This window comes from Streptomyces sp. V3I7, assembly GCF_030817495.1.
In the GTDB taxonomy this organism is placed as follows: domain Bacteria; phylum Actinomycetota; class Actinomycetes; order Streptomycetales; family Streptomycetaceae; genus Streptomyces.
The window spans coordinates 5,506,681-5,564,012 of record NZ_JAUSZK010000001.1; the positions used below are offsets into that span (position 1 = coordinate 5,506,681).

The following is a 57,332-nucleotide window of genomic DNA, read 5'->3' on the forward strand; positions in this document are numbered from 1 at the left end:
CCGCAGCCCACCGGCCCGTACGCCAACCAGGACCTGTTGCCGGTCCCCGTCGAGAAGCGCGGCTGGACGACGTACAACTTCTGCGCCCTGTGGGTCGGCATGGCCCACAACACGGCGTCCTGGACGCTCGCGTCCGGGCTGATCGCCGTGGGCATGGACTGGAAGCAGGCGGTGTTCACCATCGCCCTGGCCAATGTGATCGTGCTGATCCCGATGCTGCTCACCGGGCACGCCGGACCCAAGTACGGCATCCCGTTCCCGGTGTTCGCCCGCGCCTCCTTCGGGGTGCGCGGCGCCAACCTCCCCGCTGTCGTACGGGCGTTGGTGGCGTGCGGCTGGTTCGGCATCCAGACCTGGATCGGCGGCGAGGCCATCTACTTCCTCGCCGGGAAGCTGATCGGCGACAGCTGGGCGGACGCCGCGGAGGTCGGTGGCCACGCCTGGACGATGTGGCTGTCGTTCGCGCTGTTCTGGGTGATCCAGGTCGCCGTCATCTACCGGGGCATGGAGACGATCCGCCGCTTCGAGAACTGGGCCGCGCCCTTCGTGCTCGTCGGCGCGGGCGTGATGCTGTGGTGGATGAGCAGCAGGGCCGGCGGCTTCGGCCCGCTGTTCGACCAGCCTTCCAAGCTCGGCTGGGGCGGCGACTTCTGGAAGCTGTTCTGGCCCTCGCTCATGGGCATGATCGGCTTCTGGTCCACGCTCTCGCTCAACATCCCCGACTTCACCCGCTACGGCAGAAGCCAACGCGCCCAGACCTGGGGACAGTCGCTCGGGCTGCCGACGACCATGACGCTGTTCGCGTTCCTGTCCGTGCTGGTGACGTCCGGCTCGCAGGCGGTGTACGGCGAGCCGATCTGGGACCCGGTGCAGCTCGCGGCGAAGACGGACAACGTCGTCGGACTGCTGTACGCGCTCGTGACGGTCCTCGTGGCGACGCTGTCGGTGAACATCGCGGCCAACCTGGTCTCGCCCGCCTTCGACTTCTCCAACATCGCGCCGCGCAGGGTGAGTTTCCGCACCGGCGCCCTCGTCACGTGCGTGCTCGGCGTCCTGATCTTCCCGTGGAAGCTGTACGCCGACCCGCAGGGCTACATCTTCACCTGGCTCGGCCTGGTCGGCGGGCTGCTCGGCACGGTCGCCGGCATCCTCATCGCCGACTACTGGGTGCTGCGCCGCACCCGTCTCGACCTCACCGACCTGTACCGCACGGGCGGCCGCTACTGGTACGCGGGCGGCTGGAACTGGCGGGCGGTCGTGGCCTTCGTGGCCGGGGGCGTGCTGGCCGTGGGCGGGGCGAGCTTCCGGCCGCTGGTCGACGGGCGGCCCGTCCCGGCGCTGGCCCCGCTGGCCGACTACGGCTGGGCGGTGGGCCTCGGGACGTCGCTGGTGCTGTACCTGGTGCTGATGGCACTGCGGGGCAGGCGGCCCGAGGAAGCGGCCGTCTGACGTGCGGGGGAGGGCGGCCGGGTCCCGCGGCCGCCCTCGCGTCACTGGACCGGGCAGGACACCCAGACGACCGTCGAGGCGCCGGTGCTGGTCCAGGTCACGGCGCCGGGCTCCGTGACGTCCAGGGCGTCACCGGTGTGCAGCGTGTGGTCGCCGGCGCCGACGTGGATGACCACGGTTCCGCGCACGACGTACAGGAACAGGCCGCGCGCCTTCAGATCCACCGGGCACGTGCCGTGGTCGCCGGGCTCCGCCGAGACCACCACGCCGCGCAGGGTGAGCAGCGGGTGCGAGATGTCCACCGACTCGCCCGGCCGCTCGGGCATGCGGGCCTGCCGGATCGTCTCCTGGCCCTCGCGCGCGAGCACCTCCGGGATGCTCACCTGGAGCGCCTCGGTGATGGCGGCCAGGGTGTGCAGCGAGGGATGGTTGATGCCCTTCTCGACCGCGGACAGATACGACACCGAGACACCGCTGGACCGGGAGAGCGCCGCCAGGGTGAGCGCGCGGTCCTTGCGGAGCTGCCGCAGCCGTCCGCCGACCCGCTCCGCCAGCGTCGTCTCGTCCACCACATGTCCTTTCACAGGATCGCCGGAGTGACGACCCACAGGATCACCGCGGGTTCGTCGGACAGCACCTTGAGCGCGTGCTCGGGATGCGAGGAGTAGTGCAGCGTCTCACCGGGGCCGAGCCGGAGGACGGTGGCCCCGACCCGCGCCTCGATCTGACCCTCCAGCACGAGCAGCAGCCGCTCGCCGAAGCAGGAGTAGGGCGAGGTGACCTCGGGCGGTTCGATGTGGTCGAGCAGCCCGGTGAACGCGGGATCGACCGACCGCGCCGAGAGGATCGTGTACGTCCGGGCCCGGCCGGCCTCCACCTTCAGGTGCTCGGCGCCGGCGGCGCGGTGGACGTGCACCGTCTCGCGTCCCGACGAGGGGAAGAACGCCGACATGTCCGTGCCCAGCACCGCCGCGAGGGTGGACAGCGCGCTGAGGCTGGGAGTCGTGACCCCGTTTTCGACGTTGGCCAGGTATCCACTGGTGAGGTTGGCGCGGTCGGCGAGCTCGGCCAGGGTCAGACTGCGCGAGCGACGCAGTTGCCGCAACCGCCCTCCCACTTGCTCCACGGCCTCGATCATCCGTGCTCCCTCTGTTGTTGTGCGTCCGTCGTGGCTCATGAAACGGGTCGGTTGGCTTGTTCTGGATGTCTGTCTGTGTGCCGGTCCTCGCCCGCGCTGGTGGAGCCAAGGATAGGCATGGCGGCGGGAGGTGACGCGCTTGGCTCGTTCACATCGGTTCGTTCGCGACGGTGTGTGCGCGACGGTGTGTGCGCGAGGGAGGTGCGGTGCGGCACGCGCACCGGAGCGCGCGTGCCGCACCGCACCGCACCGCTCGGTCAGATCCGCCAGACACCGCGGTCGAGGACCATCACCGCCGTGCCGTCGGCGGTCAGGCCCTCCACGGTCATCTCGTCCGAGCCGATCATGAAGTCGACGTGGATCTGGGAGGTGTTGATCCGCGGATGGTCGGCGGGATCCTCGACCGGTGCGACGTAACCCCACCCGAGGGCGAGGTGGGTCGCCGCGTTCTCGTCGAGGAGCGTCTCGTGGAAGACCGTGCCCAGCGGGCCGATGCGGCCCTGGCCGTCGACCAGCGCCAGCTCGCCCAGGAAGGCCGCGCCGGCGTCGCGGGCGGCGTACCCCTGGAGCGCCTCCCCGTTCTTGTCCGCCTCGATGGACACGGCCCGGCCGCCCTCGAAGCGGACGCGCAGCCCCTCCACCGTGGCGCCGGCGAGCGCGAGCGGACGGGTCGCGCTGACCACCCCGTCGACGCGCAACGGGTCGGGTGTGGTGAGGAGTTCCTCGGTGGGGAGGTTGGCGAGGTGGTCGATGCCGTCGCGTGAGCTCATGGCCGTCGTCAGCCAGCGCGAGCTGGGCAGCAGGCCGATCGTGACGTCCGTGCCCGGCGCCCGGAGCCGGATCGCGTCGAACCGGTGCGCCGTCAACCGCTCGCCGACACCGGCGAGATGGGCCATGCGCTCCTTCCACGCCGCCGCCGGGTCCGGTTCGTCGAGACGGCAGATATGGGTCAGCTCCTCGACGAGCCGGACGAGGGCCTCGTCCGGGCCGAGGTGCGGATACGCGACCGCCGCCCACGCGGCCGAAGGAGCCGGTACGAGCGTCCAGTTGATGCTGCGGTCGTTGATGACCCGGCGCCGTTCGGCGACCATCGGCAGCATGTCCCGCCCGGCGAGCACGGGATCGAGGCCGTCCAGCGCCCCGGGCTGCGTCGGACCCGTGATCTTCACCGTCGCGGCTCCGGCGTCCCCCTGGGCGAGCACGGAGGCGCCCAGCCACGGGGGCACGAAGTCAAGGGTGTCGGGCTTCGCGTGCTCGACGCGGACGCGCTTGAGCAGCGGGTCGAACACGCTGGCCTCGACGAAGCGGGCGCCGCGGTCGTACGCGGCCCGGGCTATCTCGCGGGCGAGCGGCAGATGGCCGGGCTCCGCCGACACCACCACGATCTGGTCCGGTTGGACGTTGGCGCCCACCGTGACGGCGAGCTCTGCGATCCCTCTCGTGAATTCCTCAAGTCTCCGCATGGACAAGGACTGTACGCGAACGATTCCTGCGTGGGAAAGTAGCGTTATGGCATACAGGATTAGGGCTGAGGTCCCTCAAGGTGATGCGCGGGCGGCCGGTTCGGGCCGCGACAACCGGCGCGGCCCGATCGTGGCCGCCGCGATCGGCAACTTCGTCGAGTGGTACGACTACGCCGTCTACGGCACCCTCGCGGTGGTTCTGGCGACGCTGTTCTTCCCCAAGCAGGACGAGACGGCGGCGATCCTGCTGACCTACACCGGGTACGCGGTCGCCTCCGTACTGCGTCCGGCGGGCGCGCTGCTGTTCGGCGCCCTGGGGGACCGGATAGGCCGCAAGTCCACGCTCTCCGCGGTCGTCCTGCTGATGTCGGTGTCCACGGCGGCCATCGGTCTGCTGCCGACCTACTCCGGCATCGGCGTCTGGGCGCCGATCCTGCTCTTCGTCTGCCGCGCCTTCCAGGGGCTGTCCGCGGGTGGTGAGTACGGCGGTTCGGCCACCTTCCTGTCCGAGTACGCGCCGAGCGGGAAGCGGGGCCTGTACACGAGCTGGCAGACCTTCACGGTCCTGCTCTCCTTCCTCGTCGGCGCGCTGCTGGGGGCGCTGCTCACGCGGGGTCTGGGCCAGGAAGTTCTCTTGTCATGGGCATGGCGCATTCCGTTTCTCGTAGCCCTCCCGCTCGGCCTCGTCGGCCTCTATCTGCGGCTGCGGCTGGAGGACACCCCGGCGTTCGCCGAGCTCAAGTCCCAGCAGGACGTGACCCGCAGCCCGCTGCGGGAGGCCGCGCGCGACCACAAGGCAGCCCTGGCACGGGTGTGCGGACTGGCGTTCTTCGGTACGGCCGCCACGTTCGTGTTCCTCACCTACTCCACCACCTACGTCGTCGTGAACCTCAAGAAGTCCCTCGACCTCGGGCTCATCGGACTCAGCGCCGGCCTGGTCGTCGGCATGGCGCTGTGCCCGTTCGTCGGCATGGCGGCCGACCGGTGGGGGAGGCGTCCGGTGACGCTCTGGTCCACGATCGGCATCCTCGCGCTGGTCTATCCCGGCTTCCTGCTCATGGGCGCCCGCTCCGACGCCGCGATCATCGGCGGGTACGTCCTGTTCACCGTGCTGCTCACGCTGTACACCGGCGCCGCGCCGGCCGTGCTGACCGAAGCGTTCCCGACCCGGGTCCGCTACTCGGGCCTGTCGATGAGCTACAGCGTCGCCGGATCGCTGACCGGTCTGGCCACGCCGTTCGCGCTCGAGTGGCTCATCGAGCACGCCGGGAGCGCCAGCGGACCGGCCCTGTGGGTTCTGTTCACCGGAGTCGCCGGCCTCACCGCCGCGATCCTGCTGCCCGAGACACGAGGACAGGACCTCGCCTAGGGTCCCGCACGGGGGCGCCCGGACCGCGACCAAGCCGCACATGCGCCGTTGGGTGAGTGAGAGACTCACCCAACGGCGCACTTTCATGCGGGACTTGACGTCTCACGCCCCGGTCTTCGCGGGAGCCGGGCGCCGGGCCTGGACCCGGCGGACGGCGTAGCCGATCAGGACCGCGGCGGCGAGCAGGACGAGGATCCCGAACGCCACCGCGAACACGTCGTGCAGCGCCAGCGCCCGCCCCGCCTTCGCGGACACGTCCCCGGCCCGTACGTGGTACGCCTCCCGGATCGCCAGGAACGCCGCGCAGCACGCCGCGCCGATCGAACCGCCCAGGCTGCGCGCCATGTTGAACAGCAGCGAACCCGACGACGCCTGCGCCGACCGCAGTGCGCGCGTGGCGATGAGCCCCAGCGCGGCCAGCAGCAGCCCCGACCCCACCGAACGCGCCATCAGCGCCAGCACGATCACGGCGTACGGCGGCTCGGAGCCCGCGAGCAGCGGCAGCAGGGCGGCCAGCGCGAACACGGCGGCGCCGATCGTCGACACCAGATAGGCGTCGACCCGGCGCAGCAGCAGCGGCAGCCCCGTCGCGATCACCAGCTGCACCGTGCCGCCGTACAGCGAGACGGTGCCGATCTCCCCGACCGAGAAGCCGAGCGAGGTCAGATAGAAGGGGATCAGGACGAACGCCGAGTACACGGCCACCCCGGCCACCACGTTGAACACGCACGAGGCCAGGAACGGCCTGAGCCGCAGCAGCCGCAGGTCGACCAGCGGGTTGCGGCTGCGCAGCTCCGTGAACACGAACCCCGCCGCGGCGACCACGGCGGTCACGACCATGAGCGTCACGACGCCGGAGGCGAACCAGCCGCGCGACTGTCCCGAGTCGAGCGCGTACTGGGCGCAGAACAGGCCCACCACGGCCGCCCCGATGCTCACCAGGTTCGCCCGCCGGCCGAGCGGCGACTCGTCCTGGCGCATCTCTCGCAGCCCGGGCAGCGCCAGCCACAGCGCGAACACGCCCAGCGGAGCGGCCACGCAGTACAGCGCCCGCCAACTCGCCCACTCCGCCAGCGTGATGCACAGGATCGGTGCCAGGACGTAGGAGCCGGTGACCATGATGGAGAACGTCGAGATCGCCTTCGGATGCTCCTTGCCCGGCAGCAGCACCACGATCGAGTAGTAGGCGAACGGCATGATCGCCCCGCTCGCCGAGCCCTGGATGACGCGGGCGAGAAGCAGGCTCTCGAAGTTCCACGCGGAAGCGGCCAGCAGCGCGCCGCCCACGAACACACAGACCAGCAGCGTCAGATACGTGCGCGGGCTGAACACCCGGGTCAGGAACGCGCTCAGCGAGAGGGTGATCAGCTCGGCGGTGGCGTACGCCGAGATCACCAGGGCGCCCTTGGCGAGCGACGCGTGGAGCGTCTCCTGGATGCCGCCGAGGGCCGTACTGGTCATCGACAGGTCGAGCACGGTCATGGCCGCGGCCACGATGCAGCCGAGGACGCCGCGCCAGCGCGGCGCGGACAGGCCGACGGCAGCCGCAGGGGCTGCCGTCTCCTCCGTGACCTGCTTCGCCGCCCCCGGCGACGGTGATGGCCGGTCGTCCGGGACTGTCATGAACGTTCCTCGGGTGCTCTGGCTCCGGACCCGTCAGTGGGCACCCGGCCCCACGCGTAGACGGTGATGGAGCGGATGTCGGTGAAACCGGGATCGGCGCACAGGTCGGCCACCGCGTCCACCTCGGCCTGCGCCAGCAGACCGGTGCGGACCAGATAGGCGCCCTCCTGACGGATGTTGGCGGCGGCCAGCGCGGCGTAAGGACCCGTCCCGCCCAGGCAGTTGGCCCGGGTCAGCACCCCGATGCCGGTCAGTCCCGCACGCGCCAGCTGCGAGGGCAGCGTCTGCGCCCACCGCGTCATGTCGGAGCCCTGCGCCGCCCAGCCCTCCTCCAGCGCGCCGAAGAAGCGCCGGACCGGCGCGTGCACCGACCCGGCCGCCGGCATGCACATCGGATCGCCGAGGACGAGCCGCCCGCCGGGCCGGAGCCACCGCACCGCCCGCGCGACCAGTTCCTCGCGCTCGGGCAGATGGCAGAACGTCAGCCGGGAGTGGATCAGATCGAACGAGCCCGGCGCGAAGTCGAGTTCACGCACGTCGCCGGTGCGCCACTGAAGATGCGGGCGCTCGATGTCCCGCACGTACCGGGTGTCGATGTCGACGGCGACGACGCTCCCGTCCGGACACGCGTCGGCGATCCAGCGGGCGACCGAACCGGCGCCCGCCCCGATCTCCAGACACCGCGCGGCACGGTCGAGGCCCGCGGTGCGCAGCACCTCGCGGGTGTCGGGATCACCCCACTCCTGCAGTAATCGCAGCCGTTCCAGCTCCCCTTCCGAGTTCTTGCTCAGCGCCCCCGACGCATAGTCGGTCGCCAGTGCCGTCTCACCGCTCATGAGCTCAACCCCTCGCTGTCGTCGGGTTCCGGCGGGCGCCGCCGGCGCTCACCCAGCTCGGCCTCCAGGGCCGCGGCCACCCGGAACACGGTTGCCTCCTCGAAGCGCCGCCCGACGATCTGGAGCCCGATCGGCAGCCCGTCCGCCGCGAAGCCGACCGGCAGGGACAGCGCCGGATGGCCGGTCACGCTGAAGGGGATCGTCTGCATGTCGTTGGCCAGCTTGGGCGGCGGCCAGTTCTCCGGGAAGTCGCTCCACCGCGCCGCGGTGGTCTGCCCGCACACGGTGACCAGCACGTCGCAGTGGTCGAACACGGTCTCGTCGAGCCGCCGCGTCAGCCACCGCCGCACGTCGTAGGCGCGCAGCAGGTCCGCCGCGCTCACCCCGGCACCCGGCATCACCCGTTGGTAGGTGTAGCGCGCGAACTCGCGCGGCCGCTCCCGCAGATCGTCCTCGTGGGTCGCGAACGCCTCCGCCGCGCAGATGACGCGGCCGCACGCGTTGAACACGTCGTACGGCGGCAGCGTCACCTCCTCGACCGGCGCGCCGAGCCCGTCGAGCACGCCCAGCGCCCGCTGGATCCGGGCCGTGATCTCGGGCATCGTCAACGGATCGTCGGCGTACCAGCCGGGCGAGCACGCCACCCTCAGGCCCGCCACCCCGCGGTCCAACGCCGCGGTGTACTCGGGGACTTCGGCGTCCGTGGTGCGCGCGTCGGCCGGATCCGCGCCCGCGATCACCTGGAGGGTCGCGGCCGCGTCGGCCACCGTCCAGGTCAGCGGCCCGAAGTGGTCCAGCGTCCAGGACAGGGTCTGGGCGCCGTGCCCGGACACCCGCCCGTACGTCGGCTTCAGCCCGACCGCGCCGCAGTGGAACGCCGGGCCCCGCGTGGAGCCGCTCGTGTCGGAGCCGACCGTGATGCCCACCAGTCCGGCCGCGACCGCCGCGCCCGAACCCGACGACGAGCCGCTGGGCACGTGCTCGTCGCTCCACGGGTTGCGGGCCGGCGGCACCGGCAGATCGAAGCTCGGCCCGCCGATCGCGAACTCGAACGTGGTCAGCTTGCCGAGGCCGACGGCGCCCCCCGCGCGCAGCCGGCGCTCGACCGTGCTGTCCGCGCGCGCCACATGGCCGGTGCGCAGCCGGGAGGCGCTCGTGGTGGGCACGCCCTCCGCGTCGAAGATGTCCTTGAGCGCGTACGGGATCCCGTGCAGGGGGCCGCGGTCCACGCCGGTCTCCAGCTCCCGGTCGGCGGCCGCGGCCCGCGCCAGCGCCGACTCCTCGGTGACCCGGATGAACGCGTGCAGCGCCGGGTCGAGCCGGGCGATCCGGTCGAGGGCGTGCCGGGTGAGCTCCACCGAGGTGAGCTCACCCGCCCGCAACCGCCGCCCGGCCTCCGCCGCGGACAGCTCGTGCAGCGCACGAGCCGTCCCGGATATGGGGCCGTCAGCCATCGGCCGTCTCCCGCCCTTCGCTCGTCTCTGTCCGCCCGGTCTCGACGCCGCGCAGCAGCTCGGACATGGCCCGCAGGCCCAGATAGCCCCGTACGACGCCGTCCTTGAGGTCGGCCGGTACGTCGATGCCGAGCAGCCCGGCGCGGACGTCGAACTCCGCCGCGCCCGCGGCGACTTCGTCAGACGTCATCGGCGCCCGGTTCCCGCGGACCCGCCTCGCGCTGGGCGGCGAGCCACGCCTCGACCTCGTGCGACTCCGTGGGCAGCGCCCGCGTCAGCAGCTTGGCGCCGGTGGCGGTGATCTGGACGTCGTCCTCGATCCGCACGCCGATGCCGCGCAGTTCCTCGGGCACCAGCTCGTCGTGCGGCTGGAGGTACAGGCCCGGCTCCATGGTCAGCACGTGGTTCTCGCGCAGGACACCGCCGCCGTAGTACTCCGGCCGGGAGTGCCCGCAGTCGTGGATGTCCAGGCCGAGCATGTGCCCGAACCCGTGCAGCGACCAGCGGCGGTACTCCATCGTCGACGGGTCCAGCGCCTCGTCCACGCTGCCCTTGAGCAGGCCGAGCCCGTGCAGGCCCTCGGCGAGCACCCGGCTGCACACCGCCTGGATGTCGGCGAACGCGACGCCGGGGGCCATCGCCTCGTAGCCCGCGGTCCGCGACGCGTGCACGATGTCGTACACCGCGCGCTGCGCGGGGCTGAACGTGCCGGACACCGGAAGCACGCGCGTCACGTCGGCCGTGTAGCAGTGGACGTTCTCCACGCCCATGTCCATCAGCAGGATCTGGCCCGGCTCCACGACGGCGTCGTTGCGCGACCAGTGCAGGATCGTGGAGCGGGGGCCGCCGGCCGCGATGGAGCTGTAGCCGGGCCCGTTGCCCTCCACGCGCGCACGCCACGAGAAGACGCCCTCGATGTACCGCTCAGGCGTCAGGGCGTCGGGCCGCAGCCGCCGGGCCACGTCCTCGAAGCCGCGCACCGTCGCGTCGACCGCGTCCTGGAGCTGGGCGATCTCCCACTCGTCCTTCACCAGGCGCAGCTCGGACAGCACACTCGCGAGCAGCGCGTCCCGCTCCCTGTTCTCGGGCGTGACCGGCAGCCACCCCGACTCCATCCAGCCGTCGATCCCGCGGTCGTAGCCGCGCAGGACCCGCAGCCGCGGCGAGGACGCCACCGGCGCCAGCGCCTTCGGCAGCTCCGTCAGCGGACGAGTCTCGATCTCCAGACGGACGGCCTTCTCGCCGGGCGAGTAGCACCGGCCGTGCCAGACCTCGCCGTGGATCCGGTCGAGGTACTGGGCGCCGCTCGAGGCGTCCGACCGCGGCTGCGCGTAGAGGACGGCGTCATGGCCGTCGCCCGAAGGGTGCAGCACCAGCACGGAGTCGGGATCCTGGTCGCCGGTCAGCCAGATGAAGTCGCTGCCCCCGCGGAACTCGTGGGGCGCGCCGAAGGTACGGGAGTGGATGTTCCCGGTGGGGATCACCAGGGTGTCCCCCGGGAACGCCGCCGAGAGGAGCGCCCGGCGTCGGGCGAGCTGCTTCACCTGGGGGACCGGAGTGAGGTCGACGTCCTCCTCGCGCCAGCCCGACCCCATGAGGTCCAGGAACTTCTGCGGAATGGCATCGTCGTGGGTTCCCGAGATCTCTTCCCGCCCGATGTTGCCCATGGGTGTTTCCTTTTCTACTGCCTAGTGATGTCCCCGTCGACCGGGGCTTGCGTGACGCTCCCGGGCCGGGGGCCCGTTTCGCTGAACTCCCCAGCCGAATCAGGGTAGTTCACCAGGTGAGCGCAGGTGATCAGGTCGAGATAGGCGCACCCCGTGGAGGCGAACAGGGTGCGCCGACGCGCGAGGTGGGCCGCCTCGGACGTGACGAGGGCGGCCAGTTCGATCGCGTCGGCGTGGCTCCCGCCCGCCTCCGCGATCGCCGTGCCCAGGTCCTCCACGACGACCAGACTGGAGCGCAGCAGATCGCCGGACACCTCCCGGGACGCGGTGGTGTGCGCGCCCATGCAGTTGATGTGCACGTGCTCGGGCAGCGGTTCCGGCAGCGGCAGCGGGTCCGTCGACAGGGTCGCGGTCGACAGGACGTCCGCGCCCCGGCCGGCCTCCTCGGGGGAGGCGCACACCACGACCCGTACCGGCCTGCCGTGCACCGTGCGCGCCGTCTCGGCGATGTCGCGGGCGAACGCCTCGGCGTTGCGCGCGGTCCGCGACCAGACCCGGATCTCCGCCAGGTCCCGTACCGCCGACACCCCGAGGAACTGCTGGCGCGCCTGGACCCCCGAGCCGAGGATCGCGAGGACCCGGCTGTCGGGCGCCGCGCACGCGTCGGTCACCAGGGCCGTCACCGCCGCGCACTTCAGGTTGGTGACGGCGGTGCCGTCCAGCGTGCCGAGGAACCGCCCGGTGGAGACGGAGAACATCGGCACGACGGCCGTCACGGTCGAGCCGTGGCCCGGCACGGGCGAGGACACGATCGTGGCGACCTTGTTGACGTACAGGTCGTGGTCGGGGGAGACGGCGGGCATCGAGATGAACTTCCCGCCCGCCGGGCCCTCGACCGTCTCGCGCGGCGGCACGCGCATCCGTGCCACCGCCCCGTCCAGCAGGCTCGCGCGCATCGCCCCCGCCAGCGACCGGATGCGCGGCAGGGACGACGCGGGGCGAGCCTCGGTCACCGTCACAGGAACCCGTCCAGCACGTCCTCCAGCACGGTGACGAAGTCCTCCGTCATCGCCGACGTCATGTCACCGCGCAGCATCAGGCGGATGCCGGCCTGCCCCTTGGGCACGATCGGGAAGAACATCGCCGAGGTGTAGTAGCCGCGCTCGTACAGCTCGGTGGCCAGCTGCACCGCCCACTCGTTCTCGCCCACGGTGACGAACTTGATGTGCGAGCCGGTGCCGCGGATGTCGCGCCCCTTCATCCGCTCGTCGAAGATGCGGATGTTCTCCGCCAGTTGGCGCTGGCGCACCCCCAGCTCCGGCGAGCGGTGGACGGCGATGCTGCCCAGCGTCGTCCCGATCGCCGCCGTGCGCAGCCCCTGCGACCAGCCCATCGGGCCGGAGCGGTAGAGGAAGTCGAACACGCCGGACGAGCCCAGCATGGCGATGCCGCCCGTGCTGCCGAACGCCTTGGCCGTCGACGCGACGATCATGGTCCGCTCGTCCAGCTCCCGGTACACCGAGCGAGCGTAGCCCTCGCCGCGCTCGCCCTGCGTGGACAGCGCGTGCGAGTCGTCCATGTAGACGTACATGCCGTACCGCTCCTGAAGGGCCCGGATGCCCTCCAGGTCGGCCCGCCCGCCCGTGGAGTAGACGCCCTCGCACACGTAGGCCACCCGCGGGTACTTGCGGCAGACGTCCGCCAGGAACTCCATGTCGTTGTGCGGACAGGTCAGCACCAGCGTCTCGTCCGCCACGACGGGCTTGACGAAGTTCATCGAGAAGTGCGCGAACCGGTCGAACACCACGACCAGCGGATCGGAGTCGGTCAGATGCCCCGACGCCAGGATCGGCAGGACCGCGGAGCTGATCACCCCGCACGAGATCGACGGCAGCACCCGCGTCCCGAACAGCTCGGAGAGCTCCTCCTCCAGCCGGTGCGCGGCCTCCAGCCGGATCCGGAACTCGGCCATGGCGAGCCCGGTGATCTGCTCCTCCCGCAGGGCCTCGATGCCCGCCTCGACGACCGTCGGGTGGCTGTTGAGACCCAGGTACGAACAGGAGGAGAGGTTGAGGAACTCGTGCCCGGTGCGTACGTCCCGCAGCCGGTTCTGGCCCTTCGTGGCGTCCACGCGGATGTCCAGCATCCCGTGCTCCGCCGACAGCCCCCAGGCCGCCTCGGCCGCCGGGACCATCCGCTGGTTGTTCCGGAACCGGTGCGGGCCCATCGACGTCTCGGGCGGCGCGCCGGTCACCGTGTCGCTGCTGTGCATGAGTCTCCTTGTGCCGTGACACCAGGGGCCGCGGGCGCCGCGCCGGGCGCCCGCAGGAAGGCGCCGAGCCGCTCCAGCGCCGTACGCGCCTTGGCCAGCCGCGTGTGGTGCAGATGCCAGACGTGGACCATGCCGGGCCAGACCTCGATCGTGGCCGGTACGCCCGCCTTCGCCAGCTTGGCCGCGAACCGCTCGGAGTCGCTGTGCAGCATCTCCCGCTCGCCCACCTGGAAGAGGACCGGCGGAAGGCCGTCCACCTCGGCGTAGAGCGCCGAGACGTACGGCGTCTCGGGCGCCGTACCGGCCAGATAGGCCGCCGCGACGTCGTCCACCACCGAGCGGCTGAGCATCGGGTCGATGCTCTCCTTCGAGGTGAACGTCTCGCCGGTGCCGGCCAGGTCCAGCCAGGGTGAGACGCAGGCCGCCGCCCGGGGCATGGGCAGCCCCCGGTCCCGGGCCGCGACCAGCATCGCCAGCACCAGGCCGCCGCCGGCGGAGTCACCGGCCACCACGATCGACTCGGGCGCCCAGCCCTCCTTCAGGAGCGCGGCGTACACGTCGACCGCGTCCTGAAGCGCCGCCGGGTACTTGTGCTCCGGCGCCCGGCGGTACTGCGGGTGCAGGAACGCGTATCCGGCGTGCCGCGCCGCCTCGGCCACCATGCCGCCGTGGCTGCGCTGCGAGCCGAACACGTAGCCGCCGCCGTGCAGCCAGATGCCGATCCGGCCGGGGTCGGCCACGGGCGGAGTGAGCAGATAACCGGGCACGCCGCCCACCGCCCGCTCGGTCACCTCGACGTCGGCGGCGACGGGGGTGCCCCAGTGGTCGTAGAACTCGCGGCCCTCGAAGAGGTCCTCGGGCCAGGCGTCGGCCTGCAACAGGTCGAGCAGATCGGCCAGTTCCCTCTCGTCCTCGGCGGTCATGCCGGGGACGTCCGGGCGGTGCGGCAGCGACATGAGCGCCTCAGCTCGCGGGAGTGGTCGGGACCTGGGCGGCGGGCGTCGCCCCCACACCGAGGTGGTAGCGGCTGTGGTCGGCGGTGTCGTTCCCCGGCACCTGCATGTTCACCTCCGGCATGGCGAGCCGGTAGTGGCGGTACCAGGTGTTGAGGTTCTCGCCGTCGGTGAACTGCAGCTCGATGTGGCGCAGCGGGCGCTTGCCGGGCTTGCCGGCGTCCGTCAGGTACGGGGCGGAACCGGCGTGCGCGAGACCGCCGGCGACCTCGTTGTTGAGGACGACCATGACCATGTCGTTCTGCAGGTCGACGTCGAGGGCGAGCGCGTGGTCGGCGAGGATCGCGTCGGCGTACTCCTGCTTGACCGCGACGTTGTAGCTGTGCGGCATCAGCTCGATCAGGTCCGCCGGGTCGACTCCGTTGGCGCGGCAGAACTCGCGGGTGTCGCACACGATCGGCAGCCCGCCGGAGATGTTGGTGTACGGGCCGTAGACGTTGCCGATGAACGTCGTCGCGGCGTCGAAGTGGACGCACTTGGTGGTCAGGAACTCGCGCGACTCGGTGTGGTCGGAGTTGGGCGTGAAGTGGGTGTTCTTGTTGAACCCGTCCACGTCCATGCTGGCGACCTGGTCGTAGCCCATGACGACCGGGGTGTACTTCGTGAGGTCGATCTCCGCGGTGAACGCCTTGAAGACCGACTCCAGGTAGTCGCGGGCCAGGGCGGCGTGGGCCTCGTCGTGGAGGTCCATGCCGTGCCGGGCGAGCAGCGCGCTCGCGCCGTGGCAGACGGCGAGGCCCTCGCCGTCCGCGACCAGCTCGATGAGCCGGGTGACCAGTTCGTCCGGCACGCTGCCGAAGCGGCCGTCGACCAGCTCCACCTCGTAACCGGAGACGTCGACCATGGCCTTGTTGACGGTGTCTGCAAACGTGGTGCTCACAATGTCCTCCACAGGAACCGGAGAGCCGTTCTGGCGGGCGGGAGTGGCGCGGTGGGCGGGGTCAGCGGACAGGGCGGGCGATTCCCTCGTGCAGCGCGAGCATCCGCCGGGCCTTCAGGACGAAGGGCGGCGCGAGCACCCGGTCCTTGCTGACGGCGAAGCCCGCTTCGTTGGCCTCGTAGTCCTTGATGGTCTGGCGGTAGTCGTCCAGCTCCTGCGGGGTGACGCTGAAGGTGTCCACGATCGCGTCGACCTGCTTGGGGTGGATGGCGGCCTTGCCGGTGAAGCCGCACCGCCGGGCGGCCTCGCACTGCTCGCGGACCACGTCCATGTCCCACAGCTCGAAGGAGTTGGTGTCGATGGCGGGCAGGCCGTAACGGGAGGCCGCCACGCACAACTGGCTGCGCGCACGGGCCAGGTACGGCTCGTCGGGCGCCCACATCTCGGCGACCAGGTCGGCCTGGCCGAAGCAGAGCCCGTCGCTGGCGGCGGCGATGTCGAAGGCGTTCTCGACCGCGTCCACCGTCTCGATGAAGCTGCAGATCTCCGGCGGGTTCGCCAGCTTGGACAGCAGCGACCGGTAGATCGCCACGTCCCGGCCGGCCGCGACCTTGGGCACGAGCACCGTGCGGACGGGCAACCCGCCGACCTCGCCGCCGAGTTCGAGCAGCAGCTGGAGGTCGAGCAGACCGTCCGGGGTCTCGATGGTGTTGACGCGCATCGACACCCCCGACAGCCCCGTCCCGGAGAGGTCGACGCTGCGCAACTGATCGCGCGCCGCGGGCTTGTTGTGCTTGGGCACGGAGTCCTCGAGGTCGAGGACCAGCGCGATGGAGTGCCTGGGCACGTTCTTCAGCAGGTTGGCCGCGCGCGAGGCCGGGACGTAGAAGAGGCAGGGATCGACGTTCACGACCGGGCCTCCCGTCCGAAGAGCGCGTCCATCTTCTGCAGCGAGAACGTCTCGTAGCGGATCGGCTCGTACTTGCTGGGCCGGGTCCGGGTGAACTTCGGGAACGACTCGATGACGGCGTCGTCGTTGGCCAGCTTGAAGAACACGATCGACTGACGCGGACGTTCCACGAGCCGGACCCGGTGCGGGGTGGAGACGTACTCGTCGTTCGACCAACGGGCCATCAGGTCACCGATGTTGACGATGAACCAGTCGCGCTCGGGCACCTCCACGTCCAGCCAGTTGCCCGCCACGTCCCGCAGCTGGAGGCCCGGCCCGTCCTCGGTCAGCAGCGTGACCAGCGTGCCGTCGGTGTGCTCGCCCATCCCCTGGTCGTTGAGGAACTCCTCGCGCACGCCTGGGTAGAACTGCGAGCGCAGCGAGTCGTTGGAGCGGTCGGTGCGGGTGGCGAAGAAGTCGCGCGGCAGCTCCAGGGCGACCGTCAGCAGCTCGGTCACCCGCGCGGCCACGCCCTCGCACGCGGCGAAGTACGCCTTCAGCGCGGCCCGCAGCGCGGCACCGTCCTCGTCGCCGGGGAAGGGGAGTTCCTCGGCGTCGTCCAGCACGAGGCGGCCGACGCTGAACTTCTCGACGTAGTCGGACGGCATGCCCTGCTTGCCGGTGTAGGCGAAGGCGTTCTCCGACAGCAGCGCGCTGTAGCCGTAGGGGCTGTAGTCGTTGTCGCCGCGGGCCGTGCTGGTGCGCATGGGCAGCGCGTTCTTCTCGGCGGCCGGCCGGCGGAAGAAGTCGAGGGAGAGGTCGTAGGCGTCGTCGAAGATCTTCCGGTCGACGCCGTGGCCGCGGACGACGAAGAAGCCGACCTCGGTGCAGGCGCGGGAGATCTCGTCCGCGACCTTCTCCTCACCTCCGTCCCTGGCCTCTTCGAGGTTGATCACAGGAAGTGCGTTCATGGTGCCTCTCCTGTCTCAGAGCTGCGGATCGGCAGCCGGGGTGTGCGGGTCGCGCACGGTGGCGAGGACGGTGCGGTCGAACTCGATGACCTGGACGCCGTCCTGGTTGCGCCCGATGGTGTGGACGGTGACGATGCCCTCGCCCGGCCGGGAGGCGGACAGGCGCTTGGAGACGATCTCGGTCTCGGCGTACAGGGTGTCCCCGACGAACACGGGGGCCTGGAGCCGGACGCTGTCCCAGCCGAGGTTGGCGACGGCCTTCTGGCTGATGGTCTTGACCGTCATGCCGTTGACGATGCCGAAGGTCACCAGGCTGGAGACCAGCAGCCGCTTGAACGGGGTACCGGACGCGTAGACCTCGTCGATGTGCAGCGGGTGCTGGTTGAGGCAGAGCAGCGAGCTCCAGATGTTGTCCGTCGCGGTGATCGTGCGGCCGGGACGGTGCTCGAAGACATGGCCGACGACGTAGTCCTCGTACCGGAGGCCCTCGTCCTCGCGGAACCGTCCGGGCTCCACCTCGCGGTACGTCGACCAGGTGGGCTCGCTCATCGGGCCTCCCCCCTCGGTGCGGCCAGGTGCGGTACGGGGCTTGTCGCGTCCGTGCCGTTGCCGCTGCGCTGGAGCGCGGACAGCACCGCGTGCACGGCCGCCGCCGGGGCGCTCGCCCCGAGGCCCGCGCCCCACACCGGGCGGCCCTCGACGAGGAGCCGGGCGTAGCAGACGCGCGCGGCGCCGGTCGCGGAGCCGGCCTCGGCCTCGGTCAACTCGCCCAGCACGGCGTCGACTCCGTGCTCGCGGACCGCGGTGAGGAGCGCGGCGACCCGGTCGTCCCCGCCGTCGCTGTCGTCGGCGAGCTTGGCGAAGTGCGTGTCGTCGCCGGGGTCGCAGTACTCGGAGCGGAAGGCGGCCCAGATCGCCCCCGGCGCCGCCTCGACGCCCGTCACGTCGGTGACCCGCTGGATCACCCGGGCGAACTCGGCGCGCAGCTCGACGGGCAGGTCGAGCCCCCACCGGCTGCGCAGGACGTGGGCGATCCCGCCCTTCCCCGACTGGCTGTTGACCCGGATGATCGCCTCGTAGCTCCGGCCGACGTCCTGGGGGTCGATCGGGAGGTAGGGCACGTCCCAGGCGAGGTCGGTGGTCGCGACACCGGCCGTGGCTGCCTGCTTGTCCAGATGGGCGAGGCCCTTGGCGATGGCGTCCTGGTGCGTGCCGGAGAAGGCGGTGAAGACGAGGTCGCCGGCGTAGGGGTGGCGCGGCGGCACCGGCATCTCGTTGCACTCCTCGACGACCCGGCGGACCGCGGGGAGATCGGAGAGGTCGAGCTGCGGGTCGATGCCCCGGCTGAACAGGTTGAGCGCCAGGGTGACCAGGCAGACGTTGCCGGTGCGTTCCCCGTTGCCGAAGAGGGTGCCCTCGACCCGGTCGGCGCCGGCGGCCAGCGCGAACTCGGCGGCGGCCACGGCGGTGCCCCGGTCGTTGTGCGGGTGGACGGAGAGGATGATGCCGTCGCGCCGGTCGAGACACCGGTGCATCCACTCGATCTGGTCGGCGAACACGCTCGGCGCGTGCATCTCCACGGTGCTCGGCAGGTTGAGCGTCAGCGGACGCTCCGGTCTCGCGTCGACGATCTCCGCGACCGTGTTGGCGATCTCCAGCGCGAACTCGGGCTCGGTGACGTTGAACGTCTCCGGCGAGTACTCGAACCGGACCTCCCCGTCGGCGCGTTCGGCCAGCCGCACCATGTGCCGGGCGTTGGTGCGGGCGAGGTCCATCACCTCGGACGGCGTCATGTGGAACACCACCTCGCGCCACAGGCACGCGGTGGCGTGGCAGAGGTGGACCATCGCGCGGTCCGCGCCCCGGATCGCCTCGAAGGTGCGGTCGATCAGCTCGGGGCGGGCGGCGGTGAAGACGGAGACCGTGACGTCGTCGGGTATGTGGCCGCCGGTGACGAGATGGCGTACGAAGGCGAACTCGGCCTCGCTGGCCGAGGGATAGCCGACCTCGATGTCCTTGACCCCGAGCCGCACCAGCAGGTCGAACATGGCCCGCTTGCGGCGTAGGTCCATCGGGTTGGCCAGGGCCTGGTTGCCGTCGCGCAGGTCCACGGAGCTCCACAGGGGCGCGTGGTCGAGGGGGCGGTCGAGCCAGGTACGGGTGCCGGGCTCCAGGAGGGCCGGCGCGCTGTCGCGCCGGTACCGGTGGACCGGCATGCCCGACGGTTGCTGAGTCTGCCACCAGGGCGGTCGGCCCGGCCTTTCGTCGGCAGACGATGCCTGATGCATGGATTCTCCCTCGGCGAACCTGTGTGCTACTCGCGAACAGCGCGTCTCGGGTGGACGGGACGAAGAACGGAGTTGCGGTCCGGAGGCGGTGGCCCCGGAGTCGGTACAAGAACAGGAGGGAGCCCCGGCACGCGGTGCGGGAGACGTTGCTCCGTCGCTTCTGCGGCGGGGGTTCCTGTCTGGAGATAGATCCAATTGCGTGGCAGGAAGCTATCGAGGGCGATTCGACCGTGTCAAGGCATTGCGAAGCGGCGTGACGGGCTCCGCAAAGGCCCTCGCCATGGGCCCGATCCCCACTCTGAACGGCGCTTATTGATGGATGCCTGCCTCCGGTGGTCTTGATGCCGCCGGGCCGGTGAATGACGAGATTGGCTGTATTCCGCCGGGTGCTGTCCGGCCTTGCTTGCCAGGTCCCGCAAGGCTTCCGGGCGGGCTCGGCCGGGTCGGCCGTACTCACCCGGGTGGCCGAATGTCCTCGGTTGCTCCCACCTGGACGTTTCGGCTACGGTCACGGCTCGTGATTGACGTGATGGGGTCGGTCGCCCTCGGGAATCACCGACTCCACCGAGCGTGGGGGATCCTGCTGAACCGGTTGTCGCGCCGTCCCGGTGTCGTGAAAGCGCCCCTGTCGCAGTTCTGTCCGGCGTTCCGGAATCCTGTGTTCGAACCGCGTGTACCTGGAGTCAGTCGTGCTTGAAAGGGTGGATCGCGTAAGCGCCGTCTTGCGTGAGAACGGAAGTTCCGTGGACATCGTCGAGCTGCCGGCCCCGGCGCCCACCGCGGCGGAGACGGCCGCACAGCTCGGATGCCCGGTGGGCGCGATCGCCAACAGCCTCGTCTTCTCGGTCAACGGCGAGCCCCTGCTGGTGATGACCAGCGGCGCGCATCGCGTGGACACCCGGCTGATCGCCCGGATCCTGGACGTGGGGCGCGGCAGGATCAAGCGCGCCGACCCCGCGTTCGTCTTCGAGGTCACGGGACAGGAGGTCGGCGGGGTCGCGCCCGTCGGACATCCCCGGCCCATTCGTACGCTGGTGGACGTCGCCCTCGGTGAATTCGAGCACGTGTGGGCCGGCGCCGGACTGCCGCACACGGTTTTCCGTACGACGTACACGGAACTGCTGAAACTGACCGGAGGGGAATCGGCCGTGGTCGCCGACGAGTGACCCACGGCATGACCGGACGCGCTTGATACCCGGCGTGTGAGATTCAGCGAGCACAAAGCCGGCCGAGACAACTCCATTCATCGCACTGGCCGTTCCGGCCGTTTCACGTGTGCCCCGTGCGAAGCCCGTTCGAAGTTCTTCGAAGTCCATCCGTAGTCCTGCCCTTATGCATGAGAGCGGTGGTTCTGGCATGCCCGAAGACATACGCCATGTCTTATTCGTCAATGCGAACGACACCTCACGTCACACCTCCAGCGCGAACACGTCGATCTATCCGAACCTGGGCCTCCTGACGCTGATGAGTGCCCTGAAGCCCAAGCTCGAAGGAACGAACCAGCGCCTGGGCTACTTCGACGGCACCGTGCACAGCAACGCCGCCCTCGAGGAGTTCATCGACCTCCACGCCCACCGGATATCGGCGCTCTGCTTCAGCGTCCTGACCGCCAACTACGGCGCGTCCATCGCCCTGGCCAAGCGCGCCAAGGCCATCAACCCGGACATCCAGGTCGTCCTCGGCAACGACCATTTCTCCGCCCTCTACGACCGGGTGATGGCCAATCAGCCCGTCGTCGACTTCGGTTTCTATGGCAACGATGTCGTAGAGGGCTTCGCCGATTTCGTCTCCGACCGGCTCACCGGCACCCTGCGCCCGGCCATGGACTACGCCGGACTCGTCTACCGGGACAGCACCGGAACGGTCCACCGCAACCCGGAGAATCCCGCCGAATACCACCGGCTGCCCCTCGTCGACTACGGCCTCGTCGACACTCTGATGCCGCACGAGAAGCACTATCTCGACGGCCAGCAGCAGGTGTACTTCTTCATGCGGGACCGCGAACTGCGCAGCCAGGTCGTCGACATCGGCCGCGGCTGTGTGAAGTTCGCCGGCGAGCGCCTGGAGGGCGTCCCCCTGAACGCCTGCGACTTCTGCGGCATCATCCCCGGCGTCCGCGAGATCATCGCGCCCGAGGCCGAACGCGCCTGGCGGATCCTGGAGAACGTCTGGCGCCAGGGCTTCAACTACTTCTACATCACCGCCGACGAACTCCCGCTCACCCTCTGGCGGATGCTCCGCGCCATGGCGGCGAACCCTCCCGCCTGGTACCTCGGCATACCGCCGGCGGAGCGCCCGAAGATGTTCGGCTACGCCCGCGCGGAGGCCTTCGCCACCGGCGCCAAGCGCATCGACATCCTGGTCAACCAGCTCGGCGTCGACCACTTCTTCATCGGCTTCGACGGCCTCTCCGACGTCTCGCTGCGCGTCATGAACAAGCAGCCGATCGGCGGACGCGGACGCAACCACGCACCCATGGACCACAACCTCCGTGCCCTGGAAGGGGTCATCGACCGCGGCGGCATGATCACCGCGGGGCTCGTGGTGACGCACCTCGGGATCACCCCCGACATCATGGCGCAGAACCACGCGGCGCTCACCCGCATCGTGGAGGACCACCCCACCACGTTCGCCGCCCTCGACTTCGGCCCGCTGTGCCCCATCCCGGGCTCCCAGTCGTACCGCTACCTCACCCACCCCGAGCACGCCGAGGCCCGCGCCGCAGAGTTCGGCCTGGAGGTCGACCGCGCCTATCTGGAGTCCCGCCGCGACTTCTACCGCACCGCCGACGAGCTCGACATGGACGAGATGATCCACGACTTCGTCAACGGCTGCTGCCCGCACGTCACTTCGGGACTGGTCGACGAGTACGTCGAGAAGATGGGCGCCCTCGCCACCAAGCACGGCATCGTGATCGGCGGCGGGGTCTGACATGCGGGACGAGCGAGCGGGCGCCCCGGTGGCCGACGAACAGGCCGACGGCGCACGGCACATGAGACGGGTGGTGACCCTCGGACAGCTGATCCTGCTGAGCATCGGCGGGCAGATCGGCTCCGCATGGCTCTTCGCCGTGCTGTCCGCGGTGGGCATCGCGGGCCCGGCGGCCATCGTGTCCTGGCTGATAGCCGGGGCGGTCTTCATGGTGATCGCCCTGGCCTGGATCGAACTCGGCGCCATGCTCCCCATGACGGGAACCGTGGTGCGCTACCCCTACCTCACCCACGGCGCCTTCACCGGCTGGATCGTCGGCTGGGCCGCCTGGCTGTTCGCCCTCTCCATCCCCGCGGTGGAGGCCGTGGCGGTCATGACCTACCTCGGCAGCCGCTTCCCGAAGTGGGACCTCGTCGAGCAGGCCTCCGGCACCACCATGCTGACCTGGCCCACCGGGATCGTCGCGGCCATCGGCCTCATGGTGCTCTTCTACGTCGTCAACATCGTCGGCATCCGCACCTTCAGCCGGGCCACCAACTGGGTCACCGTCTGGAAGATCGTCATCCCCGTCGCGACCTTCCTGCTCCTGTTCACCGTGCTGCGGGGGGACAACTTCGGCGCGGGCGGCGGCTTCCTGTCCATGGGCGGGGCGAGCACCGTGCACGCCATCTCCGCCACCGGCATCGCCTTCGCCTTCGTCGGCTTCCGCCAAGTCCTCGACTTCGGCGGCGAGATGAAGAACCCCCAGCGCGACGCCAAGATCGCCATCATCGTGGCCATCGCCGTCCCGACCGTGCTCTACACCCTGTTGCAGATCGCGTTCATCGGAGCCATCGACTGGCAGGACGCCGGCGTACGCCCCGGTGACTGGGCCGGCCTCAACAACAGCGTGTGGGCGTCCGGCCCGTTCTTCCACGCCCTCGACGCGGTGGGCACCGCGGGCTTCGCCGCCTTCGGCACCGTCCTGCTCATCGACGCCGTCCTCTCGCCCGCCGGAGCGGGCTGGATCTACCTCGGCAACGCCGCCCGCGTCAGCCAGGCCCTCGCCATCCACGGCGCGGCGCCCTCGGTGTTCCGCCGGCTGTCCGCGCGGGGCGTCCCGGCCGCCACCACCTTCGTCTGCTTCGCCGTGGGCTGCCTGTTCTTCATCCCCGCGCCGAGCTGGTACCAGCTGGTGTCGTTCATCTCCGCGGCCGGCGTCCTCACCTTCCTCGTGGGCAGCGTCAGCCTCTCCTCGCTGCGCCGGACGGCCCCGGACCTGCCGCGCCCCTTCCGGCTGCGCGGCGCGGCCCTGTGGTCCCCGGCCAGCTTCGTGGCCAGCGTGCTCGTCATCTACTGGTCCGGCTTCACCACGCTGGTGACGCTGCTGGTGACCGTCTTCGCCGGGCTCCCGGTGTTCGCCGTCCACACCGCGGTGCAGCGCGGCTGGATCGCCTCGAAGACGGCCGTACCACTGAGCGTCGCGTTCCTCGGCGCATGGATCTACGTCAACACCGCGAGCGGCTGGTTCCTCTCCTCCCACGGCGCCCCGCACACCGGCTGGAGCTTCGCCCGGTACGGCAGCGCGCTGACCGGCTGCGTCCTGCTCTACCTCGCGGCCCTGTGGGCCGCCGCCGACCGCACCATGCGCCGGCACGTCCAGTGCTCGCTCTGGCTGATCGCCCTGCTGTTGCTGCTGCTTCCGCTGTCCTACTTCGGGGAGTACGGACCGGGCACCCACCACGCCCTGCCGTTCCCGGCCGACCACGTCGTCGTCGCCGCGCTCTCCCTGCTCGTCCACCGCTGGGCCGTCGCCAGCGGATTCCGCACCGATGACCTGGACCAAGTGCTCTCGGAGACACCCGCCCCGCACACGGCCCCGGCCGAGGCGACCCCCACCTCCTCCACATCCTGACCACAGGGGAACCGAAGTGACCGTGCACGCCGTTGACCACATCGAGTTCTACGTCGGGGACGCCGTACAGGCATCCCACTACTACCGCACGACCTATGGCTTCCGCCTCGTGGGCGAGGCCGGACCGGCCACCGGATTAGCCGGTGCCCGCTCCCTGCTGCTCGCCCACGGCGACGTACGTCTGGTCCTGACCTCCGCGCTCCACGAAGACCACCCGGCCTCCCGCTTCGTACGCCGCCACGGCGACGGGGTGCGCGACGTCGCCCTGCGCTCGACCGACGCCGCCGGCGACTTCGCCCGGGCGCTGGCCGCGGGCGCCGAAGCCGTCGCCGAGCCCCAGGTGTTCGAGGACGCGGACGGCCGGGTCACCACCGCCACCGTCGCCGTCACCAACGACCTCGTGCACACCCTCGTCCAGCGCGAGGACCCGGCGGGACCCTTCCTGCCGGGCCGCTTTCTGCCTCTCGCCGACGAGACCGAAGCCACACCGGCCCTGTTCCGCTCCGTCGACCACTTCGCGCTGTGCCTGCGTCCCGGCTCCCTCGCCACCCTGGTCGGCTTCTACGAGCGGGCCCTCGGACTGCGGCACACCTACGACGAGTACATCGTCGTGGGCGGGCAGGCCATGGACTCCAAGGTCGTCCAGGACGCCACCCGCGGGGTCACCTTCACCATGGTCGAGCCCGACCCGCGCAACGAGGGCGGGCAGTTGCAGGACTTCCTCGACGGCTTCGACGGCCCCGGCGTGCAGCACGTCGCCTTCGGCACCGACGACATCGTGCGCACCGCCCGCGAACTGGGCGACCGGGGCGTGGAGTTGCTGTCCACCCCGGCCGGCTACTACGCCTCCCTCGCCGAGCGCGGCATCCACGTCGACATCGACACCGGCGTGCTCCGGGAACTGGGGCTGCTCGTGGACCGCGACGAGTGGGGCCACCTCGTGCAGGTCTTCACCCGCTCCCCGTACGCCCGGCGCACCGTCTTCTTCGAGCTGATCCAGCGCATCGACGCCCGCACCTTCGGCAGCGGCAACATCAAGGCCCTGTACGAGGCAGTGGAACGGGAGCGCTCGACCGCCTCAGCCGCCGTGCCGGTCGGCGCCCCGGGCGCCCGGTGAGCACCCCGATCGCGGACCGGCGCGGACCCGGCCCCACCGCGCCGCTCTCCCCGCACGACTACGAGGCGGCGGCCCGCGACCGGCTCCAGAAGCCAGTGTGGGACTACATCGCGGGCGGCAGCGGCGACGAGACGACCCTGCGCGCGGACCGGGCGGCGTACGGCCGCTACGCGCTGCGCCCCCGGGTCCTCGTCGACGTCGACCGCTGCGACACCGCCACCACCCTGCTGGGCAGCCCCGTCGCCCTCCCGGTCGCGGTGGCGCCCATGGCGTACCACCGCCTGGTCCACCCCGACGGCGAACTCGCCACGGTGCGGGCGGCGGGGGAGACCGGGGCGCTGACGGTCACCAGCACCTTCGCCAGCACCACCCTCGAGGACACCGCCGCCGCGGCGACCGGCCCGCTCTGGCTCCAGCTGTACGTCCTGCGCCGGCGCGAGGTCACCGAGGCCCTGGTCCGCCGCGCCGAGGCGGCCGGCTACCGCGCCCTGGTGGTCACCGTGGACACCCCGCGCATGGCGCGCCGGGAACGGGATCTGCGCAACGGCTTCGGCCTGCCGCCGCACATCGTCCCCAGCAACCTCGACGGCGCCCGCGCCCAGGGCCTGCACAACGGCCAGGAGGGCGTGTCGCTGCTCGCCCGGCACGCCGCCGCGCACCACGACGCCTCCTTCACCTGGCAGGACCTCGCCTGGCTGCGCTCGCTCACCCGTCTGCCCCTGGTCCTCAAGGGCGTCCTCACCGCCGAGGACGCCCGCCGGGCCGCCGACCACGGCGTGGAGGGGCTGATCGTCTCCACCCACGGCGGCCGCCAACTCGACGGAGTCGTCCCGGCGTTGGAGGCGCTGCCCGAGGTCGTCGCCGCCGTCCCGGAGCACTGCGAGGTGCTGGTGGACGGCGGTGTACGACGCGGCACCGACGTCCTCAAGGCCCTCGCCCTCGGCGCCCGCGCGGTCCTCGTCGGCCGCCCGGTCCTGTGGGGCCTCGCCGTGGACGGGGCCCCCGGCGCCGCCCGCGTGCTGTCGCTGCTGCACGACGAGCTGGAGGAGGCCATGGCCCTGTCCGGCCGCCCCCGCCTCGACCTCATCGACCGGGACCTGCTCCGCCCGCACCCGACCTTTGTTCCCCCCACAGACAGGGACACGACCCCCCGATGAACGCTTCACGCTTCGCCCTCACCGACACCGAGCAGGCCCTCCTGCCGTCCGACGACGACGTCCGCTTCTACCAGGAGCACGGCTGGTACCTGTCGCAGAAGCTCCTCACCGACGAGGAGGTCGACACACTGGTCGCCGCCAGCGACCGCTTCTACGCCGGCCACCGCGACCGCACCCTGCCCGTCCGCCCGCCGCGCCTGGCCTACTGGGAGCCGTCCCAGGGCGAGGTGCACCGGCACAACGACTACATCTTCTACGAGGACGACACCATCCGGTCCATCCTCGCCAAGCCGCTGATCGCCGCGGTCGCCGCACGCATCGCGCGGACCGACCAGATACGGCTGTGGAACAGCACCCTCATCCACAAGCCGCCGCGCACCGACGACGCCCGCAACATCGTGCCCTGGCACTTCGACCGGCACTACTGGCAGACCTGCACCTCCGACCAGATGCTGACGGCCTTCATCCCCTTCCACGACTGCGACGAGCAGATGGGGACCATCACCATGGTCGACGGCAGCCACACCTGGAAGGAGACCGGCGGCGACGACTCCACCACCCGCCACTTCGCCGACCGCGACCGCGGCGAACTCGACCAGATGCTGGAGGAGAACGCCGCGTTCAACGGCGCGACCGTGCGCAAGGTGCCGGTCGAGATCCCCAAGGGCCACATCAGCTTCCACCACTGCCGCACCTACCACGGCAGCGGCCACAACCGCAGCGACCGCCCGCGCCGCGCCATCTCCCTGCATCTGCAGGACCGCACCAACCAGTGGCGGCCGTTCACCCTGGCCGGCGGCGACCTGCTCGTCTACAACAACGACACGCTCGTCCGCAAGGACGCCCAGGGCCGCCCCGACTACACCGACCCCGACTTCACCCCCGTGCTGTGGGAGGACCAGGGATGAGCGGTGATACGAGCCCCTTCGCCCTCGACCTCGCCGAGCTGCACGGTTCCCTCGGCGACCCCCTCATGGAGGTCATGAACTTCCTCAACGAGGTCACCTCCCGCCACCCCGGGGCGATCTCCTTCGGGCCGGGACGCCCGCATGAGGGGCAGTTCGAGGTCGAGCGCATCGGCGCGTACCTGGATGCCTACACCCGATACCTCACCGAGGAGGCCGGCCACACCCCGGACGAGGTCCGCACGCTGCTCTTCCAGTACGGGCGCACCAACGGCCAGATCCACGAGCTGGTGGCCCGCACGCTGCGCAACGACGAGGACATCCGGGCCGACCCGGAGTCCGTCGTCGTCACCGTGGGCTGCCAGGAGGGCATGTTCATCACGCTGCGCGCGCTGTTCGCCGAGCCCACTGACGTGCTGCTGGTGCCCTCGCCCTGCTACATCGGCATCACCGGCGCGGCCCGGCTCCTCGACATCGAGACCGTCCCCGTCCCCGAGGGCGAGGACGGCGTCGACCCCGTGGCACTGCGCGAGACCGTCGCCGCGCTGCGGGCGGCGGGCAAGCGGCCACGCGCCCTGTACGCCATCCCCGACTTCGCCAACCCCACCGGCACCCGCATGTCGGTCCCGGCCCGCCGCCGGCTCCTGGAGTTCGCCGACGAGGCCGACCTGCTCCTGCTGGAGGACAACCCGTACAGCTTCTTCACCCGGGCCGACGCGCGCGTGCCCACCCTCAAGGCGCTCGACACCCGGCGCCGGGTGGTCTACCTCGGCTCGTTCGCCAAGACCTGCTTCCCCGGCGCCCGCGTCGGCTACGTGGTGGCCGACCAGGAAGTACGGCTGCCCGGAGGCGAACGCACCCTGCTCGCCGATCAGTTGTCCAAGGTCAAGAGCATGGTCACGGTCAACACCTCGGCGCTCAGCCAGGCGGCGATCGGCGGCATGCTTCTCACCCACGGCTGCCGGCTGCGCGAGGTCAACAAGGCCGCCGCCGACCACTACGGGCAGAACCTGTCGGTCCTCCTCGACTCCTTCGAACGGCTGCTGCCGCCGAGCCGGCGCGAGGCGGCCGGCATCTCCTGGAACGTGCCCGAGGGCGGGTTCTTCCTCACCCTGACCCTCCCGGTCCCCGCGGACAACGAGCTGCTGGAAACCTCGGCCCGTGACCACGGAGTGATCTGGACGCCCATGACCTACTTCTATCCGGACGGCGGCGGACTGCACCAGATGCGGCTCTCGCTCAGCTATCTGACCCCCGGCGAAGTCGCCGAGGGCGCCGAGCGGTTGACGGAACTTCTTCAGCGGAGCTGCTTGTGAACGCCGCGCTCTACGCGCTCACCGTGGTGATCTGGGGCTCGACGTGGCTGGCCATCAAGGGCCAGCTCGGCGAGGTCCACCCCACGGCCTCGGTGGCCTACCGGTTCGCCCTGGCCGCCGCCGTACTCCTCGCCTGGGCCCTGGTGCGCGGGCTCCCGCTGCGCTACCCGGCGCGGGTGCACGGGCAGTTCGCCCTCATGGGCGCTCTGATGTTCTCCACCAACTTCGTGTGCTTCTACTTCGCCGAACAGCACCTCACCACGGGCCTGGTGTCGATCATCTTCGCCATGTCGCTGCTGGTGAACATGGCGTTCGCCCGGCTGTTCTTCCGCCGCACCATCGCCCGGCGGGTACTGGTGGGCGGCGCCGTCGGGCTGCTCGGCATCGGCACCGTGTTCTGGCCGGAGTTCGCGCACTTCAGCCTCTCCTCGGGCACCGGTCAGGGCATCCTGCTCTCCGTCTGCGGCACGCTGGTGTTCTGCCTCGGCAACGTGGTCTCCGGCAAGGTGCAGGCGGCGGGCGTCCCGGTGATCCAGAGCACCGGGTACTCCATGGCGTACGGGGCACTGCTCACGGCGCCGTTCGCGCTGGCCCTCGGCGACGGAGCGGCCTTCGAGACGACGCTGACGTACACGGGCTCGCTGCTCTACCTGGCGCTCTTCGGCTCCGTGATCGGCTTCGGGGCGTACCTGAGTCTGCTAGGCCGGATCGGCGGCGAGCGGGCCGCGTACGCCACCGTGCTCTTCCCGGTGGTGGCCCTGGCCCTGTCCACGGTCTTCGAGGACTTCCACTGGACCGCCCGCGACGGCGCCGGCGTCCTTCTGATCCTGATCGGCAACGCGGTCGTCCTGACCAACCCGGCACTGCTCGCCCGTCTCACCGGGGCGCGCGCCGAGGAGCCGGACGACCGGGCGGCGGACGCGGACAGCGTCGTCCGCAACTCCGCGAGCGACTAAGACCTTTCGAGTGGGGGAGAGACCCATGCGCACGTTCTACCCGGAGATCGAACCGTACGTCACCGGCGTCCTGCCGGCCGGCGACGGCAACGAGCTGTACTGGGAGATCTCGGGCAACCCCGAGGGCAAGCCCGTGCTCTTCCTGCACGGCGGACCCGGCGCGGGCAGCCGGCCGACGTACCGCAGGCTCTTCGACCCGGCGAAGTACCGGGTCGTCGTCTTCGACCAGCGCAACTGCGGCCGCAGCCGCCCGCACGCGGTGGACGGGGACGTGGACCTCGCCGCCAACACCACCGCGTACCTGCTCGACGACATCGAGCTGCTGCGCACCCATCTCGGCATCGACAAGTGGCTGGTGTTCGGCGGCTCCTGGGGCGTGACCCTCGGCCTCGCCTACGCCGAGACCTTCCCGCACCGCGTCAGCGAGATGATCTTCCGCGGGGTGTTCACCGCCCGGCGGGAGGAGCTCGACTGGATCTTCCAGGACGGCGCCAACCACCTCTTCCCCGACCGCTGGGAGGAGTTCCTCGCGCCGCTCGCGCCCGAGGACCGTGGTGACACCGTGCGGGCGTACCACCAGCTGCTCAACCACCCGGACGCCGAGGTGCGGCACCGGGCCGCGGCGGCCTGGGGCGCCTGGGAGGGGGTCCTCCTCACGCTGCTGCCCAGCCCGGAGGTCGTGGAGAGCTTCACGGAGCCGGAGTTCGCCGCGGCCATCGCCCGTATCGAGAACCACTACTTCGCGAGCGGCGCCTTCCTGGAGGAGGGCCAGCTGATCCGCGACGCGGGCAAGCTGGCCGACATCCCCTGCGTCCTGATCCAGGGCCGCTACGACGCCATCTGCCCGGCGAAGACGGCCTGGGACCTGCACCGCGCGCTGCCCGGCAGCGAGTTGATCCTCGTGGACGACGCGGGTCACGCGTACGACGAGCCGGGGATCCTGCACCACACCATCGAGACCACCGACCGCTTCGCGGCCTGATTTCCCGGGAGTTGGCATGGCTGGCAAGGACAGAGCTGGTGACAAGGTGCTGCGGGACCTCCCGGACGTCGGGTACACCCTGGCGGACGGCGACGCGGGCGACGTGACCGCGGCGCGGTTCGCGCACCAGGAACTCGTCGCGCAGGGCGTGGAGTTCTACGGATCCGACCACGGCACCGTGCCCTGGCTGGTCGCGGAGAAGGCCTTCGAGCTGGGCGAGGACCTCACCCGCCGCATCCACGAGCTCGGCGGCGCGGTGTTCCAGCTCGTCGACGCGGCGCAGGTGCTCTACGCCGAGGGCCACGAACGCGTCCGCGAGCACCTCGACATCGGGATCCTGCCGGGCCTGAGGGGACTGGACCTGGACCGCATGATCCAGATGTTCCGGCTGGACGTCGTCGTGCGCGACGGCAAGCCCGTGCTGACCGAGATCGAGGAGGTCTTCGGCAACGTCGGCAAGGCCCACGCCTTCGAGTTCGCCTACGGGGTGCCGGCCGACCCGATGTTCAAGGCCTTCGAGGGCTACGAGTTCGAGCGGATCTGGCTGGACGACCAATACCACATGTACCGCTCGGAACTCGCCATCGTCGCCCAGCGTATGAAGACGCAGTTCGGCCGGGACGTCGAGGTCGAGTTCCTCTCGAAGTTCAAGGACGACGGCCGCCGGGTGGGCTGGCGGTTCTGCTACGTCAAGGAGTTCCGCCAGTACGAGTCCGACGTCCGCAAAAGCATCATCGCGGGCGCCGACCGGCTGGTGAACCCGCTCTTCCACGGCTACGGCACCAAGGGGCTGATCTCCCTCGCCTGGGACCCCGAGGTGGAGGGCGAACTGGTCCGGCGTATCGGGCGGGACACGCTCGACATCCTCAGGGAGGGCATGCCCGACACCCAGTTGCTCGACCCGATCCCCGACCCCGACTTCATGGAGGGCCTGAAGAGCCGCGGCAAGGGGCTGGCCCTCAAGGTGCTCGACTCGCCGGAGGCCACCGAGTACACGTGGGGCAGCCGGGGTGTCTTCTTCGGCGACCAGTCGCGCTGGCGCAAGAGCGTGGACGCGGCCGCCATCGGCTCCGTCCCCGGCCGCGACGACGTGCGCAACACCCGTTACATGCTCACCGAGCTGATCGACAGCGACCGCTACGACATCAACTTCCTCCACCCGCGCGACAACGTGCTGTGCACCATGCCGCGCGCCCGGGTCCGGCTGACCCCGATCTTCAACCGCGAGCCGGACGGCTGGAGCCTGCTGGGCGGCCACGCCACCTTCGTCAACACCAGCCGCAAGGTCCACCTCGGCAAGCACGCCGTCTGCGCGCCCTTCAGCACCTCGCAGGCCGCCCATGATTGAGCAGGGCGAGGATCAGGAACGTACGACCGACAAGGAGACGGCAACGCCGGGCGGCGTCTCCTCGCTGTGGCGGCACCGCGACTTCCTGCTGCTGTGGGTGGGGGAGTCCATCTCCCAGGTGGGCACGCAGGTGACCCAGCTCGCGCTGCCGCTGACGGCCGTGCTGGCCCTCGACGCCTCCGCGGGCGCCGTCGGCATCCTCAACGCGCTGGTGTACGTCCCGTTCATCGGCTTCGCGCTCTACGCCGGTGTGTGGGTGGACCGCTGCCGCCGGCGCCCCATCATGATCGCCGCAAACATCGGCCGCGGGCTGCTCCTGTGCACCATCCCGGCGCTGGCCCAGGCCGGGGCGCTGCACATGTGGTGGATCTACACGGCGGCCCTCGCCATCGGCGTGTGCACGGTGCTGTTCGACGTCTGCTACCAGTCGTATCTGCCGACGCTGGTCGAACGCCACCATCTGACCAACGGCAACAGCAAGCTGGAGAGCAGCGCCTCCTTCGCGCAGGCCGCGGGCCCGGGCATCGGCGGCGTCCTGGTGCAGCTGCTGACCGCGCCGTTCGCGCTGCTCGCCAACAGCTTCTCGCTCGCGGTGTCGGTCGTCACGCTCTGCGCGATCCGGCGGCGCGAGGAGCGGCCGCCCCCGCGCGAGAAGAGCCGCAGCGTCCTCAAGGAGATGCGCGAGGGTCTCGGGTTCACGCTCCGCAGCCCGTACCTGCGCACGTTCGCCTTCGGGGCGGGGACGTACAACCTCTTCTGGAACGCCCAGCAGACGGTGTTCGTCGTCTACGCCGCGCGCGTGCTGCACATGTCCCCGGGGCTGATCGGCGTCACGCTCGGCTTCGGGGCCGTCGGCGCGCTGATCGGGGCCACCGTCGCCGAGAGGCTCGCCCGCACGATTGCGGTCGGGCGGCTCGTCACCGGCTCGCTGATGTCCATCTGCGCGGCCCCGCTGCTGATGCCCCTGGCGTCGAAGCCGGGCACCTTCTCCCTGGTCGTGCTGCTGGTGTCGTTCTTCATCGGCGGCGTGGGGCTGTCCGTGTGGAACGTGCACGTCCTCAGCCTGCGGCAGACCATCACGCCGGCCCGGCTGCTGGGCCGCGCCAACGCCAGCTACCGCTTCCTCACCTGGGGGCCGATGCCGCTCGGCGCGCTCCTCGGCGGCGGCCTCATCGAGACGATCGGATTCCACTGGACCCTGATCGCGCTCGGTATCGGCTTCAACACGGCGTGGCTGTGGGTCGTCTTCTCACCGGTGCCGCGCATGCGGGCGGCGCACGCGGTGCCGGCGGCGGCCTGACCCCACAGAATGGATCGCATGACGAAGCAGGAGCGTGCCCAACTGCCCAGAGCCTTCTGGTGGTTGTGGGCGTCCACGCTGGTGAACCGGTTCGGTCTCTTCGTGATGCCGTTCCTCTCGCTCTACCTCACCGTGGAGCGCGGCTACTCCGCCACCTACGCGGGCCTGATGGTGTCCCTGTACGGGCTCGGCGGCATCGCCGGCTCACTGCTCGGCGGCTCGCTCAGCGACCACTGGGGGCGCCGCCCGACGCTCCTGACCGGCCAACTCGGCGCCGCCGCCTTCACCTTGGGGCTGGGCTTTGCCAACCGGCCCGCGCTGATCGCGGTGTGCGTCGTCGCGCTGGGCATCGCGCTGAAGATGTCGCAGCCCGCGGTGGGGGCGATGCTCGCCGACATCGTCCCCGCCCCGTCCCGGCCGCGCGCCTACTCGCTCAACTACTGGGCGCTCAACCTGGGTTTCTCGGTCTCCGCCCTCTCGGCGGGCGTGCTCGCCTCCGCCGGCTACGTGATGCTGTTCGTGGTGGACGCGGCGACCACCCTGCTCTGCGCGGTGCTCTGCTTCCTCAAGATCCCCGAGACCCGGCCGACCGCCAGCCCGGCGGGACACGCCGAGACGCCGCGCGTGTCGCTGGTGGAGGTGCTGCGCGACCGGCGGTTCATGTGCCTGGTGGGGCTGAACCTGCTGGTCGTGCTGATCTTCACCCAGCGGCACATGGCGCTGCCGCTGTCCACCGCCGAATCGGGCCTGACCACCGGCCAGTACGGCATCGTCGCCGCCGTCAACGGCGTCATGATCATCGCCCTCCAGCTCCCCGTCACCCGCTTCACCCAGCACCGCGCGGCCGGCTGGGTCCTCGCCGCCGGAGCACTGCTGGTCGGACTCAGCTCGGCCCTCAACTCCCGCGCCGACACCGTCCTCATGTACTGCCTCGCCGCCGTCGTCTACACCCTGGGCGAGATCGTCTACGTACCGACCAGCGAGGCCCAGGTCCCCGCGATGGCCCCCGCGCACGCCCGCGGCCGCTACGAGGGCGTGATGGTGCTGTCCTGGTCCCTCGGCGGCTTCGTCGCCCCCCTGACCAGCGGCCTGATCATCGACAGCTACGGCACCCACGCCCTGTGGACGGGCTGCGCCGTCCTCGGCGTGCTGGCCGCCCTCGGATACGTCGCCCTGCTGTGCACGCGCACCCCGCGCACCCGGCAGCACACCGCTGCCCCGCCCTCCGTACAGGCCCTTCCCCAGGAGTGACGCATGGACCACCAGCCGACGGCCGCGCCCGCCCTCTCCGCGACCGACCCCCGCCTCGTGCTCAACGCCCTCGACCACCAGTTCCGCGGTTTCCGCGACTTCTTCTTCGGGCGGACCGCCCCCGCGGGCCCCATCGTCCTCCCGGCCACGCTCGGCACCCAACTCACCGACGCCACCGAAGCCCTCGCCGACCTGCTGCGCCGCGCCGTACGCAGCCTCGGCGCCGAATGCCTGACCCGGCACCGCGCCCTCGGCCTCGACGAACGCCTGACGGACTTCTACGGCGACGAGGAGTTCGAGAGCAGATACGCCACGGGCATCGGACGCCCGGACGTGGTGCTCACCGACTCCGGCTGGAAGTTCCTGGAGTTCAACTTCTGCTCGGCCACCGGCGCGCAGACCTTCGGTCATCTCGTCAACGACCTGTGGCGGCAACTGCTCCCCGAGGACACGCTCGGCCGGCTGGTCCTCGCCGACCCGCTGAAGATGCGCAACGACTTCCTGCGCGGCGTGCTCGACGACCTCGGCCTGGACGCGCGCGTGGCACTCGTCGGCAACCTCGGGGACATCGGCATCGCGAGCCGCCGGTACTACGAGGTCGAACTCGAATCCATGCGCAAGGGCGGGATCGAGGCGGAATACTTCGAGACGGACGAGTTCCTCGGCTCCGCCGACAGTCGGCGCGGCGAGTTCCCCCTCGTCCTGGAGCGCGTGGTCCCGCAGGAGTGGATCGACGCGGGCAAGGACCCCCGCCCGCTGCTCGCCATCAAGCGCAGCGGCGCCGTCGTCCTGTCGCCGCAGAGCTCCTACCAGGCCGCCAACAAGCAGCTCTTCGCGCTGCTGTCGACCGGTCAGGAGTGGATGACCGACGAGGACCGCGAGCTGGTCCGCACCCACATCCCCTGGTCGCGCAGCATCCGCGAGGACACCGTCACCTACGAGGGCGAGACGCTCGCCCTCACCGACCTGCTGCTGAAGCGGCGGGAGGACTTCGTCGTCAAGCGCTCCGACGGCGACCAGAACTTCGACGTCCACCTCGGCTGGCGGACCTCCCCGGCCGAGTGGGAGGAGACCATCGCCCGCGCGCGGAAGGCCGGCACCTGGATCGTGCAGGAGGCCGTCCACAGCACCGGGATCCAGGCGGACGTCCTCGACTGCGACAGCGGTACGTACTCCCGCATCACCACGCGCGGAGTGTTCGGCCCGCTGGTCATGGGCGGCCGGGTGAGCGCCTGCGCGGTGCGTTACGACGTGCCCGCGCGCGAGGCCGTGGCACCTCAGGCGGCGCCGCCGAGCATCGTGGGGTCCGTCGGCTGGGACACCGGGGCCGCGGCCTGAAGTACCGGACGGAGGAGGCGGTCAGTCCTTGTGCCGACCGCTCTCCAGCGCGGCCGCGGCCTGCTTGGCGGCCTTGATGGCGCCCTTGTTGATCTCGTCCGTGGCGGGCGCCTTCTTCGTCTCGAAGTCGCTGCCGTTGTAGGTGACGATCACCAGGGCGTTGGCGTCCTGGATCATCACGGTGCCCTCGCGCGTCTCCTGCTTGTCCTCGGTGGTCAGGTTCACCACCGAGTACCCGGCGTCACCGACATCCGGCACGTCCCCGCCGCCGCTCTTCTCCTTGACGCGCTTGTGGTACTCCGTCCGCGCCGCCTGGTCCGAGACCGAGATCTCGAAGGAGACGTCCAGCCAGCGGTAGTCGTAGCCGTCGAGCGCGTTCCAGGAGCAGGTGCGGCGCCGCTTGGAGTCCGTCGACGGGATCTCCCTGCCGGCCGTCTTGGCGCCCGGCACGAGCGACTTGAGCATGGCCGCGGGCACACTGGCGCACGGGGAGGGGGCCGACGCGTACGTCTTCTTCGCGGCCGGCGCCGACGCCGACGCGCCGGAGGCGGGCTGGGAGGCCGTCGCCTGGTCCGGCTCGTGCTCGGCGGCGGGCGCCGCGGACGGCCCGGACGTCAGCGCCCAGCCGGCCGCGGCGAGCACGACGACCGGCGACAGACGCGCGGTGAGAGCGAGCGGCAGAGGGAAATCACGCACGGCGCACTTCTCGTGGGGGGTGGGCGCACGGGGGGCGCGCGCGACGGACGGGACGCCAGTCTCACATGACTTGCTGTGGGACGGAAGTGCCAAATCGTCGGGTAACTGTGCCGTGATGGTGGAGTGTTGTTGAAAAACGTGCGCTTCGGACGGAACCGGGGCCGTCCGCGAGCTCCGCCGGGGCTGACGACGGGTACCGGCGGGGTGACAAGGGGTACCGGAACCCGAAGCGGCGTGCGTACGATCACAAGATCAGCTGCCGCGCAGTGAGGAGCCCGCGTGTTCACGACCCGGCCCACCCTCCAGGGCACGTTCGGCATGGTGTCCTCGACGCACTGGCTGGCCTCGCAGTCCGCGATGGCCGTGCTGGAGGACGGCGGCAACGCCTATGACGCCGCCGTCGCGGGCGCGTTCGTCCTGCACGTCGTCGAACCGCACCTCAACGGCCCCGCCGGTGAGGTCCCGATCCTGCTCGCCCCCGCGGGCGGCGACGTACGCGTGCTGTGCGGCCAGGGCGTGGCGCCGGCCGGGGCCACCGTCGCTCACTACCGCGGCCTCGGCCTGGACCTCGTCCCCGGCACCGGCCCCCTCGCCGCCGCCGTGCCTGGCGCCTTCGACGCCTGGATGCTGCTCCTGCGCGACCACGGAACGAAGCCCCTCGCCGACGTCCTGAAGTACGCCATCGGGTACGCCGAGCACGGGCACGCGCCCGTGGAGAACGTCGGGCTGACCGTCGAGAGCGTACGGGAGCTGTTCGAGACCGAGTGGACCTCGTCGGCGGAGGTGTACCTGCCGGACGGCGAGCCGCCCCGGCCCGGCCGGCTCCTCCGCAACCCCGCCCTCGCCGCCACCTGGAAGCGGCTCCTCGCCGAGACCGAGGACGCGGGCGACCGGGAGGCGCAGATCGAAGCCGCGCGGGAGGTGTGGCGCTCCGGCTTCATCGCCGAGGCCCTGGTCCGGCAGTCCCGGCGCCCCACCATGGACACCAGCGGCGAGCGGCACACCGGCACGCTGAGCGAGGCGGACCTGGCCGGCTGGTCCGCGTCGTACGAGACTCCGGCGACGTACGACTGGAACGGCTGGACCGTGTGTAAGGCCGGCCCCTGGAGCCAGGGCCCCGCCTTCCTCCAGCAGCTCGCCCTGCTGCCGCCCGAGCTGCCCGCCCACGGCTCCGCCGAGTACGTCCACCTGCTCGTCGAGGGCTGCAAGCTCGCCATGGCCGACCGCGAGGCCTGGTACGGGGACGCGGCCGACGTCCCCCTCGCCGACCTGCTCGCCGAGCCGTACAACGCGGCACGGCGGGCCCTCATCGGCACCAAGGCCTCCTACGAGCTGCGCCCCGGCAGCCCCGGTGGGCGCGTCCCGCGGCTGCCCGCCCACGCGCGCGTGCTGCCCGGCGAGGACTCCGGCTGCAACCCGGCGGCCTCCGACGGCTTCAACCCCATGGGCGTCGGCGAGCCGACGGTGGCGAGGCTGTCCGGGGAGCGGGCCGAGGTGTCCGGCGGGCGGGCCGGGGTGCCTGGGGAGCGAGCCGGGCTGTCCGGGGAGGCCGAGGTCGGCGCCGACGGCGCCACCCGGGGCGACACCTGCCACCTGGACGTCGTCGACCGCTGGGGCAACATGATCGCGGCCACGCCCAGCGGCGGCTGGCTCCAGTCCAACCCGGTCGTGCCCGAGCTGGGCTTCCCGCTCGGCACCCGGCTCCAGATGGCCTGGCTGGAGGAGGGCCTGCCCAACTCCCTCACCCCCGGACGCCGCCCCCGCACCACCCTCACCCCGTCGATCGCCCTGCGTGACGGGATCCCGGTGATGGCGTTCGGTACGCCCGGCGGCGACCAGCAGGACCAGTGGCAGGTGCACTTCTTCCTCGCCGTCGCCCTGCGTGAGCCGGTCCGCGGCGGCCTCGACCTCCAGGGCGCCATCGACGCCCCGAACTGGCACAACGACAGCTTTCCCAGCTCCTTCTACCCCCGCGGCCGGCACCCGGGCAGCGTCACCGTCGAGTCCCGCATGGACCCCGAGGTCGTCGAGGAGCTCCGTCACCGCGGCCATGACGTCACGGTCGGCTTCGGCTGGTCCGAGGGCCGCATGTGCGCGGTGGCCCGGGACCCCGAGACCGGCATCCTGTCGGCGGCGGCGAACCCTCGGGGGATGCAGGGGTATGCGGTGGGGCGCTGACCGGCCGTACCGGCGGCCTCCGATACCCGCTGTTCACCCCGATTCCACGCGGTGTACATGGGCCGGGTGGGGATTGTCAGTGGCGCGTGCTCTCATGGAGACATGATCGAAGAAACGGAAACCATCGAGGAGTTTCTCACCCAGCACTCGGCCGACGTCGAAGCGGCGATGCGCGAAGCCGCCGCCGCCGAGATCCTGCCCCGCTTCCGCCGCCTCGCCGAGCACGAGGTGGACCGGAAGAGCGGCCCGCACGACCTGGTGACGGACGCCGACCGCCTGGCGGAGCAGTACCTGACGAAGAAGCTGGGCGAACTGCTGCCCGGCTCCGTCGTGGTCGGCGAGGAGGGGGTGCACGCCAACCCCGCGACGTACGACGCGATTCACGGCGACGCGCCCGTGTGGATCGTCGATCCGGTCGACGGCACACGGCAGTTCGTGCACGGCAACCCCGGCTTCTGCACGCTGGTCACGCTCGCCCACCGGGGCGTCCCGCTCGCCTCCTGGACGTACGCGCCGGTGCGCGACCAACTCGCCACCGCCGTACGGGGCCAGGGCGCGTATCTCAACGGCGAACGCCTCGTAGCGGGTTCGCCCGCCCCCGGCGAGGACCTGCGGATCGCCACGTCCCACCCGGACTACACGACGGACGAGCAGAAGCACGCACTGCTCGGCCTGCGCACCGACGGCGCCGCCCCGCGCTTCTGCGGATCCGCGGGGCTGGAGTATCTCGCCATCGCCCGGGGTGAGTTGGACGCGACCGCCTTCTCCTGGGAAGCCGCCTGGGACCATGCGGCCGGCCTGCTCCTGGTGGAGGAGGCGGGCGGCGCCCACCGCACGCTCACCGGCGAGCCGTTCCGTATCACGGGCGGCAACGCCCTTCCGTTCACGGCCGCTCGGGACGAGGCGACGGCCCGCCGGGTGGTGGAGCTGCTGAACAAGGGGGACTGAGCACGCGGCCGATCCGCTCCACGCCGGGTCGGCCGTCAGCACCCCGGCATATGCTGCCCCCGAGTGGCCACCGGCTGACAAAGGAGTCCGAAGGTGCCGTCGATGCTGGATGCCGTCGTGGTGGGAGCGGGGCCGAACGGACTCACCGCTGCCGTGGAGCTGGCCCGCCGCGGCTTCTCCGTCGCCCTCTTCGAGGCCCGCGACACGATCGGCGGCGGAGCCCGCACCGAGGAGCTCACGCTGCCCGGCTTCCGGCACGACCCGTGCTCGGCGGCCCACCCCCTCGGCATCAACTCGCCGGCGTTCCGGGCCATGCCCCTCGAACGGTACGGACTGCGGTGGTTGCACGCCGACCTGCCCATGGCGCACCCCTTCCCGGACGGCACAGCCGCCGTGCTGGCCCGGTCCGTCGCGGAGACGGCCGCCTCCTTCGGGCCACGTGACGCGGGGGCGTACCGCAGGCTCGTCGCGCCGTTCCTCGCCCGGTGGGACACCCTGGCCCGCGACTTCATGTCCCTGCCGCTCAGCGCCCTCCCGCGGGACCCGGTCACCCTCGCCCGCTTCGGCCTGACCGGCCTCCCGCCTTCCACCTGGCTGATGCGCCGCTTCCACGACGAGCGGGCCCGTACGCTGTTCGCCGGCCTCGTCGCCCATGTCATGGCCCCACTCAACGGCATCGCCACCGGCGCGATCGGCTTGGTCTTCGCCCTGGCGGCGCACGCGCGCGGCTGGCCGGTGGCCCGAGGCGGCTCCCAGTCGATCTCCGACGCCCTCGCCGCCTACCTCGAGGACCTCGGCGGCACGATCCACACCGACTACCAGGTCAAACGCCTGGACGACCTGCCGCCCGCGCGCGCGTACGTCTTCGACACCTCGCCCACCGCCCTCGCCCGCATCGCCGACCTCGGCAACTACTACGCCGACTACCGCTACGGCCCCGGCGTCTTCAAGATCGACTACGCCCTCGACGGCCCGGTGCCCTGGACGGCGCCGGAGGCGCGCACCGCCGGCACCGTACAGATCGGCGCGGACAGCAAGGAGATCGGCGCCGCCCTGCACGCTGTGTCCCGCGAGGGCCGGGTGCCCGAGCCGCCGTTCCTCATCACCGTGCAGCCCAGCATCGCCGACCCCACCCGGGCGCCCGAGGGCAAACAGGTCTTCTGGGCGTACGCCCATGTGCCGAGCGGCTGGACCGGCGACCTCACGGACGCCATCGAGCGCCAACTGGAGCGCTTCGCCCCCGGCTTCCGCGACCGCGTCCTCGCCCGCGCCACCGCGGGCCCGCCCCAGCTCGCCGCCCACAACGCCAACTACGTCGGCGGCGACATCGGCACCGGCGCGGTCTCCGGCCTCCAGACCCTGCTGCGCCCCAAACTGTCCCTGTCCCCGTACACCACCCCGCACCCCGCCGTCTTCATCTGCTCGGCAGCCACCCCACCGGGCCCCGGCGTGCACGGCATGTCGGGCCACAACGCGGCGAAGGCGGTATGGCGAAGACTGAGACAGACGAGGCAGAGATGACCACCATCAGGCTGGTCCAGGGCGACATCACCCAGCAGAGCGCCGATGCGATCGTCAACGCGGCCAACTCCTCCCTCTACGGCGGTGGAGGCGTCGACGGCGCCATCCATCGCGGAGGCGGCCCGGCCATCCTCGAAGCCTGCCGAGCCCTCCGCGCCTCCCACTACGGCAAGGGCCTCCCCACCGGCCAGGCAGTCGCCACAACGGCCGGCGACCTGGACGCGACCTGGGTCATCCACACGGTCGGCCCGGTCTGGTCGTCCACCGAGGACCGCTCGGAGCAACTGGCCTCCTGCTACCGCGAGTCGCTCCGCGTGGCCGACGAACTGGGCGCCCGCACAGTCGCGTTCCCGGCGATCTCCACCGGCGTGTTCCGGTGGCCGATGGACGACGCGGCTCGCATCGCCGTCGAGACGGTGCGGAACACGCCGACCGCCGTTGAAGAGGTGAGGTTCGTGCTCTTCGATGACCGGGCGTACGAGGCGTTCGTCCGGCAACTCGGCTAACGGAAACCACGGTGAGATTGACCCATTGGGCCTGACTCCCCTGTCGGACGAGTTCATTAAAGGCCGGCATCCCAAGCAGGGGCGCCGGCCTTTACCGTGTTCCTAACGCTGGCTGCCTACCTCCGACCGGGTGGCGGTGAGGTAGGCGAGGGCGGCCATGGCCAACGTGATGTGCCGGTACCAGGCGCGGTAGAGCCGGACCTGGTAGTGGTCCAGGCCGCACTCGCCCTTCGCGGTCTGGAAGCACTCCTCCACCGCCCACCTCGCGGCGGCGACCTTGGCCAGGTCTTTCAGCCGGGAGGTGGCCGGTCCGTAGCAGACGTAGTAGGCGATCTCGGTGGGGTCGCTGATGCTGCGGCGGGCCAGGACCCAGTGCCCGAACCCGTCTTCCCAGCAGGGGCGGATCGCCACGCGGGCCCAGTCGTAGATCCGCTCGCCGTGCGCGCCTTGCCCGCCCGAGGCCAGCAGACCGGTGCCGTGCTGGTGCGCGACCCGAGCGTCATCGACTTTCTCGTGGCCGCGTTCGAGCGCGCGTGGTCGCAGGCCATTCCGTTCCCGGTGTCGTACAGCCGAGACCATGTGGCGACGGTCTCGGACGACCTCAAACTGGCGCTGCTGCGACTGCTCGTCGAAGGCCATGAAGACAAGGTTATTTCGAAGCGTCTCGGTATCTCCCTGCGCACCTATCAGCGGCACCTAGCCGAGATCATGAAACGCATCGGAGCGCGAAACCGTTCGCACGGCGGCTACCTCGTGCACAAAATGCGGCTTCTCTACCGGGACTCCTAGGTCAAGTGACTTGAAAAATAACCTTTTTGAGGCTGCAGATCGCTTGGCGGACTGAGAGGATGTCGGCATGGATCTTGGTCTTCGTGGCGGCGAGCGCCATGGGGGAGGGTGACGCCCTGGGTCTCGTTCTGTCGGGCACCGTACGTCAGCCGGTCGCCGGGCTCGCACTGTCCAATGGACTGCGCCCCGGCCTCGCCATGACCGCGAAGGCGCTCGCGGACGAACTGGGGCCCCGGGGAATCCGGGTCTTCGGCCTCCTGCCTTCGCAGATCGATACGGAGCGAGTTGCCGAACTCGATTCCCTGACCGGGAACGCGGATGCCGCGCGAACCCGGAACTGCGGAGCCATCCCATTGCGCCGTTATGGCCGTCCGGAGGAATTCGGCAAGGTGGCGGCTTTCCTTCTCTCTCCGGCGGCTTCGTATCTCACCGGATTGATGGTTCCCGTCGACGGCGGAGCGCTTCGCCACCTCTGACCCTTCCTGCCTTTGTGTCCTTGTATCTGAAATGCTCCCATTGTGTCAAGATTGAGAAAGCAGCTGTCTGTTGAAGATTCGCCTCGATCGCAGCGCCCTGGCCGAAGCGGTGGCCTGGGCCGCTCATGTCGTACCCTCGCGGCCGACCATGCCCGCCCTCTCCGGTCTGCTCCTGACAGCCACGAACAACGTCCTCACCGCTTCGGGATTCGACTACGAGACCTCCGCCAAGTTCGAGGTGGAGGCGGAGGTGCTGGAACCGGGTTCCGTCGTCGTCTCCGGACGGCTCCTGTCCGAGGTGTCCAAGTCGCTTCCCAACCTGCCGGTCGAGATTTCGGCCGACGACGCGGAGGCGGTCCTGCTGTGTGGCGCCTCCCAGTTCGGCCTGCCGGCCCTGCCGTTGGACGACTACCCGAAACTGCCGGAGATGCCGAAGACGCAAGGCTCCGTCGATGGCGCGCTGTTCGCTGAGGCCGTCGGCCAGGTGGCGGTTGCCGCAGGCCGCGACGAGACCCTGCCGATCCTGACGGGTATCCGGCTCGAGATCACCAACTCCACGCTGCGCATGGTGTCCACCGACCGCTACCGCCTGGCGGTGCGGGACATCCCCTGGCGTTCCGCCGACCCGGACACCGAGCTCAACACACACGTGCTGGTGCCGGCCAAGGCCCTGCACGATATCGCCCGTTCGCTCACCAAGGGCGATCAGGTCACCATCGCCCTCACCGCCACCGAGAACGAGTCGAGCGCTGGGATCATCGGCTTCGAGGCCGGACCGCGCCAGGCCACCACCCGGCTCATCGACGGCTCGTTCGTCAAGTACCACACGATCTTCCCGAGTGAGTACACAGGAAGCGCCGTCATCGAACGCGCGCCGCTGCTGGAGGCTGCCAAGCGTGTGTCGCTCGTGGTGGAGCGACAGGCACCGATGCGGATGACGCTCTCCGAGGGCAGGATCGTGCTCGACGCGGGCAACGCCGTCGAGGCCCGCGGCAAGGAGGCTGTCACCGCGGTCTTCGACGGCGAGGAGATCTGCCTGGCCGCCAACCCGGGCTTCCTCCTCGAGGGCCTCGCAGCGATCAACGCCCCGTTCGTGGAGTTCAGTTACACCACGGTCAGCAAGCCTGCCGTCTTCACCGCCCTGCAGGAGCCGGAGGGCGAGCACGACCCGAGCTACCGCTACCTTTTCATGCCACTGCGCACCAACTGAACGGTGCGGACCTGGACTGTACGGTCCCCGCGCTGTCGCGTCCGCGCTGTCAGTTGCGCAGGAGATCGGCCTCTGCTGCCAGTTGCCGGACGGTGGGCCGGGTCATCAGCAGTCGTACCGTCACTTTGACCTCCAACGCTCAACGCCGGGCTGCAACGCCAGCAGACGGTCGGCCTCCATCTGCCGCGCGGCCTCGAGCAGGTGTGCGCGGTCGGCTCGTGCGATGTTCAGCGTCATTGGCAGTTCATAGCACGCGCGGTCAGGGCAGGGGTGGAGGGTGAAACCGTGAACTGCGGAGGTACCCGTGGCTGTTGCTCTGGAACATCGACTCGCCTTGCTGGGAGGCGGCTTCTCCACCGGCGACGACGGCCTGCTGGACGACTGGGTACTTGGTCAGGTGCGTGCGCCTCGGCCCAAGGTGTGCTTCGTTCCCACAGCCAGCGGCGACGCCCCCGCCTACGTCGACCGCTTCCTCGCCGCGTTCCGGCCCCGTTCCTGCGAACCCGGCATCCTGCACCTGTTCCGGCGGGAACTCGATGACGACGCTCTGCGCACGTTCCTGCTCTCGCAGGACGTCATCTATGTAGGTGGCGGCAACACCGTGAACCTGCTGGCCGTGTGGCGCGCACACGGTGTGGACCGACTGCTGCACGAGGCGTTCGACCGTGGAACCCTGTTGTGCGGCATCAGCGCCGGCGTCAACTGCTGGGCCGAGGGCTCGCACACCGACTCCTTCGGGCCGCTGACCCGTCTCTCCGACGGGTTGGGGCTGTTGGCCGGCTCGGTCTGCCCCCACTACGACAGCGAGCCGGGGCGCCGCTCGTCCTACCAGGCGGCCGTGGCAACCCGTGCGCTTCCGGCCGGCTGGGCCGTGGAGGACGGCGTCGGCGCCCTCTTCACGGACGGTCGTCTGACGGGCGCGGTGACGCGTACGACTCAGGCCCGCCTCTACCGGGTCGAGCCGGGCGAGGACACGGACGAGGGCGGCCGAGTCGCGGAACAGCCGTGCCGTGCCGTCTGCTCGCCGGGGCAGCACAGCGGCCCACCTCCTCCGCGGACCGGCGGCCCGGCTGACGGTGGGTCAGTCCTCGCCTCGTACGATCGTCGTCCCCCGCTCTCCCCAGCGCTCGCGTCCCGCGTCGCCGTCGAGCGTGGCGCGCACGCAGGTGCGTATGCCCTGTCCGCGCACACGGTGCGCCGTCGCCCAGCCGGTCTCGGGCGGCTGGGGGGTAGTGGTCGTCTTCTTGGCTTCCGCGGTCACGGCGGATCATCTTCCTTCGCATCGAGCACATGGGACCGGACCGTTCGCGTCTCCGGTTCTACGTCTTCCCCCTCGACGGTCACCGAGTCCCCGCCGAACATCGCCCGAAACGTCCCGCTCCCGCCCGCCGCGGTCGGCGCGTGACCGTCGTCTCCCCGGGTACTCGTGGGGTCCGGCGCAGAGAAGGCGCAAGGAAACGGACGAAACGAAACGGATGGAGGAAACTCTCATGTTCCGTGCCATCGGCGATGTGTTCCACACCGTCGGCAGCACCGTCGCCGACGTGGTGTCCCTGCCCTTCAGGGCGATCGGCCGGCTGTTCGGCGGAGCGTCGCGCCGCTGACGCCGCTCGGGCCCTCAGCGGCCCATGGTGGTGATGTGTACGAACGCATGCAAATGGATGCAAATCGCCGGTCGGTGCCCGCCCTGTCGTGGAGCCCCACATGACCACACCGCGCGACCTCGTGATCGCCACCCTGGACGCTGCTCCCGAGCGTCCCGTCGAGCAGGGGGAACTGTCCCTCGTGCTCGCGGGAGCCGAGCTGGTCGATCTCATCGACGCCGAGGCGGCCGACCTGGACGGCGACCGCATCATGCCCCGGCTGCATGCGCCGAGCGGCGACCGGCTGCTGGACGCGGCCGCGTCGTCGCTCGTGCGGCAGGCGCCGTACGAGTCCGTCGAGGACTGGCTGTGGCGACGGGGGCGTGGGCTGGCCGCCGCCTATCTCGCCGTACTGGAAGCGGAGGGCCAGGTCACCCGGCAGCGCCGCGGCTGGCTTCCGTTGCGGAGTTCCCACCGGGTCCTGGCCGACTCGCCGGACCGCCGGCGCGCGGCCGAGCGCTGGGCGTCCGGCGAGCCCGTCCTGGCCCGGTTGGGGGCCGCCATCGGCATCCGTGACGAGCCGGTCGAGGGCTTCGACGCGGAGCTGCCCGGCGAGACCGCGGTGACCGTCGTGGCCGCAGTCCACGACGCGGTGATGGAGCTGGAGGCCGTGCGCCAGCGTCGTGGCATCGAGCAGGCGGCGTTCGACAACGTGTGGCGGGGGGAGTGACGACGGGAACCGTTCCTATTCAGTGAGCAGGAGTGAGTCTTGGACCCATACCTGGTCACTGCGGACATCCCGAACGGTTTTGGGTGTCCTGGTCGCCCGCGTTCTCGCCGCGTCCGGCTGCACGCATCGTGTGCGTGGTCCGGGAATGCGGGGGCGGGGCCCCTCACGCCCCGGGGTGCCTGCTCCGGCCTGGACGGTCCGATGCCCGTACCCATCGCTCTGGTGGGTACGGGGCGGTGTCGTCCGTCGCCGGATCGGGTATCCCAGGGCGCGCCTGCCGATCGCGATGCTCGCGGCATCGTGACGGCTGGGTTTCCTGTTCTTGCCGGTGAGGGGTTTCTGCCAGTGCTGGGCGCCCCACCGGGAGGTGTAGGCGGGGTCGACGGCGATCAGGGGGATGCCGAGTTCGGCCGCCATGCTGACCAGCCGGGCGCGCAGCCTTGCCACGGGCAGGCCGGAGATGAGGTGGCGGAACTTCTTGCGCCTGCCGTGCTTCTCGCGGGTCTTGTCCGCGGTGAAGTCCAGGTCCTCGACCGCGATCGCGAGATGGTGGCGTTTGGCCCAGTGCAGCAGCCGGATCAGGGCGTGGCGGACCTGGGCGTCGCGGTGGGCGGCGGTGCCCGTCAGGTCATAGCCGAACCGGAGCGGCCGGCCGACCGGGTTGCCGTGGGTGTCCAGGCGCCAGGCGGCGAGGTGATCGGCGTTGGTGTCCACGCCGATCAGCCCCCTGGCACGGGCGGCCCCGAGGGGAACCGTCTGAACGGGCGGGATCGTCCAGGAGGCGGTGAGGTACCAGCGGGAGCGGTCGACGTCCTCGTGGATGCGGTAGGCCACGGCCCGGTTCGCGCTCACGCGGTCGCGCCACTGCTCGCCCCGGTGCGCGAACGCCACCCGCGCGGCCAGCACGTACCGGCCGTGCGGGGCGTTCGCCAGGTGGGCGAGCGGTGCGGGGAGTTTCAGGCTCACCTCACCGTCCGGGGTGACGCGGATGGTCTCGTTGCCGTACCGCTTCCCCGACTCGCCGTCCGCGGCCAGGAACCGGCGCGCGGCCTCCCACCGCTCTCGCCACCGCGGCTCCGTGAGGTCTGCCGCATCGAGGTGGTGGCGGGTGTGCAGCAGCCGTTTCCCGCCGCGCACCACGTGCACGACACCGGCCCGCCAGTCGGCGCGCGCCGCCCGCAGCCGGTCCTGGAGGGCGTGCAGGCGGCGGGACTTGGCGAACCACTCCCGCCGGGAACGGTAGCCGCCCGGCGTCCGCTTGCCGCCCTTCTGTCCGAGCGGCAGGGACAGCCGGTGCTCGATCGTGCGCACCCCCGCCTCCAGCCCCTGCATGTGCGCGAGCTGGGCACGCCGGGCCAGAGCCCACTGATCGTGCGTGGCCTTCGTGATCGAACCCGCCCACCGCGACGACGACTCCCCGGTAAGCACACGCTTGCGCTCCGCCCACGCATCGCTGTCGTGGTCCGGCCCGGCCGCACACCGGGCCTTCAGATCGCGGGAGGCAAGCCCACCGAGATGGTCGCCGACCAGCCGCAGCACCTCCTCGTCCCCCGCGCTCAGGTGCTTGAGCCGGTCACGGACCGCAACACCGGAAGGGCCGGGCACCACGAACGGCGCCGCCAGCTCCCGCAGCCCGCCCACCGGCAACCACCCTCCCCACCCGCCCCCAAACAACCCGCCACCCCACCCAACGACCACCACCCGCAAAGGTCACCCATTCGACAGACAAACCCCCGTTCCACAGGCCAGGAGAGACACGCACCGGGCCCGGGCACTCGCTCCCCCACACCAGAACGCACTTGTGCACGGTTACATCGCAGCAGCTCACAACCCTGAACGACGGGAACCCCCCTGACCGGGCCCCGCTGGCAGCGAGGCGTCCGAGCGCAGCCCTGCGACCTACGTGTCGGATTTTCGCCAGCGCCGCGGCCGCCACTGGCCGATGCTGGAGCCATGCAGAAAGGGATGTACCTCGACCGGGAGCGCTGTCTGCGGGCCGTCCGGTCCAAGGACGCGCGGTTCGACGGGTGGTTCTACACGGCCGTCCTGACCACCCGGATCTACTGCCGGCCCAGCTGCCCCGTCGTGCCGCCCAAGGCCGAGAACATGACGTTCCAGCCGAGCGCGGCGGCGTGCCAGCAGGCCGGGTTCCGGGCCTGCAAGCGCTGTCGGCCCGACACCAGCCCCGGCTCCCCGGAGTGGAACCAGCGCGCCGACCTGGTCGCCCGCGCGATGCGGCTGATCGCCGACGGAGTGGTGGACCGCGACGGCGTGCCCGGGCTCGCGGGCCGCCTCGGCTACAGCACCCGGCAGGTCGAACGCCAGCTCCTCGCCGAGCTGGGCGCCGGCCCCCTCGCGCTCGCCCGCGCCCAGCGCGCCCAGACCGCCCGGATCCTGGTCGAGACCACACCGCTGCCCATGGCGGAGATCGCCTTCGCGGCCGGCTTCTCCTCGATCCGCACCTTCAACGACACCCTGCGCGAGGTCTTCGCCCTCAGCCCGAGCGAGCTGCGCGCCCGCGCGCGGGGGAGGGGCACCGGACCCGACGGAGGCGGTCAGACCCGGAACCCGTCGAGCAGCACCCTCAGCACTCTGTCCCTGCGGCTCCCCTTCCGCGCCCCACTCAACCCCGACAACCTCTTCGGCCACCTCGCGGCGACCGCCGTACCCGGCGTGGAGGAGTGGCGGGACGGTGCGTACCGGCGCACGCTCCGGCTGCCGTACGGGCACGGGATCGTCGCGCTGACCCCGAAGCCCGACCACGTCGCCTGCCGTCTCACCCTCAGCAACCTGCGCGACCTCACGGTGGCGATCAGCCGCTGCCGGCGCATGCTGGACCTCGACGCCGACCCCGTCGCGGTCGACGACGAGCTGCGCGCGGACCCGCTCCTCGCGCCGCTGATCGACAAGGCCCCGGGCCGTCGCGTGCCGCGCACGGTCGACGAGGCCGAGTTCGCGATCCGTGCGGTGCTCGGCCAGCAGGTCTCCACGGCCGCCGCCCGCACCCACGCCGCCCGCCTGGTCACCGCGTACGGCACCCCCGTGGACGACCCCGAGGGCGGCCTCACCCACCTCTTCCCGACCCCCGAGGCGCTCGCCGCCCTCGACCCCGAGTCGCTGGCGATGCCGCGCACCCGCCGGGCCACCTTCACCACACTCGTACGGCAACTAGCCGACGGCACACTCCACTTGGGCGTCGAGAGCGACTGGGCGGAAGCCCGCGCCCGCCTCCTCGCACTGCCCGGCTTCGGACCCTGGACCGTCGACGTCATCGCCATGCGGGCCCTCGGCGACCCCGACGCCTTCCTCCCCACCGACCTCGGAATCCGGCGCGCCGCCCAGGAGTTGGGCCTGCCCTCCACCCCGGCCGCGCTCACGGCACGCGCGTCGGCCTGGCGGCCGTGGCGGGCGTACGCCGTCCAGTACCTGTGGGCGACGGACAGCCACCCGATCAACTTCCTCCCGGTGTAAGGCGATCCACGATCCGCCACGTCGCCTCGGCGAATGCGAATGCGAATGCGAATGCGGATCGGCCTCGCACCTCACACCACGCAAGGAAAGCCGGCGAACACCCGTGAAACAGCACACCGTCATCGACAGTCCCTACGGCCCCCTCACCCTCGTCGCCGACGACGGCGCCCTGTGCGGCCTCTACATGACCGACCAGCGCCACCGCCCGACGGAGGAGAGCTTCGGCGAACCTGATGCCACGCTCTACGCCTTCGGCGAGGCGGAGGAACAGCTGGCCGCCTACTTCGAGGGCGAGCTGAAGGAGTTCACCCTCGAACTGCGCCTGAACGGAACCCCGTTCCAGCGCACGGTCTGGGAACAGCTGTCCCGCATCCCCTACGGCGAGACCCGTTCGTACGGTGAACTCGCCGACGCCCTCGGCAATCCCGCCGCCTCCCGGGCCGTCGGCATGGCCAACGGCAAGAACCCCATCGGCATCATCGTGCCCTGCCATCGCGTCATCGGGGCGAACGGCAGCCTCACCGGGTACGGCGGCGGACTGGACCGCAAGCAGCGCCTGCTGGACTTCGAGAGGGGGACGGCGCTTTTCTGAGCCGTCCTGGTCGCGCGACCGTCCGCTCATCCGCTCATGTTGCGCCTCAGTCACAGATCCCGGTTGTGACGTCCGCGGCCGTTCGCAGAGGTCACCATGGGTGGGTGCAGATCGCCGAGCTTGTTCTCAAGTACGTCCAAGCCCTTGTCTGGCCCGTGGTGACCGTCGCCCTGGTCTGGTTCCAGCGGGACCACTTGAGAGCCGCCTTCGCCCGGATGACGCGGGTGGAGACACCGGCGGGCGCGATCGAGTTCGCCGCCGAGGCGCGGGACGTACTGAACCAGGCGGAGTGGTCCGCCGACGCCGGTCTTCTCCCCGTACCGCCGTATCAGCCTCAAGCGCAGCAGCCGGCCGAGGAGGACGTGGACGAGCCCGTCTACGGCTCCCCGCCGCCGCTCGCCGACCAAGGGGCTGCCGTGCCGCGGGGCGGGACGGAGCCGACGGCGACCGGGCCCGGCTACGGCATTCCTCCGCCCGTCCAGCCGCCCGCGCCCGTCCCCACGGTGGTGGGGGCGGCCACCGACGGCGGGCGCCAACCGGGTTCCTGGCGGCACGAGTTGCAGAACGCCAGGGACATGGTCGACACGTCGCCCGCCGGAGCCGTGGTGACCGCGTGGGACGCGCTCGACGCCCTGTGCAGCGAGGTGCTGAGCTTGCGGAACCCCTTCATGGGGACGTCGCGTCCGGCGGAGACCGAGACGGCGTTGGTCTCCATGGGGCTGTCACCCAGCGCCGTCGCCGTCTACGGCCGGTTGCGCCAACTCCGCAACCGCGCCGTGCACGGCGCCCAGGACGTGACACCCCGCGCGGCACGCGACTTCGTGGACAGCTGTCTCACGGTCGCGCGTGAGGTGGAGGGACTCGTGCGGTACATGTACTGAACCGAGAGAAGAAGCGCCGCATCCTCGGCTGACGCGGGCGGAGGTCGGGCCGGGTCAGGCTTCTTCCGCCCTCAGTCGGCTGAGCAGCTCGGGCAGCGCCGTGCCGATGGGTTCGCGGATCACCTCGTCGGCGAGGTCGTCGTACGGGGTCGGCTCCGCGTTGACGATGAGGAGGCGGGCGCCGTTGTCGGCGGCGATCCCTGCGAGTCCGGCGGCGGGTTGGACCTGGAGGCTGCTGCCGACGGCGATGAAGACCGTGCAGGCCTTGGTGAGGGCGAGGGCCTCGCCGAGGACGACGGGGTCCAGCTTCTGGCCGAACATGACGGTCGCCGACTTGAGGATGCCGCCACACTCCAGGCACAGCGGGTCGTCCTCACCGGCCTCGACCCGGGCGATGGCCTCCTCCATGGGCCCACGCGCATGGCACCGCGTGCAGACGACGCCGCGGGCGCTGCCATGCAGCTCCAGTACCTTGCGGGCCGGCATCCCCGCGAGCTGGTGCAGCCCGTCCACGTTCTGCGTGATCACCCGCACGGGCATCCCCGACCGCTCCAGTTCGGCAACGGCCCGGTGCGCGGCGTTGGGCTCGGCCTTCAGGGTCCTGTTCTTGCGCCGCATCTGCCACGACCGCCGCCGGATCTCCGGATCGCCCATGTAGTACTCGTACGTCACGAGCTTCTCGGCCTCGGGATCCCGCCGCCACAGCCCGTTGGGGCCGCGGTAGTCGGGGATCCCCGAGTCGGTGGAGATACCGGCACCACTGAGAATGGCGACGAGGGGCCTGTTCATAGGCCCAGCGTAGGTGCACGCACGGACATGACTCCCTGCCAGTACTCTCCTGACCCTCAGGGGCACCGCCAGTGACCCGTGCCGGCGCGCTGCTCAGCGGCGCCGGTCGGTTCAGCCGTGCGTCGCGCTCAGTTCGCGATCCGCCTCGCGTGCGCTGAAGGGGCACTGCCAGTCGGCGGGCTTGCGGCGGCCGGAGTAGCGGCGGGCCTCGGAGAGCTGCCCGTACTCCAGCAGGTTGGGGTTGATGTCGCCCTGCAGCTTGATGTCCTGCTTGCGTATCTTCTCCGCCAGCCGGTCCCACATCCCGGCGCCCTTGATCCGGTCGAACTGCCGGTGGGAGTTGAACGCCAGCATCGGGAACGGAGGCCGCCGGCCGAGCCGTACATGCGTCTCGTGCAGGCCGATCACGAAGAACGGATGCTCCGCGACACTGAACGCGAACTCGCCGGACTGGGCATCGCAGGAGTAGCCCTCGGCCCAGCGGTGGGTCTCGGCGTCGTACTCGTGCAGCAGCTGGAGCTGCTGCCACAGCAGCCGCTCGAACTCCAGCTCGTCCACGCCGCGCGGGCCTTCGAAGGTCGCGATGAAGCTGGTGAACGCCCGGCCGTCCCAGTCCGTCGACCGCACGTACGCCTCGAGGTCCTGGGCCAGCCGCCGGGCCGACTCGTCGCTGCCCATCCGGGCGTAGTGGCGGTGCGTGATCCCGCCCTGGCGCCAGGCGGAGCGGCCCGCCAGACAGGAGAACCTGTCTCCCAGAATGAACTTCTCGACCTCACCACGCGCGTCCGCGGTCATGGCCGGCCCTCCTTCCCGTTGCGTCCCTCGTCGAGGGAGATCGGTTCCTGGTTCCTGCACACGTGTCGCGGCCCCCGCCCCGGGACCCGCGGACAGGTCCGCCCGCCACCTGGAGCGACCGAGCGACCGGCTCGCAGGCGGGCAGGGCGGGGTTGCGCCGCGGGGTGGGGAGAAGCGCCTTGGAGATTGTCGCGGTGAGGGGCCGATCGGCGAAATCCGGCCCTCCGTTTCCGCTGCGCACGGCGCCGGCAGGGCGGTCAGGCAGGCATTCTGTCAGGGGGATGACCACCGGCGGAGCGCCGCCGTCCGGGCTGCTCGGGCGGCTGGTCGGGCGGGCTGCTCGGCCGTGCGGATCAGGCCACCCGGTGACCGTTCTCCAGCTCGGCCGTCCCCGCGCCCCCGTCCAGGACGTCCAGCGCGGCCAGCACGCGGCGGCCCAGCGCGCCCGGCAGGTGGGCGGTGAGCTCCGCGCGCGGGACGAGGCGCCAGGACAGCAGCTCCTCCTCCTGGAGGCGGATCGCCTTGAGGTCGTCCTCGCCGAGGACCCCGCCGTCGTACAGGTACGCCACCAGCGGCGGCCGCGCCGTTCCGTGCACCCAGTCGACCGCGAGGAGGCGGCCGAGCGCCCGGTCGAGGCCGATCTCCTCGGCCGTCTCCCGGCGGGCGCCCTGGCGCGGGGTCTCGCCGTCGTCGGACTCGACGGTGCCGCCCGGAAGCGCCCAGCCCTCACGGTAGTTGGGCTCGACGAGCAGCACCCGCCCCTCGGCGTCCCGGAACAGGGCGGCGGCACCGGCGAGGACCCGGGGGAGGCCGGCGATGTACGTGGCGAAGTCCTGAGCGGTCATGGCGGCAGCGTAACGAGTCCCGTAGGTCCCGTAGGTCCCATAGCGAGTCCGGGTGGCCGGACCGGGCGGTGCCGGTCAGCGCCCGGACTCCGCCAGCCGTAGGGTGCGGTCGGCGAGGTCGGTGATCCGTACGCCGTCGAAGCCGAACACCGCGCTGCGGACCGTGTCCTGAAGCGGGTCCGTCCACTGGGGCGGGATCGCGGCCGCGCCGGTCTGGACGCCGGCGACCGAGCCCGCCGTCGCGCCGTTGGAGTCGGTGTCCAGGCCGCCACGGACGGTGAGGGCGATGGTGCGGGTGAAGTCGCCGTCGCCGTAGAGGAGCCCGGCGGTCAGGACGGCCGCGTTCGGGACCGTGTGGATCCAGCCCAGGCCCGACGTCTCCTCGGCCAGCGTGCCGAGCGTCTCCGCCCAGCCCAGGCGGGCCTCGTGGAGCGAGACGACGCGGCGGATGGTACGGGCCAGGCGGCTGCTCGCCGGGATCACCATGAGCGCGGTCTCGACGGCCTCCCGCACGGTCGGCGCCGTGAACGCCGCCGAGATCAGCGCGGCCGCCCACATCGCGCCGTACACGCCGTTGCCGGAGTGCGACAGGACGGCGTCGCGGCGGGCCAGGGAGGCGGCGTGGCGCGGATCGTCCGGGCAGGTCCAGCCGTAGACGTCGGCGCGGATGAGGGCGCCGATCCACTCCTGGTACGGGTTGTCGTACGTCGCCGTGAGCGGGGGCCTGAGGCCGTTGGCGAGGTTGCGGTAGGCCGCGCGCTCGGCCGTGAAGGTCTGGCGGTACGGCAGTGTGAGCAGCCACAGATCGCCGACCTGCTCGGTGCTGAAGCCGAAGCCGCGGGTCTCCAGCAGGTGCAGGCCGAGGATCGCGTAGTCGACGTCGTCGTCGCGGCAGCTGCCGTGGACGCGGCCGCGGACGCAGGCGCGCCACTCGGGGCGCAGCACCGCGGCGTCGGCCGGGTCGGTGGGCTCGGGGAGGTAGTCGGTGAGCGGGAGCGCGTCGGCCAGCCGGAGGTAGCGGTCGATGCGGTCGCGCGTCCACAGGTCGCCCTGCTCGACCGGCTTGCCGAGCATGTTGCCGGCTATGCGGCCGAGCCAGCCCCCGAGGATGCGGTCGGCGAGTTCGGGCTTCGGCTTCGGCTTCGGCTCCGGCTCCGGCTCTGGCTCGGGGTCCACAGGGGTCATGCCCTCCGCCTACCCGTTTCCGGGGCGGTGCGTCATCGGCGTACGGGTTGTTCTGCCAGGTCACCGGGGATTCGGGCGGGGTTGGCCGGGGCATGACGGGCGGGGTGGGCTCCGGCTAGGGTCGCTGCGGCGCGACGGCCCGGACGTACGAACGGGTACGAGCGGTACGGGCCCGCAGATCGAGGGGAATGCAAGGTGACGGACGCTGCAGTGGACGGGGGCCGGCGGGTGCTCGTCGCCGCGGACAAGTTCAAGGGTTCGCTGACGGCCGTGCAGGTCGCGGAGCGGGTGACGGCCGGGCTGCGCCGGGTCGTGCCGGACCTGGAGGTGGAGGCGCTGCCGGTTGCCGACGGCGGCGACGGCACCGTGGACGCGGCGGCGGCGGCCGGGTTCGAGCGGCGGGAGGTACGGGTCGCGGGCCCGCTGGGGGACGAGGTGACGGCGGCGTACGCGCTGCGCGGTACCACCGCCGTCGTGGAGATGGCTGAGGCGAGCGGGCTGGGGCGGCTGCCGGCCGGCGTCCTCGCGCCGCTGACGGCCTCGACGTACGGCTCCGGGCAGTTGCTGCGGGCCGCGCTGGACGCGGGCGCGCGGACGATCGTGTTCGGCGTCGGGGGCAGTGCGACGACGGACGGCGGGGCCGGGATGCTGGCCGCGCTGGGCGCGCGGTTCCTGGACGTGGACGGGGAGCCGGTGGGGCCGGGCGGGGGTGGGCTCGCCGGTCTCGTACGGGCCGACCTGTCGGGGCTGGACCCGCGGCTGGCGTCGGTCGAGCTGGTGCTGGCGAGCGACGTCGACAATCCGCTGACCGGGCCGAAGGGGGCGGCGGCGGTGTACGGGCCGCAGAAGGGGGCGTCGGCGGGGGAGGTGGCGGTGCTGGACGCGGCGCTGGCTCACTTCGTGACGGTGCTGGGGGAGCGGGCGTCTTTGGTGGCGGCGGCGCCCGGTGCCGGTGCGGCGGGCGGGATCGGGTTCGGGGCGTTGCTGCTCGGGGCCCGGTTCCGTCCCGGTATCGAGGTGATGCTGGAGGTGCTGGGCTTCGCGCCCGCGCTGGAACGGGCCTCGCTGGTGATCACGGGGGAGGGCTCGCTGGACGAGCAGACGCTGCACGGGAAGGCACCGGCGGGGGTCGCGGCGGCGGCGCGTGCGGCGGGGAAGGACGTCGTCGCGGTGTGCGGGCGGCTGGCACTGACGCCGGAGGCGTTGGCGGGGGCCGGGATCCGGCGGGCGTACGCCCTGACGGACGCCGAGCCGGACGTTTCGGTGTGCATGGGCGATGCGGGGCCGATCCTGGAACGGGTCGCTTCGCGGATCGCGCGGGATGTCTTCGGCCCGGCAGGGGTCTAGCTGGCGGCGGGGCTCCGCCCCTGCGCGCCGGGTGTCCGGTGCGTCGGCTGCGGGCTGCCCCTGGGACTCCGCTCCGGCTTCACCCGCCCGCCCGCCCGACTCGGTGGGTGGAGGGGTGACCGCCCCTGGGGCTCCGCCCCTGGGGCTCCGCCCCAGCCCCCGGCGGGGGCTTCGCCCCTGCACACCCAGGTGCTGCCCCGGCGCGGTCGCTGCGCTCCCGCCTCGCCCGCTCCGCTTGGTTGGTGGCGCGGAGCCCCAGGCCCCGGCGGGGGCTTCGCCCCTGCACCCCGGGTGTCCGGCTCGGTTTGAAGCCGCGGCCGTCCCTGGGGCTCCGCCCCAGGCCCCGGTGGGGGCTTCGCGCCCTGCACCCCGGGTGCCCGGCTCGGTTTGAAGCCGCGGCCGTGTCTGGGGCTCCGCCCGAGCCCCAGGCGGGGCTTCGCCGCCCTTGCCGCGGCCCCCTGCAGTCCGGTGCGCTCGGTTGGGAGTCGCGCCCTTGAACCCCCGCCGCCCGACCCGGCCAGTGCCTCCAGCCAGGCCCCCACCCCCCCAACAACCCACTTCCCCCCAACAACGAAGGGCGCCGAACCCAAAAGGTTCGGCGCCCTTCGTCAGCGCTGAGGCGTACCGCTACCGATACCCCACCGCCCGCTGCCCTACGGCACCTGCGCGGCGCGCGCCTCGCGGCGGTTGTCGCGGAAGTTGTTGACTCGGCGGGCCGTGGCGAACAGGGGGATCACCGCGCCCATGACCAGTTGCAGGGCGCAGCCGGTCTGGAGCAGGAGCTGGCCGCTGGGGGCGTCGAAGGCCCAGGCCGCCAGGAGGCCCATCGAGAGGACGATCCAGGACAGCATCGCCACCGCGAGGCGCCCCCGCGGCTTCGGGTATTCCACCCGGCTCACCATCAGCCACGCCGTGCCCAGGATGGCCAGGAGGGTCGCCACGAAGGGCAGCTCCAGGAGGACGATCGAGACGACCGTCAGCGC

General features: G+C 71.3%; 51 protein-coding genes and 2 pseudogenes (2 of these 53 only partly in view). 29 read left to right on the top strand and 24 right to left on the bottom strand.

Annotation, left to right across the window (positions count from 1 at the left end; translation table 11 throughout):
* Nucleotides 1-1,449, top strand: partial view of an NCS1 family nucleobase:cation symporter-1 gene (locus QFZ74_RS25585; protein WP_307623180.1) — the 3' portion only. 84 nt of this gene lie to the left of the window's left edge; the window shows 1,449 of its 1,533 coding nt (coding positions 85-1,533); its start codon lies beyond the left edge, outside the window; it ends in the stop codon at nt 1,447-1,449.
* Nucleotides 1,450-1,490: 41 nt separating this feature from the next.
* Here QFZ74_RS25585 and QFZ74_RS25590 read toward each other — a convergent pair whose 3' ends face one another.
* From QFZ74_RS25590 to QFZ74_RS25600, 3 genes are all read right to left on the bottom strand, one after another.
* Nucleotides 1,491-2,018 carry a helix-turn-helix domain-containing protein gene (locus QFZ74_RS25590; RefSeq protein ID WP_307623181.1) on the bottom strand — a complete coding sequence of 176 codons (528 nt, stop codon included), beginning with the start codon at nt 2,016-2,018 and terminating at the stop codon, nt 1,491-1,493.
* A gap of 11 nt (nt 2,019-2,029) precedes the next feature.
* Nucleotides 2,030-2,587, bottom strand: coding sequence for an XRE family transcriptional regulator (locus QFZ74_RS25595; protein ID WP_307623182.1), 558 nt, complete (start codon nt 2,585-2,587; stop codon nt 2,030-2,032).
* 257 nt (nt 2,588-2,844) lie between these two features.
* Complete coding sequence (locus QFZ74_RS25600; RefSeq protein WP_307623183.1) at nt 2,845-4,050, bottom strand: aminopeptidase; 1,206 nt, start codon at nt 4,048-4,050, stop codon at nt 2,845-2,847.
* A 46-nt stretch (nt 4,051-4,096) separates the two neighbouring features.
* Here QFZ74_RS25600 and QFZ74_RS25605 point away from each other — a divergent pair, with 46 nt between their 5' ends.
* Nucleotides 4,097-5,419 (top strand): MFS transporter, encoded by a 1,323-nt coding sequence (locus QFZ74_RS25605; RefSeq protein WP_307623184.1) that lies wholly within the window; start codon nt 4,097-4,099, stop codon nt 5,417-5,419.
* Between the two features lie 102 nt (nt 5,420-5,521).
* Here the strand turns inward: QFZ74_RS25605 and QFZ74_RS25610 are convergent, their stop codons facing one another.
* The 13 genes from QFZ74_RS25610 to QFZ74_RS25670 all read right to left on the bottom strand — a co-directional run bounded on the left by QFZ74_RS25610 (nt 5,522) and on the right by QFZ74_RS25670 (nt 19,240).
* A complete protein-coding gene (locus QFZ74_RS25610) occupies nt 5,522-7,042 on the bottom strand; it encodes an MFS transporter (RefSeq protein WP_307623185.1) in 1,521 nt (506 codons plus the stop codon).
* On the bottom strand, nt 7,039-7,878 hold the full coding sequence (locus QFZ74_RS25615) for a bifunctional 2-polyprenyl-6-hydroxyphenol methylase/3-demethylubiquinol 3-O-methyltransferase UbiG (RefSeq protein WP_307623186.1): 840 nt from the start codon (nt 7,876-7,878) through the stop codon (nt 7,039-7,041). The genes QFZ74_RS25610 and QFZ74_RS25615 overlap by 4 nt, the downstream gene beginning before the upstream one ends.
* Complete coding sequence (locus QFZ74_RS25620; protein WP_307623187.1) at nt 7,875-9,332, bottom strand: amidase; 1,458 nt, start codon at nt 9,330-9,332, stop codon at nt 7,875-7,877. The genes QFZ74_RS25615 and QFZ74_RS25620 overlap by 4 nt, the downstream gene beginning before the upstream one ends.
* A complete protein-coding gene (locus QFZ74_RS25625; RefSeq protein WP_307623188.1) occupies nt 9,325-9,522 on the bottom strand; it encodes a hypothetical protein in 198 nt (65 codons plus the stop codon). The genes QFZ74_RS25620 and QFZ74_RS25625 overlap by 8 nt, the downstream gene beginning before the upstream one ends.
* A complete protein-coding gene (locus QFZ74_RS25630; protein WP_307623189.1) occupies nt 9,512-10,999 on the bottom strand; it encodes an aminopeptidase P family protein in 1,488 nt (495 codons plus the stop codon). Before QFZ74_RS25630 ends, QFZ74_RS25625 begins: the two co-directional genes overlap by 11 nt.
* Before the next feature lie 14 nt (nt 11,000-11,013).
* Nucleotides 11,014-12,012 carry an ornithine cyclodeaminase family protein gene (locus QFZ74_RS25635; RefSeq protein ID WP_307623190.1) on the bottom strand — a complete coding sequence of 333 codons (999 nt, stop codon included), beginning with the start codon at nt 12,010-12,012 and terminating at the stop codon, nt 11,014-11,016.
* 2 nt (nt 12,013-12,014) lie between these two features.
* A complete protein-coding gene (locus tag QFZ74_RS25640) occupies nt 12,015-13,271 on the bottom strand; it encodes an aminotransferase class I/II-fold pyridoxal phosphate-dependent enzyme (RefSeq protein ID WP_307623191.1) in 1,257 nt (418 codons plus the stop codon).
* Nucleotides 13,250-14,227 (bottom strand): alpha/beta hydrolase, encoded by a 978-nt coding sequence (locus tag QFZ74_RS25645; protein ID WP_307623192.1) that lies wholly within the window; start codon nt 14,225-14,227, stop codon nt 13,250-13,252. The genes QFZ74_RS25640 and QFZ74_RS25645 overlap by 22 nt, the downstream gene beginning before the upstream one ends.
* Before the next feature lie 7 nt (nt 14,228-14,234).
* Nucleotides 14,235-15,164, bottom strand: a complete 930-nt coding sequence (locus tag QFZ74_RS25650) for a hypothetical protein (RefSeq protein WP_307623193.1) — start codon at nt 15,162-15,164, stop codon at nt 14,235-14,237.
* A 61-nt stretch (nt 15,165-15,225) separates the two neighbouring features.
* Entirely contained in the window at nt 15,226-16,074 is an 849-nt protein-coding gene (locus tag QFZ74_RS25655; protein ID WP_307623194.1) for a CoA ester lyase, read from the bottom strand.
* Nucleotides 16,071-17,024 carry an isopenicillin N synthase family oxygenase gene (locus QFZ74_RS25660; protein WP_307623195.1) on the bottom strand — a complete coding sequence of 318 codons (954 nt, stop codon included), beginning with the start codon at nt 17,022-17,024 and terminating at the stop codon, nt 16,071-16,073. Before QFZ74_RS25660 ends, QFZ74_RS25655 begins: the two co-directional genes overlap by 4 nt.
* 15 nt (nt 17,025-17,039) lie before the next feature.
* Complete coding sequence (locus QFZ74_RS25665; RefSeq protein WP_307623196.1) at nt 17,040-17,573, bottom strand: MaoC family dehydratase; 534 nt, start codon at nt 17,571-17,573, stop codon at nt 17,040-17,042.
* The gene (locus QFZ74_RS25670) at nt 17,570-19,240 is read right to left on the bottom strand and encodes a 2-isopropylmalate synthase (RefSeq protein WP_307623197.1); all 1,671 of its coding nucleotides are present in this window, start codon (nt 19,238-19,240) and stop codon (nt 17,570-17,572) included. Before QFZ74_RS25670 ends, QFZ74_RS25665 begins: the two co-directional genes overlap by 4 nt.
* An 815-nt stretch (nt 19,241-20,055) precedes the next feature.
* Here QFZ74_RS25670 and QFZ74_RS25675 point away from each other — a divergent pair.
* The 13 genes from QFZ74_RS25675 to QFZ74_RS25735 all read left to right on the top strand — a co-directional run bounded on the left by QFZ74_RS25675 (nt 20,056) and on the right by QFZ74_RS25735 (nt 35,807).
* Nucleotides 20,056-20,478, top strand: coding sequence for a YbaK/EbsC family protein (locus QFZ74_RS25675; protein WP_307623198.1), 423 nt, complete (start codon nt 20,056-20,058; stop codon nt 20,476-20,478).
* A 190-nt stretch (nt 20,479-20,668) separates the two neighbouring features.
* Nucleotides 20,669-22,243: a radical SAM protein gene (locus QFZ74_RS25680; protein ID WP_307623199.1), complete on the top strand. Its 1,575-nt coding sequence runs from the start codon at nt 20,669-20,671 to the stop codon at nt 22,241-22,243.
* Nucleotide 22,244: 1 nt separating this feature from the next.
* Nucleotides 22,245-24,137 (top strand): APC family permease, encoded by a 1,893-nt coding sequence (locus QFZ74_RS25685; protein ID WP_307623200.1) that lies wholly within the window; start codon nt 22,245-22,247, stop codon nt 24,135-24,137.
* Between the two features lie 16 nt (nt 24,138-24,153).
* The gene (gene hppD / locus QFZ74_RS25690; protein WP_307623201.1) at nt 24,154-25,254 is read left to right on the top strand and encodes a 4-hydroxyphenylpyruvate dioxygenase; all 1,101 of its coding nucleotides are present in this window, start codon (nt 24,154-24,156) and stop codon (nt 25,252-25,254) included.
* Nucleotides 25,251-26,411 (top strand): alpha-hydroxy acid oxidase, encoded by a 1,161-nt coding sequence (locus QFZ74_RS25695; RefSeq protein WP_307623202.1) that lies wholly within the window; start codon nt 25,251-25,253, stop codon nt 26,409-26,411. The genes hppD and QFZ74_RS25695 overlap by 4 nt, the downstream gene beginning before the upstream one ends.
* A complete protein-coding gene (locus QFZ74_RS25700; protein WP_307623203.1) occupies nt 26,408-27,319 on the top strand; it encodes a phytanoyl-CoA dioxygenase family protein in 912 nt (303 codons plus the stop codon). The genes QFZ74_RS25695 and QFZ74_RS25700 overlap by 4 nt, the downstream gene beginning before the upstream one ends.
* Nucleotides 27,316-28,632: a PLP-dependent aminotransferase family protein gene (locus QFZ74_RS25705; RefSeq protein WP_307623204.1), complete on the top strand. Its 1,317-nt coding sequence runs from the start codon at nt 27,316-27,318 to the stop codon at nt 28,630-28,632. The genes QFZ74_RS25700 and QFZ74_RS25705 overlap by 4 nt, the downstream gene beginning before the upstream one ends.
* Nucleotides 28,629-29,588 carry a DMT family transporter gene (locus QFZ74_RS25710; protein WP_307623205.1) on the top strand — a complete coding sequence of 320 codons (960 nt, stop codon included), beginning with the start codon at nt 28,629-28,631 and terminating at the stop codon, nt 29,586-29,588. Before QFZ74_RS25705 ends, QFZ74_RS25710 begins: the two co-directional genes overlap by 4 nt.
* 25 nt (nt 29,589-29,613) lie before the next feature.
* Complete coding sequence (gene pip, locus QFZ74_RS25715; RefSeq protein WP_307623206.1) at nt 29,614-30,570, top strand: prolyl aminopeptidase; 957 nt, start codon at nt 29,614-29,616, stop codon at nt 30,568-30,570.
* 16 nt (nt 30,571-30,586) lie between these two features.
* Entirely contained in the window at nt 30,587-31,918 is a 1,332-nt protein-coding gene (locus tag QFZ74_RS25720) for a hypothetical protein (protein WP_307623207.1), read from the top strand.
* Nucleotides 31,911-33,218, top strand: coding sequence for an MFS transporter (locus QFZ74_RS25725; RefSeq protein ID WP_307623208.1), 1,308 nt, complete (start codon nt 31,911-31,913; stop codon nt 33,216-33,218). Before QFZ74_RS25720 ends, QFZ74_RS25725 begins: the two co-directional genes overlap by 8 nt.
* An 18-nt stretch (nt 33,219-33,236) precedes the next feature.
* Nucleotides 33,237-34,469, top strand: coding sequence for an MFS transporter (locus QFZ74_RS25730; RefSeq protein ID WP_307623209.1), 1,233 nt, complete (start codon nt 33,237-33,239; stop codon nt 34,467-34,469).
* Nucleotides 34,470-34,472: 3 nt separating this feature from the next.
* Nucleotides 34,473-35,807 carry a hypothetical protein gene (locus tag QFZ74_RS25735; RefSeq protein WP_307623210.1) on the top strand — a complete coding sequence of 445 codons (1,335 nt, stop codon included), beginning with the start codon at nt 34,473-34,475 and terminating at the stop codon, nt 35,805-35,807.
* 21 nt (nt 35,808-35,828) lie between these two features.
* Here QFZ74_RS25735 and QFZ74_RS25740 read toward each other — a convergent pair whose 3' ends face one another.
* Entirely contained in the window at nt 35,829-36,503 is a 675-nt protein-coding gene (locus tag QFZ74_RS25740) for a hypothetical protein (RefSeq protein ID WP_307623211.1), read from the bottom strand.
* A 279-nt stretch (nt 36,504-36,782) separates the two neighbouring features.
* Between QFZ74_RS25740 and QFZ74_RS25745 the strand changes: the two genes are divergently transcribed.
* The 4 genes from QFZ74_RS25745 to QFZ74_RS25760 all read left to right on the top strand — a co-directional run bounded on the left by QFZ74_RS25745 (nt 36,783) and on the right by QFZ74_RS25760 (nt 41,656).
* Entirely contained in the window at nt 36,783-38,681 is a 1,899-nt protein-coding gene (locus tag QFZ74_RS25745; RefSeq protein ID WP_307623212.1) for a gamma-glutamyltransferase family protein, read from the top strand.
* Nucleotides 38,682-38,783: 102 nt separating this feature from the next.
* On the top strand, nt 38,784-39,629 hold the full coding sequence (locus QFZ74_RS25750; RefSeq protein WP_307623213.1) for an inositol monophosphatase family protein: 846 nt from the start codon (nt 38,784-38,786) through the stop codon (nt 39,627-39,629).
* Between the two features lie 102 nt (nt 39,630-39,731).
* Nucleotides 39,732-41,150, top strand: coding sequence for an NAD(P)/FAD-dependent oxidoreductase (locus QFZ74_RS25755; RefSeq protein ID WP_307623214.1), 1,419 nt, complete (start codon nt 39,732-39,734; stop codon nt 41,148-41,150).
* Nucleotides 41,147-41,656: an O-acetyl-ADP-ribose deacetylase gene (locus QFZ74_RS25760; protein ID WP_307623215.1), complete on the top strand. Its 510-nt coding sequence runs from the start codon at nt 41,147-41,149 to the stop codon at nt 41,654-41,656. The genes QFZ74_RS25755 and QFZ74_RS25760 overlap by 4 nt, the downstream gene beginning before the upstream one ends.
* Before the next feature lie 102 nt (nt 41,657-41,758).
* On the opposite strand, the pseudogene QFZ74_RS25765 reads toward QFZ74_RS25760, so the two are convergent.
* Nucleotides 41,759-42,115, bottom strand: a pseudogene (locus QFZ74_RS25765) (IS701 family transposase); the annotation flags it as partial.
* Between the two features lie 120 nt (nt 42,116-42,235).
* Between QFZ74_RS25765 and QFZ74_RS25770 the strand changes: the two are divergent.
* The 6 genes and pseudogenes from QFZ74_RS25770 to QFZ74_RS25795 all read left to right on the top strand — a co-directional run bounded on the left by QFZ74_RS25770 (nt 42,236) and on the right by QFZ74_RS25795 (nt 46,444).
* Nucleotides 42,236-42,445, top strand: a complete 210-nt coding sequence (locus QFZ74_RS25770) for a LuxR C-terminal-related transcriptional regulator (protein WP_307623216.1) — start codon at nt 42,236-42,238, stop codon at nt 42,443-42,445.
* An 80-nt stretch (nt 42,446-42,525) separates the two neighbouring features.
* Nucleotides 42,526-42,921 (top strand): annotated as a pseudogene (locus QFZ74_RS25775) (SDR family oxidoreductase); the annotation flags it as partial.
* Between the two features lie 70 nt (nt 42,922-42,991).
* Nucleotides 42,992-44,131, top strand: a complete 1,140-nt coding sequence (dnaN, locus tag QFZ74_RS25780) for a DNA polymerase III subunit beta (protein ID WP_307623218.1) — start codon at nt 42,992-42,994, stop codon at nt 44,129-44,131.
* A gap of 304 nt (nt 44,132-44,435) precedes the next feature.
* Nucleotides 44,436-45,536: a Type 1 glutamine amidotransferase-like domain-containing protein gene (locus tag QFZ74_RS30490; protein WP_373462435.1), complete on the top strand. Its 1,101-nt coding sequence runs from the start codon at nt 44,436-44,438 to the stop codon at nt 45,534-45,536.
* 85 nt (nt 45,537-45,621) lie between these two features.
* Entirely contained in the window at nt 45,622-45,735 is a 114-nt protein-coding gene (locus QFZ74_RS25790) for an LPFR motif small protein (RefSeq protein ID WP_307623219.1), read from the top strand.
* Between the two features lie 100 nt (nt 45,736-45,835).
* Nucleotides 45,836-46,444 carry a GPP34 family phosphoprotein gene (locus QFZ74_RS25795; protein ID WP_307623220.1) on the top strand — a complete coding sequence of 203 codons (609 nt, stop codon included), beginning with the start codon at nt 45,836-45,838 and terminating at the stop codon, nt 46,442-46,444.
* A gap of 15 nt (nt 46,445-46,459) precedes the next feature.
* Here QFZ74_RS25795 and QFZ74_RS25800 read toward each other — a convergent pair whose 3' ends face one another.
* A complete protein-coding gene (locus QFZ74_RS25800) occupies nt 46,460-48,085 on the bottom strand; it encodes a transposase (RefSeq protein WP_307624276.1) in 1,626 nt (541 codons plus the stop codon).
* 312 nt (nt 48,086-48,397) lie between these two features.
* Here QFZ74_RS25800 and QFZ74_RS25805 point away from each other — a divergent pair, with 312 nt between their 5' ends.
* The 3 genes from QFZ74_RS25805 to QFZ74_RS25815 all read left to right on the top strand — a co-directional run bounded on the left by QFZ74_RS25805 (nt 48,398) and on the right by QFZ74_RS25815 (nt 51,388).
* Entirely contained in the window at nt 48,398-49,915 is a 1,518-nt protein-coding gene (locus tag QFZ74_RS25805; RefSeq protein WP_307623221.1) for an AlkA N-terminal domain-containing protein, read from the top strand.
* A 103-nt stretch (nt 49,916-50,018) separates the two neighbouring features.
* A complete protein-coding gene (locus tag QFZ74_RS25810) occupies nt 50,019-50,507 on the top strand; it encodes a methylated-DNA--[protein]-cysteine S-methyltransferase (RefSeq protein WP_307623223.1) in 489 nt (162 codons plus the stop codon).
* A 104-nt stretch (nt 50,508-50,611) separates the two neighbouring features.
* Nucleotides 50,612-51,388 carry a hypothetical protein gene (locus tag QFZ74_RS25815; protein WP_307623224.1) on the top strand — a complete coding sequence of 259 codons (777 nt, stop codon included), beginning with the start codon at nt 50,612-50,614 and terminating at the stop codon, nt 51,386-51,388.
* Nucleotides 51,389-51,442: 54 nt separating this feature from the next.
* Here the strand turns inward: QFZ74_RS25815 and QFZ74_RS25820 are convergent, their stop codons facing one another.
* The 4 genes from QFZ74_RS25820 to QFZ74_RS25835 form a co-directional block, all read right to left on the bottom strand.
* Nucleotides 51,443-52,177, bottom strand: coding sequence for a Sir2 family NAD-dependent protein deacetylase (locus QFZ74_RS25820; protein WP_307623225.1), 735 nt, complete (start codon nt 52,175-52,177; stop codon nt 51,443-51,445).
* Between the two features lie 111 nt (nt 52,178-52,288).
* A complete protein-coding gene (gene gntA / locus QFZ74_RS25825) occupies nt 52,289-52,972 on the bottom strand; it encodes a guanitoxin biosynthesis heme-dependent pre-guanitoxin N-hydroxylase GntA (RefSeq protein ID WP_307623226.1) in 684 nt (227 codons plus the stop codon).
* Nucleotides 52,973-53,325: 353 nt separating this feature from the next.
* Nucleotides 53,326-53,817, bottom strand: coding sequence for an NUDIX hydrolase (locus QFZ74_RS25830; RefSeq protein ID WP_307623227.1), 492 nt, complete (start codon nt 53,815-53,817; stop codon nt 53,326-53,328).
* Between the two features lie 75 nt (nt 53,818-53,892).
* On the bottom strand, nt 53,893-55,002 hold the full coding sequence (locus tag QFZ74_RS25835; protein WP_307623228.1) for an ADP-ribosylglycohydrolase family protein: 1,110 nt from the start codon (nt 55,000-55,002) through the stop codon (nt 53,893-53,895).
* A 210-nt stretch (nt 55,003-55,212) separates the two neighbouring features.
* Between QFZ74_RS25835 and QFZ74_RS25840 the strand changes: the two genes are divergently transcribed.
* Entirely contained in the window at nt 55,213-56,349 is a 1,137-nt protein-coding gene (locus tag QFZ74_RS25840) for a glycerate kinase (RefSeq protein ID WP_307624277.1), read from the top strand.
* 653 nt (nt 56,350-57,002) lie between these two features.
* Here the strand turns inward: QFZ74_RS25840 and pssA are convergent.
* Nucleotides 57,003-57,332, bottom strand: partial view of a CDP-diacylglycerol--serine O-phosphatidyltransferase gene (gene pssA / locus QFZ74_RS25845; RefSeq protein WP_307623229.1) — the 3' portion only. Its footprint extends 489 nt past the window's final position; only the last 330 of its 819 coding nucleotides appear in the window; the start codon falls outside the window, past its right edge; the stop codon is at nt 57,003-57,005.

Coding starts and splice junctions, on each gene's coding strand:
- QFZ74_RS25750 (WP_307623213.1), top strand. CDS start 38,784: ATGATCGAAGAAACGGAAACCATCGAGGAGTTTCTCACCCAGCACTCG.
- QFZ74_RS25735 (WP_307623210.1), top strand. CDS start 34,473: ATGGACCACCAGCCGACGGCCGCGCCCGCCCTCTCCGCGACCGACCCC.
- QFZ74_RS25755 (WP_307623214.1), top strand. CDS start 39,732: ATGCTGGATGCCGTCGTGGTGGGAGCGGGGCCGAACGGACTCACCGCT.
- gntA (WP_307623226.1), bottom strand. CDS start 52,972: ATGACCGCGGACGCGCGTGGTGAGGTCGAGAAGTTCATTCTGGGAGAC.
- QFZ74_RS25620 (WP_307623187.1), bottom strand. CDS start 9,332: ATGGCTGACGGCCCCATATCCGGGACGGCTCGTGCGCTGCACGAGCTG.
- QFZ74_RS25600 (WP_307623183.1), bottom strand. CDS start 4,050: ATGCGGAGACTTGAGGAATTCACGAGAGGGATCGCAGAGCTCGCCGTC.
- QFZ74_RS25730 (WP_307623209.1), top strand. CDS start 33,237: ATGACGAAGCAGGAGCGTGCCCAACTGCCCAGAGCCTTCTGGTGGTTG.
- QFZ74_RS25680 (WP_307623199.1), top strand. CDS start 20,669: ATGCCCGAAGACATACGCCATGTCTTATTCGTCAATGCGAACGACACC.
- QFZ74_RS25615 (WP_307623186.1), bottom strand. CDS start 7,878: ATGAGCGGTGAGACGGCACTGGCGACCGACTATGCGTCGGGGGCGCTG.
- QFZ74_RS25720 (WP_307623207.1), top strand. CDS start 30,587: ATGGCTGGCAAGGACAGAGCTGGTGACAAGGTGCTGCGGGACCTCCCG.
- QFZ74_RS25805 (WP_307623221.1), top strand. CDS start 48,398: ATGCAGAAAGGGATGTACCTCGACCGGGAGCGCTGTCTGCGGGCCGTC.
- QFZ74_RS25665 (WP_307623196.1), bottom strand. CDS start 17,573: ATGAGCGAGCCCACCTGGTCGACGTACCGCGAGGTGGAGCCCGGACGG.
- QFZ74_RS25660 (WP_307623195.1), bottom strand. CDS start 17,024: ATGAACGCACTTCCTGTGATCAACCTCGAAGAGGCCAGGGACGGAGGT.
- QFZ74_RS25760 (WP_307623215.1), top strand. CDS start 41,147: ATGACCACCATCAGGCTGGTCCAGGGCGACATCACCCAGCAGAGCGCC.
- QFZ74_RS25725 (WP_307623208.1), top strand. CDS start 31,911: ATGATTGAGCAGGGCGAGGATCAGGAACGTACGACCGACAAGGAGACG.
- QFZ74_RS25820 (WP_307623225.1), bottom strand. CDS start 52,177: ATGAACAGGCCCCTCGTCGCCATTCTCAGTGGTGCCGGTATCTCCACC.
- pip (WP_307623206.1), top strand. CDS start 29,614: ATGCGCACGTTCTACCCGGAGATCGAACCGTACGTCACCGGCGTCCTG.
- QFZ74_RS25835 (WP_307623228.1), bottom strand. CDS start 55,002: ATGACCCCTGTGGACCCCGAGCCAGAGCCGGAGCCGGAGCCGAAGCCG.
- QFZ74_RS25830 (WP_307623227.1), bottom strand. CDS start 53,817: ATGACCGCTCAGGACTTCGCCACGTACATCGCCGGCCTCCCCCGGGTC.
- QFZ74_RS25625 (WP_307623188.1), bottom strand. CDS start 9,522: ATGACGTCTGACGAAGTCGCCGCGGGCGCGGCGGAGTTCGACGTCCGC.
- QFZ74_RS25610 (WP_307623185.1), bottom strand. CDS start 7,042: ATGACAGTCCCGGACGACCGGCCATCACCGTCGCCGGGGGCGGCGAAG.
- QFZ74_RS25790 (WP_307623219.1), top strand. CDS start 45,622: ATGTTCCGTGCCATCGGCGATGTGTTCCACACCGTCGGCAGCACCGTC.
- QFZ74_RS25795 (WP_307623220.1), top strand. CDS start 45,836: ATGACCACACCGCGCGACCTCGTGATCGCCACCCTGGACGCTGCTCCC.
- QFZ74_RS25645 (WP_307623192.1), bottom strand. CDS start 14,227: ATGTCGCTGCCGCACCGCCCGGACGTCCCCGGCATGACCGCCGAGGAC.
- QFZ74_RS25705 (WP_307623204.1), top strand. CDS start 27,316: ATGAGCGGTGATACGAGCCCCTTCGCCCTCGACCTCGCCGAGCTGCAC.
- QFZ74_RS25605 (WP_307623184.1), top strand. CDS start 4,097: ATGGCATACAGGATTAGGGCTGAGGTCCCTCAAGGTGATGCGCGGGCG.
- QFZ74_RS25630 (WP_307623189.1), bottom strand. CDS start 10,999: ATGGGCAACATCGGGCGGGAAGAGATCTCGGGAACCCACGACGATGCC.
- QFZ74_RS25700 (WP_307623203.1), top strand. CDS start 26,408: ATGAACGCTTCACGCTTCGCCCTCACCGACACCGAGCAGGCCCTCCTG.
- QFZ74_RS25595 (WP_307623182.1), bottom strand. CDS start 2,587: ATGATCGAGGCCGTGGAGCAAGTGGGAGGGCGGTTGCGGCAACTGCGT.
- QFZ74_RS25685 (WP_307623200.1), top strand. CDS start 22,245: ATGCGGGACGAGCGAGCGGGCGCCCCGGTGGCCGACGAACAGGCCGAC.
- QFZ74_RS25670 (WP_307623197.1), bottom strand. CDS start 19,240: ATGCCGGTCCACCGGTACCGGCGCGACAGCGCGCCGGCCCTCCTGGAG.
- QFZ74_RS25640 (WP_307623191.1), bottom strand. CDS start 13,271: ATGCACAGCAGCGACACGGTGACCGGCGCGCCGCCCGAGACGTCGATG.